This window comes from Pseudomonas sp. CFBP 8758, assembly GCF_014841725.1.
GTDB lineage: Bacteria > Pseudomonadota > Gammaproteobacteria > Pseudomonadales > Pseudomonadaceae > Aquipseudomonas > Aquipseudomonas baltica.
Window position 1 is genome coordinate 57,672 of sequence record NZ_JACYUK010000008.1, and the last position, 56,902, is coordinate 114,573.

General features: G+C 61.3%; 52 protein-coding genes (2 of these 52 only partly in view). 26 read left to right on the forward strand and 26 right to left on the reverse strand.

The window, feature by feature from the left end:
• The 3 genes from IFT75_RS17890 to IFT75_RS17900 all read left to right on the forward strand — a co-directional run.
• Window positions 1-386 carry the 3' portion of an antitoxin Xre-like helix-turn-helix domain-containing protein gene (locus IFT75_RS17890; protein WP_122715433.1) on the forward strand. The gene continues 19 nt to the left of window position 1, outside the view, so 386 of the gene's 405 nt are visible here — the last part of the coding sequence; the start codon falls outside the window, past its left edge; it ends in the stop codon at window positions 384-386.
• Window positions 380-1,072 (forward strand): RES family NAD+ phosphorylase, encoded by a 693-nt coding sequence (locus tag IFT75_RS17895; RefSeq protein WP_122477964.1) that lies wholly within the window; start codon window positions 380-382, stop codon window positions 1,070-1,072. The genes IFT75_RS17890 and IFT75_RS17895 overlap by 7 nt, the downstream gene beginning before the upstream one ends.
• Window positions 1,073-1,170: 98 nt before the next feature.
• Window positions 1,171-2,040, forward strand: coding sequence for an EthD domain-containing protein (locus tag IFT75_RS17900; RefSeq protein ID WP_192055969.1), 870 nt, complete (start codon window positions 1,171-1,173; stop codon window positions 2,038-2,040).
• Window positions 2,041-2,132: 92 nt separating this feature from the next.
• On the opposite strand, the gene IFT75_RS17905 is transcribed toward IFT75_RS17900, so the two are convergent.
• Window positions 2,133-4,541, reverse strand: a complete 2,409-nt coding sequence (locus tag IFT75_RS17905) for a DUF3772 domain-containing protein (RefSeq protein ID WP_185793301.1) — start codon at window positions 4,539-4,541, stop codon at window positions 2,133-2,135.
• 237 nt (window positions 4,542-4,778) lie between these two features.
• On the opposite strand from IFT75_RS17905, the gene pstS reads away from it, so the two are divergent.
• The 6 genes from pstS to IFT75_RS17935 all read left to right on the forward strand — a co-directional run bounded on the left by pstS (window position 4,779) and on the right by IFT75_RS17935 (window position 9,976).
• Complete coding sequence (pstS, locus tag IFT75_RS17910; RefSeq protein ID WP_122477972.1) at window positions 4,779-5,810, forward strand: phosphate ABC transporter substrate-binding protein PstS; 1,032 nt, start codon at window positions 4,779-4,781, stop codon at window positions 5,808-5,810.
• Between the two features lie 76 nt (window positions 5,811-5,886).
• Window positions 5,887-6,852: a phosphate ABC transporter permease subunit PstC gene (gene pstC, locus IFT75_RS17915; RefSeq protein WP_122477973.1), complete on the forward strand. Its 966-nt coding sequence runs from the start codon at window positions 5,887-5,889 to the stop codon at window positions 6,850-6,852.
• Window positions 6,852-7,745: a phosphate ABC transporter permease PstA gene (gene pstA, locus IFT75_RS17920; RefSeq protein ID WP_122797515.1), complete on the forward strand. Its 894-nt coding sequence runs from the start codon at window positions 6,852-6,854 to the stop codon at window positions 7,743-7,745. Before pstC ends, pstA begins: the two co-directional genes overlap by 1 nt.
• Window positions 7,746-7,821: 76 nt before the next feature.
• A complete protein-coding gene (gene pstB / locus IFT75_RS17925; RefSeq protein WP_010210300.1) occupies window positions 7,822-8,583 on the forward strand; it encodes a phosphate ABC transporter ATP-binding protein PstB in 762 nt (253 codons plus the stop codon).
• Window positions 8,584-8,627: 44 nt separating this feature from the next.
• Window positions 8,628-9,329, forward strand: a complete 702-nt coding sequence (locus IFT75_RS17930; RefSeq protein ID WP_185793303.1) for a hypothetical protein — start codon at window positions 8,628-8,630, stop codon at window positions 9,327-9,329.
• Between the two features lie 92 nt (window positions 9,330-9,421).
• Complete coding sequence (locus IFT75_RS17935; RefSeq protein WP_240998767.1) at window positions 9,422-9,976, forward strand: hypothetical protein; 555 nt, start codon at window positions 9,422-9,424, stop codon at window positions 9,974-9,976.
• Window position 9,977: 1 nt separating this feature from the next.
• Here IFT75_RS17935 and IFT75_RS17940 read toward each other — a convergent pair whose 3' ends face one another.
• On the reverse strand, window positions 9,978-11,945 hold the full coding sequence (locus IFT75_RS17940; protein ID WP_192055971.1) for a sigma 54-interacting transcriptional regulator: 1,968 nt from the start codon (window positions 11,943-11,945) through the stop codon (window positions 9,978-9,980).
• A gap of 229 nt (window positions 11,946-12,174) precedes the next feature.
• On the opposite strand from IFT75_RS17940, the gene IFT75_RS17945 reads away from it, so the two are divergent.
• The 4 genes from IFT75_RS17945 to IFT75_RS17960 all read left to right on the forward strand — a co-directional run bounded on the left by IFT75_RS17945 (window position 12,175) and on the right by IFT75_RS17960 (window position 15,824).
• Window positions 12,175-13,056 (forward strand): DUF1932 domain-containing protein, encoded by an 882-nt coding sequence (locus tag IFT75_RS17945; protein ID WP_192055973.1) that lies wholly within the window; start codon window positions 12,175-12,177, stop codon window positions 13,054-13,056.
• A 10-nt stretch (window positions 13,057-13,066) separates the two neighbouring features.
• Entirely contained in the window at window positions 13,067-13,771 is a 705-nt protein-coding gene (locus IFT75_RS17950; protein ID WP_192055975.1) for an RraA family protein, read from the forward strand.
• An 84-nt stretch (window positions 13,772-13,855) separates the two neighbouring features.
• Window positions 13,856-15,217 carry a CitMHS family transporter gene (locus tag IFT75_RS17955; protein WP_192055976.1) on the forward strand — a complete coding sequence of 454 codons (1,362 nt, stop codon included), beginning with the start codon at window positions 13,856-13,858 and terminating at the stop codon, window positions 15,215-15,217.
• A gap of 214 nt (window positions 15,218-15,431) precedes the next feature.
• Window positions 15,432-15,824 (forward strand): VOC family protein, encoded by a 393-nt coding sequence (locus tag IFT75_RS17960; protein ID WP_192055978.1) that lies wholly within the window; start codon window positions 15,432-15,434, stop codon window positions 15,822-15,824.
• Between the two features lie 199 nt (window positions 15,825-16,023).
• Here the strand turns inward: IFT75_RS17960 and IFT75_RS17965 are convergent, their stop codons facing one another.
• Together IFT75_RS17965 and IFT75_RS17970 are read right to left on the reverse strand one after the other, a co-directional pair.
• Window positions 16,024-16,920, reverse strand: a complete 897-nt coding sequence (locus tag IFT75_RS17965) for a carbohydrate kinase family protein (RefSeq protein WP_192055980.1) — start codon at window positions 16,918-16,920, stop codon at window positions 16,024-16,026.
• A 23-nt stretch (window positions 16,921-16,943) separates the two neighbouring features.
• Entirely contained in the window at window positions 16,944-17,840 is an 897-nt protein-coding gene (locus IFT75_RS17970) for an AraC family transcriptional regulator (RefSeq protein ID WP_192055982.1), read from the reverse strand.
• Between the two features lie 287 nt (window positions 17,841-18,127).
• Here IFT75_RS17970 and IFT75_RS17975 point away from each other — a divergent pair, with 287 nt between their 5' ends.
• Both IFT75_RS17975 and IFT75_RS17980 read left to right on the forward strand, forming a co-directional pair.
• On the forward strand, window positions 18,128-19,438 hold the full coding sequence (locus tag IFT75_RS17975; protein ID WP_192055984.1) for an ABC transporter substrate-binding protein: 1,311 nt from the start codon (window positions 18,128-18,130) through the stop codon (window positions 19,436-19,438).
• A 34-nt stretch (window positions 19,439-19,472) separates the two neighbouring features.
• Entirely contained in the window at window positions 19,473-20,246 is a 774-nt protein-coding gene (locus IFT75_RS17980) for an L-iditol 2-dehydrogenase (protein ID WP_122477994.1), read from the forward strand.
• Between the two features lie 31 nt (window positions 20,247-20,277).
• On the opposite strand, the gene IFT75_RS17985 is transcribed toward IFT75_RS17980, so the two are convergent.
• From IFT75_RS17985 to IFT75_RS17995, 3 genes are all read right to left on the reverse strand, one after another.
• Window positions 20,278-22,404, reverse strand: coding sequence for a TonB-dependent siderophore receptor (locus tag IFT75_RS17985; protein WP_192055986.1), 2,127 nt, complete (start codon window positions 22,402-22,404; stop codon window positions 20,278-20,280).
• A 96-nt stretch (window positions 22,405-22,500) separates the two neighbouring features.
• Window positions 22,501-22,815, reverse strand: coding sequence for a DUF7693 family protein (locus IFT75_RS17990; RefSeq protein WP_192055987.1), 315 nt, complete (start codon window positions 22,813-22,815; stop codon window positions 22,501-22,503).
• 421 nt (window positions 22,816-23,236) lie between these two features.
• Window positions 23,237-24,199 carry a DNA replication terminus site-binding protein gene (locus IFT75_RS17995; RefSeq protein WP_192055989.1) on the reverse strand — a complete coding sequence of 321 codons (963 nt, stop codon included), beginning with the start codon at window positions 24,197-24,199 and terminating at the stop codon, window positions 23,237-23,239.
• Between the two features lie 112 nt (window positions 24,200-24,311).
• Here IFT75_RS17995 and IFT75_RS18000 point away from each other — a divergent pair, with 112 nt between their 5' ends.
• Window positions 24,312-24,458 carry a DUF2256 domain-containing protein gene (locus IFT75_RS18000; RefSeq protein WP_192055991.1) on the forward strand — a complete coding sequence of 49 codons (147 nt, stop codon included), beginning with the start codon at window positions 24,312-24,314 and terminating at the stop codon, window positions 24,456-24,458.
• 20 nt (window positions 24,459-24,478) lie between these two features.
• Here IFT75_RS18000 and IFT75_RS18005 read toward each other — a convergent pair whose 3' ends face one another.
• The gene (locus tag IFT75_RS18005) at window positions 24,479-25,498 is read right to left on the reverse strand and encodes a substrate-binding domain-containing protein (RefSeq protein WP_192055993.1); all 1,020 of its coding nucleotides are present in this window, start codon (window positions 25,496-25,498) and stop codon (window positions 24,479-24,481) included.
• A gap of 205 nt (window positions 25,499-25,703) precedes the next feature.
• Between IFT75_RS18005 and IFT75_RS18010 the strand changes: the two genes are divergently transcribed.
• The 4 genes from IFT75_RS18010 (at window position 25,704) to IFT75_RS18025 (ending at window position 30,081) form a co-directional block, all read left to right on the forward strand.
• Window positions 25,704-26,879, forward strand: coding sequence for a Gfo/Idh/MocA family protein (locus tag IFT75_RS18010; RefSeq protein WP_244652782.1), 1,176 nt, complete (start codon window positions 25,704-25,706; stop codon window positions 26,877-26,879).
• Window positions 26,876-27,952, forward strand: coding sequence for a sugar phosphate isomerase/epimerase family protein (locus IFT75_RS18015; protein WP_192055995.1), 1,077 nt, complete (start codon window positions 26,876-26,878; stop codon window positions 27,950-27,952). Before IFT75_RS18010 ends, IFT75_RS18015 begins: the two co-directional genes overlap by 4 nt.
• 52 nt (window positions 27,953-28,004) lie before the next feature.
• Window positions 28,005-29,231 carry a nucleoside permease gene (locus tag IFT75_RS18020; protein ID WP_192049403.1) on the forward strand — a complete coding sequence of 409 codons (1,227 nt, stop codon included), beginning with the start codon at window positions 28,005-28,007 and terminating at the stop codon, window positions 29,229-29,231.
• Window positions 29,232-29,448: 217 nt separating this feature from the next.
• The gene (locus tag IFT75_RS18025; RefSeq protein ID WP_192055997.1) at window positions 29,449-30,081 is read left to right on the forward strand and encodes a dTMP kinase; all 633 of its coding nucleotides are present in this window, start codon (window positions 29,449-29,451) and stop codon (window positions 30,079-30,081) included.
• A gap of 5 nt (window positions 30,082-30,086) precedes the next feature.
• Here the strand turns inward: IFT75_RS18025 and IFT75_RS18030 are convergent, their stop codons facing one another.
• The 6 genes from IFT75_RS18030 to IFT75_RS18055 form a co-directional block, all read right to left on the reverse strand.
• On the reverse strand, window positions 30,087-31,070 hold the full coding sequence (locus IFT75_RS18030) for a M14 family metallopeptidase (RefSeq protein ID WP_185793316.1): 984 nt from the start codon (window positions 31,068-31,070) through the stop codon (window positions 30,087-30,089).
• Window positions 31,071-31,153: 83 nt separating this feature from the next.
• Complete coding sequence (locus tag IFT75_RS18035) at window positions 31,154-32,464, reverse strand: MFS transporter (RefSeq protein WP_185793317.1); 1,311 nt, start codon at window positions 32,462-32,464, stop codon at window positions 31,154-31,156.
• A 296-nt stretch (window positions 32,465-32,760) separates the two neighbouring features.
• The gene (locus IFT75_RS18040) at window positions 32,761-33,660 is read right to left on the reverse strand and encodes a LysR family transcriptional regulator (protein WP_185793318.1); all 900 of its coding nucleotides are present in this window, start codon (window positions 33,658-33,660) and stop codon (window positions 32,761-32,763) included.
• A gap of 81 nt (window positions 33,661-33,741) precedes the next feature.
• Window positions 33,742-34,902: an acyltransferase family protein gene (locus IFT75_RS18045; protein ID WP_192055998.1), complete on the reverse strand. Its 1,161-nt coding sequence runs from the start codon at window positions 34,900-34,902 to the stop codon at window positions 33,742-33,744.
• Between the two features lie 285 nt (window positions 34,903-35,187).
• Window positions 35,188-37,311: a beta-glucosidase family protein gene (locus IFT75_RS18050; RefSeq protein ID WP_342214386.1), complete on the reverse strand. Its 2,124-nt coding sequence runs from the start codon at window positions 37,309-37,311 to the stop codon at window positions 35,188-35,190.
• A gap of 312 nt (window positions 37,312-37,623) precedes the next feature.
• A complete protein-coding gene (locus tag IFT75_RS18055; protein WP_192056000.1) occupies window positions 37,624-38,415 on the reverse strand; it encodes an NYN domain-containing protein in 792 nt (263 codons plus the stop codon).
• Window positions 38,416-39,464: 1,049 nt separating this feature from the next.
• Between IFT75_RS18055 and IFT75_RS18060 the strand changes: the two genes are divergently transcribed.
• Entirely contained in the window at window positions 39,465-39,857 is a 393-nt protein-coding gene (locus IFT75_RS18060) for a hypothetical protein (RefSeq protein ID WP_192056002.1), read from the forward strand.
• Window positions 39,858-39,959: 102 nt separating this feature from the next.
• Here the strand turns inward: IFT75_RS18060 and IFT75_RS18065 are convergent, their stop codons facing one another.
• The 10 genes from IFT75_RS18065 to IFT75_RS18110 all read right to left on the reverse strand — a co-directional run bounded on the left by IFT75_RS18065 (window position 39,960) and on the right by IFT75_RS18110 (window position 50,624).
• Window positions 39,960-40,430 (reverse strand): Lrp/AsnC family transcriptional regulator, encoded by a 471-nt coding sequence (locus tag IFT75_RS18065; protein WP_122478066.1) that lies wholly within the window; start codon window positions 40,428-40,430, stop codon window positions 39,960-39,962.
• Between the two features lie 27 nt (window positions 40,431-40,457).
• On the reverse strand, window positions 40,458-41,756 hold the full coding sequence (locus tag IFT75_RS18070) for an NAD(P)/FAD-dependent oxidoreductase (protein ID WP_185793325.1): 1,299 nt from the start codon (window positions 41,754-41,756) through the stop codon (window positions 40,458-40,460).
• A 66-nt stretch (window positions 41,757-41,822) separates the two neighbouring features.
• Window positions 41,823-42,662, reverse strand: a complete 840-nt coding sequence (locus tag IFT75_RS18075) for a transporter substrate-binding domain-containing protein (protein ID WP_122715385.1) — start codon at window positions 42,660-42,662, stop codon at window positions 41,823-41,825.
• A gap of 97 nt (window positions 42,663-42,759) precedes the next feature.
• Window positions 42,760-43,530: an amino acid ABC transporter ATP-binding protein gene (locus IFT75_RS18080; RefSeq protein ID WP_192056004.1), complete on the reverse strand. Its 771-nt coding sequence runs from the start codon at window positions 43,528-43,530 to the stop codon at window positions 42,760-42,762.
• An 18-nt stretch (window positions 43,531-43,548) separates the two neighbouring features.
• Window positions 43,549-44,514 carry an amino acid ABC transporter permease gene (locus IFT75_RS18085; protein WP_122478073.1) on the reverse strand — a complete coding sequence of 322 codons (966 nt, stop codon included), beginning with the start codon at window positions 44,512-44,514 and terminating at the stop codon, window positions 43,549-43,551.
• 183 nt (window positions 44,515-44,697) lie between these two features.
• Window positions 44,698-45,747, reverse strand: coding sequence for an AraC family transcriptional regulator (locus IFT75_RS18090; protein ID WP_342214387.1), 1,050 nt, complete (start codon window positions 45,745-45,747; stop codon window positions 44,698-44,700).
• A 129-nt stretch (window positions 45,748-45,876) separates the two neighbouring features.
• Entirely contained in the window at window positions 45,877-47,064 is a 1,188-nt protein-coding gene (locus IFT75_RS18095) for an acetyl-CoA C-acyltransferase (RefSeq protein ID WP_192056006.1), read from the reverse strand.
• A 32-nt stretch (window positions 47,065-47,096) separates the two neighbouring features.
• The gene (locus IFT75_RS18100) at window positions 47,097-47,858 is read right to left on the reverse strand and encodes an SDR family NAD(P)-dependent oxidoreductase (protein ID WP_122478076.1); all 762 of its coding nucleotides are present in this window, start codon (window positions 47,856-47,858) and stop codon (window positions 47,097-47,099) included.
• A gap of 15 nt (window positions 47,859-47,873) precedes the next feature.
• The gene (locus tag IFT75_RS18105; RefSeq protein ID WP_192056007.1) at window positions 47,874-49,514 is read right to left on the reverse strand and encodes an AMP-binding protein; all 1,641 of its coding nucleotides are present in this window, start codon (window positions 49,512-49,514) and stop codon (window positions 47,874-47,876) included.
• A gap of 129 nt (window positions 49,515-49,643) precedes the next feature.
• Window positions 49,644-50,624: a DNA-binding protein gene (locus IFT75_RS18110; RefSeq protein ID WP_192056009.1), complete on the reverse strand. Its 981-nt coding sequence runs from the start codon at window positions 50,622-50,624 to the stop codon at window positions 49,644-49,646.
• A gap of 87 nt (window positions 50,625-50,711) precedes the next feature.
• On the opposite strand from IFT75_RS18110, the gene IFT75_RS18115 reads away from it, so the two are divergent.
• Window positions 50,712-51,791, forward strand: coding sequence for a site-specific integrase (locus IFT75_RS18115; protein ID WP_192056011.1), 1,080 nt, complete (start codon window positions 50,712-50,714; stop codon window positions 51,789-51,791).
• 138 nt (window positions 51,792-51,929) lie between these two features.
• Window positions 51,930-52,253, forward strand: coding sequence for an RcnB family protein (locus IFT75_RS18120; RefSeq protein WP_192056013.1), 324 nt, complete (start codon window positions 51,930-51,932; stop codon window positions 52,251-52,253).
• A gap of 140 nt (window positions 52,254-52,393) precedes the next feature.
• Here IFT75_RS18120 and IFT75_RS18125 read toward each other — a convergent pair whose 3' ends face one another.
• Entirely contained in the window at window positions 52,394-52,861 is a 468-nt protein-coding gene (locus tag IFT75_RS18125; protein ID WP_185793333.1) for an Lrp/AsnC ligand binding domain-containing protein, read from the reverse strand.
• A gap of 182 nt (window positions 52,862-53,043) precedes the next feature.
• Here IFT75_RS18125 and IFT75_RS18130 point away from each other — a divergent pair, with 182 nt between their 5' ends.
• The 3 genes from IFT75_RS18130 (at window position 53,044) to aroQ (ending at window position 55,457) form a co-directional block, all read left to right on the forward strand.
• On the forward strand, window positions 53,044-54,186 hold the full coding sequence (locus tag IFT75_RS18130; protein WP_192056015.1) for a cysteine desulfurase family protein: 1,143 nt from the start codon (window positions 53,044-53,046) through the stop codon (window positions 54,184-54,186).
• 258 nt (window positions 54,187-54,444) lie between these two features.
• The gene (locus IFT75_RS18135; protein ID WP_192056017.1) at window positions 54,445-54,792 is read left to right on the forward strand and encodes a hypothetical protein; all 348 of its coding nucleotides are present in this window, start codon (window positions 54,445-54,447) and stop codon (window positions 54,790-54,792) included.
• 212 nt (window positions 54,793-55,004) lie between these two features.
• Window positions 55,005-55,457 (forward strand): type II 3-dehydroquinate dehydratase, encoded by a 453-nt coding sequence (aroQ, locus tag IFT75_RS18140; protein WP_192056019.1) that lies wholly within the window; start codon window positions 55,005-55,007, stop codon window positions 55,455-55,457.
• Between the two features lie 237 nt (window positions 55,458-55,694).
• Here the strand turns inward: aroQ and IFT75_RS18145 are convergent, their stop codons facing one another.
• On the reverse strand, window positions 55,695-56,902 hold the 3' portion of the coding sequence (locus IFT75_RS18145; RefSeq protein ID WP_122478091.1) for a thiamine pyrophosphate-dependent enzyme. Its footprint extends 511 nt past the window's final position; 1,208 of the gene's 1,719 nt are visible here — the last part of the coding sequence; its start codon lies off the right edge, out of view; its stop codon occupies window positions 55,695-55,697.

Sequence of the window (56,902 nt, forward strand, 5' to 3'; positions counted from 1 at the left end):
CCGCCGAGTTCACCCGCGACCAATGCGTGGCGGGTCTGCGCACCGCCTTGCGCATTCTGGACAAATGGAATGCGTCGGGCGAGCAGGCCTGCAAGATCCTGCGCATCTCGCGCAGCACCTATAGCCGTGGCCGGCAGGGCGATGCCCAATGGTCGGTGAGCCTGGACATGGACCAGATGCATCGCATCAGCTTCGTTCTGAACATTCACGCGGCCTTGCGCACGATCTTCGATAACCCGGAAAACGTTTATGGCTTTGCCAACATGGAGAACGCCAACGCTTTCTTTAACGGCCGCAAACCGCTCGAGGTGATGGCCCAGGGCGATTTCATCTCACTCTACGAAACCTTTCGTCGAGTGGACGCCTTGCGTGGCGCGCAATGGTGACGGCCGCTCGATTGCCTGCCGTGGCCGGTGCTGCCGTGCAGGCTTATCGCCTGGTGAATTCGCGGTTTCCGCCCATCGCGCTGTTCGACGATGTCGCCGATGCCGATGAGTTCGACATGCTCTATCGACTCCAGGCGCTGACCAATCCCAGGCTGCAGAACGAGGTCGGCGCGCTGCAGCTGATCCCCCTGGATCAGATTCCATTCGGCATCGTGGGTTGTTCCTACGCGACGGCGCCGTTCACCCATGTGAATGCCGATGGCTCGCGCTTCAGTGATGGCAGCTATGGGGTGCTGTACCTGGCCGATACGGTGGAGACGGCGATTGCCGAAGTGCACCACCATCAAAACCGCTACTGGGCAAAGGTGGCCGGCTTGAACTACGAGCGTTTCGTCTTCCGCAGCCTGGTCTGCGCTTTCAATGATGCCGCTTGCCGCGATGCCACCGGGCTGTCGTTGCAAGACCCGGTCTACGCCCCGGACGACTACAGCGCCGCCAATGCGCTGGGTGCGCACGTTCGGCAACTGGGCGCCACGGGCTTGCTCTACCACTCGGTACGCTCGCCGGGCAACCATTGCTGGGCATTGATGACGCCCAGGCCTGTTGCCTCGATCATTCAGGCGGGGCACTACGAAATGATCTGGAACGGCGGGATCACCAGCGTCAACCGGATTTCCAATCCCTAGCGGCGTACCGTTCGCCCGTCATTGCACCCAGTCAGGTTGAACCCGTGCAGCGTCACCGGGCTCTGAACAGACACTGTTTTCAATCCCACGGGTGCCCCATGATCCAAATCAACAGCTACACCACCGTCAAACGTCGACCACGGGTACCGCACGACATATTCGCCCACTACTGGCGCGACGTGCATGGTCCGCTGTGCGCACGGCTGCCGGGATTGGGCCTGTACATCCAGCACCATCTTTCCCGCGAGCAGGATGCCCATCTGTGGCCGCTGGCCGAAGGTATCCAGGAAATCAGCGACTACGAGCTCGACGGCGGGGTAGAGATCGGTTTCCTCTCTGCGGCTGACCAGAAGCAGTTCCAGGACGCCAGCTCGTTGTTGTTCAGCGACGAACAGAACATGTTCGAGGAAACCCTGGCCTATGATCTGCCCGAAGGCTCGATCAATCTGGTCAACCGCACCGGCGACGAAGTCATGAATGGCCTGGATCAGGCCGATCGCATTCACCTGCACCTGAGCCCGCGCGGCACCCTGGAAAGCCTGCATCAGTACCTGCGCGACGAACTGGGCCCGCTGCTGGCAGCCAGCGATGCGGTACTCAAGGTGCGCCTGCACCCGTGTGCGCCCTTCGCGAACGATGGCATGCACCCACCGGCCCCGGATGTGGCGCACAAGGCGACACCGGTGCGGGAACAGCTGGCCGTGCTGGAGATCGCGTTCCTCAGCCCGCTGGCGCGCCGACAGTTTTTCCAGAGTGACGAGTTCCAGCAATCGCAGGCCGAGCAGGCTCGGCATATTGCCCAGCTCAAGGCGTTCGCGGTGTCCGGGGTGTACACGTACGTGCATGACGGCAAGATCACCACCGCAGGCCTGCGTGGCAGCCGTGCGGCGGAATTGATCGATTACCTGGGTGCTACCAACCAGCTGACTGCGGATGTGAGCGCGTTGTTCGTGCAGCATTCGAGCTGATACGCCGAACCCCGGATGTACAAACGCTCCCCCTCGGCCACATGCCGAGGAGGAGCGTTTTTTTTGCCTTGCTGTCCACTACCCGGTGACGATCAGCTGATCGAGCCATTCTCCGGCGCCGGGCTGGCTTCGCCTTTTTCGTTGATCAGCAGCATGCTCTGTGGCGCCGAAAGCGCTACGCCCATGGTGCGCAGGCGGTCGAGGATGGTGAACAGCAGGTCACTGCGCGCGGTTCCCACCGAACGCGGGCTGTTGACGAAGCCGCTGACGCTGATCAGCAGGCCGGCGCTGGTCAGGTCCTTGAAGGTTACCGACGGTGCCGGCTCGGCCAGGACCGCTTCATGCTCGGCGTAGGCGGTCATCAGCAGCTCGCGGATCTTCAGCACGTCGGTGTCCAGTGGCAGGGTGAGGGTGATGCCCACCACGCCCAACGCGTTGCCCATGGTCACGTTGCGCACGTTCTGGGTAATGAATTGCGAGTTGGGAACGATCACCGTCGAACGGTCGCCCATCTGGATTTCCGTGGCGCGCACGTTGATGCGGCGGATATCCCCCTCCACGCCAGCCAGGCTGACCCAGTCGCCGACCTTGACCGGCCGCTCGGTGAGCAGGATCAATCCGGAGATGAAGTTCTGCACGATTGCCTGCAGGCCAAAGCCGATACCGACCGACAGCGCGCTGACCACCCAGGTCAGGTTGGTCAGGCTGATGCGCAGCGTCGACAGCACTGCGATGCCCAACAGCACGAAGCCGATGTAGCCGACCAGGGTCACCAGCGAGGCGCGCATGCCGGCGTCCATGTTGGTTTCCGGCAGCAGCCGATCCCCCAGCCAGTTCTTCAGGACGCGGATACTGAACAGGCCGCCAACCAGCAGCAGCACCGCAATCAGGATATCGCCCGGCACGATGTTGAAGGCGCCGAGGGATTTGCTGCCCACGTCCAGCCGGGCGAAGCTGGCCAGCAGTTCGCTGGGGTTCGATCCCGACGGCATGAAGGCCAGAATCAGCGCAACGCACAGCAGCAAGGTTCGGCCCACGCCGGCCAGCAGGGTACTGGCCTGGGCCTGATGCCGTGGCGACAGCCCGAGCATGGCGCCCAGGGCCTGGCCGCCGGACTGCTTGGGCGAGAGCAGGGTTTCGCAGATGTCGACGAAGAACACCGTCAGCAGGTACGCGGTCGAGGTGACCAGGCTGATCCACAGCAGCTTGACGGTCAGCACGTAGGCCAGCGTCAGGTAGCCGCTCAGCAGCCCGAGCACGATGATGCCGATCCACACCGAGAGGATGAACGGAATCAGGCCGACGAAGCCTGCGGTGCGCTCGAGGGTGAAGCGGCGACGCGTTTGGCGCACACGCACCAGGCCGTAGACGAAGATCGACGCTACCAGCAGCGCGGTCAGGCCGTTGACCGCAACCGACAGTGCCAGGCTGCTGGCGATCACGCTGTTGATCCGTTCGAAGGTGCCGGTGAACATCAATGCCAGGGCGAGCACGGCTGGCAGGTTGCCAATGGCGCTGGCGATCGGGTCGGGAATGTTGGGCAGGCGCCAGGACGGGTTGGGCAGCATCAGCAGGGCGCGGCCCATGCCGACGATGAAGGCGCAGAACAGGATCAGTGTCTGCACCTGTTCGATCAGGTTCAACACATTGGCGCTGGGTTGCGAATGGCTGACGATGCCCCACTGCAGCAGCGAGGTCGCCGCGCTGATGGTCAGCACCGTGGTCAGCCCGGTGGCCATGGCCAGCGTACTGCGGCGCAACCGACCTTCGGGGAACCAGCGAATCATGGCCCGCACCAGCAGTCGCTCGATCAGCCGTCGGGCCACCACCCATATCAGCAGGGCGCCCAGCACAATCGTGATGAACGTGCCGCGCGAGCCGGGTGCCAGGGCGCTGTCGAAGACTTGAGAGACGTCCTGCCAGAGGCTGCCCAGCTTTCTGACGTCGTCATCGGTGGGCTGGATCAGGCTGGACCAGAACGCGGAGCTCAAGGGGCTGGCGGACCGGGTGCTGATCTGGGTGTCCAGCAGGTTGCGCCGCAGGTTGAGGATCTGGATCGCCAGGTCACCGGCCGAGGTACTCAACGCCGTGGTATCGGCCTGGTCGGTGGTCAACGCCTTCTTCTGGTTGGTCAGCGTGCGGCGCTGGGCCGTCAGGGTCTGCGGCTCCTCCGGTTGCGCTGCGCCCAGCACGTTGAGCTGGTCATCCAGATGCCCCATGTCCACGCCCTGGCGAGCCAGCAACGCATCGGCCTGACGCTGCACCTGCAGCGCTGCCTGGCGCAGGCTGGCAAGCAGGTCATCGTTGGCGGCAGTCGAGACCTTCTGGCGAATCTGGTCGAGCTGGTCGCTGAGCTGTGCGGGTGTGGCCAGCACTTCGACCGGGGCGCTGGCGGTATTGGCCGGCGGTGCCGGGGCAGGCTCGGCATGGGCGGGCAGGGTGGCCCACAGGCACAGGGCCAGCAAGCCCATGCACCAACGGTTGATCATGGAATGCCGCATGTTCGGATTCTCTTTGAGCGGTTGCCAGCTCCGGCGAGCAACCAGGCGTAAAAATGATGGAGGCCTGAGCCATGGCAACAGGCATCGCCTGCGCTGGCGCCGGGCGAGGTTACAACAACTCGATGAGATTTACGCACGCGTCGTCCGCGAAAGAGTCACTGCCGGTCGTCGGATTCATCAAACCGTAACAAAAGCTGTGCACAGTTCCGTTGCCCTTTATCTCAGTGAGTTCCTTAGATGAAAAGTTTGATGAAGTCTGCCGCGCTCGCCGTTGCCGTTTCGCTCAGCGCCAGCTCCATGGCCTTCGCTGCCGAAAGCGTTCGGTTGACCGGCTCCGGCGCCAGCTTTCCGGCCCCGATCTACCTCACCTGGTTCAAGGACTTCAGCAAGAAAACCGCTGGCGTTACCGTTGACTACCAGTCCAAGGGTAGCGGTGCGGGCGTACAGGACTTTTTGAACAAGACCGTCGATTTCGCTGCCAGCGACTCGGCCATGAAAGATGAAGACATCGCCAAGGTTGCCGAAGGCGCGCAACTGCTGCCGATGACCGCGGGCGAAATCGTCCTGGCCTACAACCTGCCGGGCAGCCCCAAGGGCCTGAAACTGCCGCGTGAAGTCTACTCCAACATCTTCCTGGGCAAGATCACCAAGTGGAACGATCCGCAGATCGTCGCTGCCAACCCGGATCTGAAACTCACCGACATGCCGATCACCGTGGTCGTGCGCGCCGACTCCAGTGGCACCACCGCAGTGTTCACCAAGCACCTGGCAACCATCAACCCGGCGTTCAAGCAGACCCTGGGCGAGGGCAACACCGTCAACTGGCCTGCCAGTGACAAGTTCATCAAGTCGCCCAAGAACGACGGCGTTACCGCCACCGTTCGCCAGACCCCTGGCGCGATCGGCTACATCGAGTATGGCTTCGCCAAACTGGCCAAGGTCGACTTCGCCGAGCTGCAGAACAAGGCCGGCAAGTACGTGGTACCGAATGCCGAAAGCGGTGCCGAAGCCCTGGCTGCGGTGAAGATGCCGGAAAACCTGGTGGCCTGGCTGCCGGATCCAGAAGGTGAGAAGTCCTACCCGATCACCACCTACACCTGGATGATCTTCCGCAAGCAGAACGAAGATCCCGCCAAGGCCAAGGCCATGCGCGACATGATCGAGTACAGCCTGACCGAAGGCCAGAAGATCGCCGATTCGATGGGCTACATCCCGTTGCCGCCGTCGGTCGTCGAGCAGGTTCGCAAGGCCAGCGCCAACATCCAGTGACATGCGCAAGACCTCTCCCTTCCAGGCGTCGCCGCCGGGTCGGGCGGGGTCTACTTCCACACCCCGGAATTAATCAATGAACAGCCCTTTCGTTGTACCGGATAACCCGGACTCAGCCTGCCAGCCGCCTTCGACGAAGGACTTTCTGGTCGATCGCACGTTCCGTGCGCTTGCGCGCGTCGGTGTGGTGCTGATTCTGGCCGTGGTATTTGCCCTGGTATTCGAAGTAGGGCGCAAGGCACTGCCCGGCATGGAAAAACACGGCTTCGACGTGCTGTTCGGCACCGTGTGGGATGTCAACCAAGGCAAGTACGGCATTCTCCCGGCCATCTGGGGGACGCTGTACAGCGCCTTGATCGCCCTGGTCATCGCCGGTTTCTTCGGCATCAGCATGGCGATCTTCCTGACCCAGGATTTCCTGCCTGCCAAGCTGGCGGCGGTATTCCGCACAATCGTCGAACTGCTCGCGGCCATTCCAAGCGTCGTCTACGGCCTGTGGGGCATCTATGTAGTCATCCCGGCGATTCGCCCGCTGACCACCTGGCTGCACACCGAACTGAGCTGGATTCCCTTTTTCGGCACATCACTGAGCGGGCCCGGGCTGCTGCCAGCTGCGCTGGTGCTGGCCATCATGATTCTGCCGACCATCGCTGCGGTGTCCCAGGACGCCCTGACCGCCGTGCCGATGAAAACCAAGCAAGCCGCCTACGGCATGGGTACTACCCACTGGGAAGCGATCCTGAAGGTCATGGTGCCCTCGGCGGCAACCGGTATCTTCGGTTCGCTGGTACTGGGCCTGGGTCGAGCCCTGGGTGAGACCATGGCCCTGGCCATGCTGGTGGGCAACGCCAACAACATCTCGCTGTCGCTGTTCGCTCCGGCCAACACCCTGGCAGCGCTGTTGGCACTGAACTTCCCGGAGGCCGGGCCCAGCGAGATCGAAGTGCTGATGTACGCGGCACTGGTGTTGATGCTGATCACCCTGATCGTCAACCTCATCGGCTCCATGCTCATGGTCTACGCGCAACGGGGTAGCAAATAATGACAAGCCTGAGTACGCCTACCGCCGCGCTGCCCAGCCTGCAGCGCAAGTTCGAAGGTCGCGCCCTGCGCAGCCTGGTATTGACCACGCTGGTCTGGAGCGGCGCGCTGATTGCCAGCGTGCCGCTGCTGTCGGTGCTGTACATGTTGATCACCCGTGGCGGTGCGCGGCTGAGCCTGGAAGTGTTCACCGAGCTGCCACCGACCGGTTTCGAAACCGGCGGCGGCTTCGGTAATGCCATGGCCGGCACCTTCGTGATGGTCGGTATCGCGGCGGCGATCGCGGTACCTGTCGGCATCATGGCAGCGGTGTTCCTCGCCGAGCTTGGGCCCGACAGCAAACTGGCCAACGCCGCGCGGTTCGCGGCGAAGATGCTCACCGGCCTGCCGTCGATTCTGGCCGGGGTGTTCGCCTACGCGCTGGTGGTGATGACTACCGGTACCTATTCCGCGCCTGCGGGCGGGGTGGCCCTGGCCGTGCTGATGCTGCCGATCGTGGTGCTGACCGCCGAGGAGTCCATGAAGATGGTGCCCAAGGTGATGAAGGACGCCGCTTATGGCATGGGTTGCACGCGCTCGCAGGTGATCTGGAAGATCATCCTGCCCACCGGCATGCCGGCGATCCTCACCGGGGTCATGCTCGCCGTGGCACGGGCTGCGGGCGAAACCGCTCCGCTGTTGTTCACCGCGCTGTTCAGCAACTACTGGATCTACCACGAAGGCAGCCTGGCGGTCATGAACCCCACCGCGTCGCTGGCCGTGCTGATCTACAACTTTTCCGGCATGCCCTTCGACAACCAGTTGGAGCTCGCCTGGGCGGCCTCCCTCGTGTTGGTGATGATCGTGCTGTTTGTGAACATTGTCAGTCGTGTTTTCGGCAAGCCCAAGTTCTGAGAATGGGAGCACCTATATTGTGAGTGTACTATCCGTGCAAAAAGCCGTCCCGTTCGCGACCCAGGCACCTGTGGTCATGGACTGCAAGCTCGACAAGATCTTCTACGGCAACTTCATGGCCGTGCGCGACAGCCACGTACCGATCGAGAAGAACAAGATCACCGGCTTCATCGGTCCCTCGGGTTGCGGCAAGAGCACCGTGCTGCGCAGCCTGAACCGCATGAACGACCTGGTGAAGGGCTTCCGCTTCGAAGGCCACGTGCATTTTCTCGGCCAGGACGTGTATGGCAAGGGCGTGGATCCGGTGGTGGTGCGCCGTTATATCGGCATGGTCTTCCAGCAGCCCAACCCGTTTTCCATGAGCATTTTCGACAACGTCGCCTTCGGCCTGCGTCTGAACCGCTACAAGGGTGACCTGGGTGATCGGGTCAAGCATGCGCTGCAGGGAGCGGCGCTGTGGGACGAGGTCAAGGACAAGCTCAAGGTCAGCGGCCTGTCGCTGTCCGGCGGCCAGCAGCAACGCCTGTGCATCGCCCGCGCAATTGCCACGGAGCCTGAAGTGCTGCTGCTCGACGAACCCTGCTCGGCCCTCGATCCGATCGCCACGCGCCGCGTCGAAGAGCTGATGGTGGAGCTCAAGAAGGACTACACCATCGCGCTGGTAACCCATAACATGCAGCAGGCAATACGCGTCGCCGACACCACCGCGTTCTTTTCGGTGGACATTTCCCAGGGGACCCGCACCGGTTACCTGGTGGAGATGGGCCCGACCGCGCAGATCTTCGAGAACCCGCGCGAACAGATGACTGGCGACTACATCAGCGGCAAGTTCAGCTAGACAGCGGCAGGATGCCGTTTCACCCATCGAGTCCAGGAACATTCATGTCTGCAACGCGTCGTCTTGATCTGCCCGCCATCGAAGTAGCCCTGCGCGAAGTGCAGGGCCGCTTTGCCGAGCTCAGCGAGCACTTCACCGAGCAGCGTGATCCGTTGACGGACGAGGTGGTGGAGAACGTCCTGGCCGGCTATGCCCTGGTCGACGAATACGTGGCAGCAGGGGTTGATCTGTTCGACCTGCAACAGGTGAACCTGATGCTGGAAATCAATGCCACCGTGCTGTGCGGGCGTGATCCGGCGCGGCGTGTGGAGTTTGCCCAGCATCTGGCCGCCACCGAAGAGCATTTCTTCAACAACACCGAAGGTGGCATCAAGGATCTGTACAACTGGTACTGCACGTACCGCAGCGAGTCGGTGTGGAAGCGCGCCGCCGGCGTCTACGTGCGCATCCTCAGCAAGCCGCAGCTGTTCATCGAAGGCAACAATCGCACCGGTTCGCTGATCGTCAGCTATCTGCTGATCCGCGCCGGGCTTCCGCCTTTCGTGCTGTCGTTGGATAATGCGCAGGGTTATTTCAACCCTTCGTCGGTGATCCGCAACTCCGCCAAGCATGGCGTCAAGGCGCTCTACGAATTGCCCAAGATCAAGAAGAAATACGCCGCCTTCCTCGAAGAGCAGGCACCGGACCCGAAGAAGTTCTTCCTCAGCCACAAGCAGCTGGCCATGCACGAGGGCAGGGGCCGATGAACCAGACACACCGCGCTGACGGATGCGACCGCAGCGCTTCAACCCAAACGTCGCCCAATCCGATGTGGCAAGCGATCACAGGTCTCAATCCGATGAATCCGTTCAACCGTCCGCGCGTGCGTATCTCGTTCGACATCGACGACACCCTGGCCTGCCTGCCCCATCACAGCGAAGCCGAACAGAGCTGGCTGCCCGGCTTCGTGCACCGCTGGCTGGGCGAGCCGCTGCGCATCGGTACCCGCTCGCTGACGCGTGAACTGCGTCGTCAGGGCTGCAGCATCTGGGTGTATACCTCTTCCGGGCGCACACCGGCCTATATCAAGCGCTGGCTGTTGCTGCACGGTATCCGCGTGGACGGCGTGGTCAACAGCGAAGTCCATAGCCGCGCCCTGGCCAGCCATGGCATGAGCCTCTCGCCTTCGAAGTTTCCGCCGGCCTTCGACATCGATCTGCACGTCGACGACTCCGAGGGTGTGCAGAGCGAAGGCCACGAGCATGGTTTTCGCGTGGTCGTGGTGCGCCCGGATGACCAGAGCTGGACGCACCGCGTGCTCGAGGCGGTCGCCACGGTCCAGGCGCAGCTGGCGCGACAGCAGACGCTGCGCCACAAACAGCCGGTGGGGCAGGTTTCCCAAGCCTACTCCTGAGCTATTCCAGCGCCGCAACCTGGCGCTCGGCAGATGCATCCTGGGACCCGCACAGACGGGTCACCGCGAATGCATCCGGGTCCAGGTCCTGGTACTTCTTCATGCGCCGCCACAGCGTGGTGGTACTGATCTGCAACAAGCGGGCGGCCTGTTCGCGATTGCCCCGCACGCTGTGCAACGCCTCGAGCAGGACCTGCCGTTCGCTGCGGTTCAGCATTGGCGGCGCTTGAGGTAGAGGCTGGGCGGGCGAGGGCAGGTCTTCCAGCGCTTCTTCCACCCACGCTCCGGTCATTTCGCGGCCCTGGCCCATGACCGCCAGGCGCTCGACGATGTTGCCCAGCTGGCGAATGTTGCCTGGCCACTCATGCTCGCTAAGGCGCGCCAGCAGGGCTGCTCCAGGAACGGCGGCTGGCATGCCGAAGCTGGCCAGCAAGTGGGCCACCAGTTCGGGAATGTCCTGGCGACGTTCGCGCAGGGCAGGCAGCTGCAGCTTGAGTACGCAGATGCGGTAGAAGAAATCCTCGCGGAACAGCCCCTGCGCCACCAACTGCGGCAAGCGTTTGTTACTGGCCGTGATGATGCGAATGTCCACTGGCGTGACCTTGTCGTCGCCGATACGCACCACCTTGCGCTCCTGCAGCGTGCGCAACAGCTTGAGCTGGATTTCCGCCGAGGTTTCGCTGATCTCGTCGAGAAAGATCGTCCCGGTGTGGGCCAGCTCGAACACGCCGGCCTTGCCCTCGGTCAAGGCACCGGTGAACGCCCCCTTCACGTAGCCGAACAGTTCGCTCTCCAGCACGCCGGGGGCGAACGCCGCGCAGTTGATCGCCACGAACGGGCCATGGCGTCGCTTCGAGGCGTTGTGGATACCCTGGGCGAACAACTCCTTGCCGGTGCCGGTTTCGCCTTCGATCATCACCGTGCTGTCCACTGCGGCGAAGGTCTGCGCCAGGCGCTTGGCCTTGGCCAGTGCCGGGCTGCTGCCGATGATCGACGCGAAGGTATTCTCGGCCACGTGCTGGCGCGCCAGCTGACGGCGCATTTTCTGCTCGATGGCCTTGATTTCGGTCTGCTTCTGCAGGGTCGCGACGGCGCCGATCACCTGGTCGCCCAAGGTGATCGGCGCGATGCTCAAGGTCAGTGACAGGCGCCCCAGGTTGATCAAGGCACCGCGCACCGCCTCGCCCTTGTCCAGCACGCGGCCGAAGTAGTCCTGCGCGAGCAGGCCGGCCACATTGTCGCCACAGCGCACGCTGCCCAGGTAGTGGGTGGCGACGCTGTTCATGTTGGTGATCACGCCGTGGCTGTCGATGCTGAAGATGCCCTCGGAGACACAGTCGAGGATCGACCGGATCATCTCGTAGCGCCCCTGCAGCTCCAGACGCTTGTGCAGTCGTTCCTGCTCGATGCGCAGCAGATGCAGGGCTTCGTCGATGGCATCGAAGGCGGCGTCGACATCGGCATCGGACATGATGTAGTGCAGGCCGCGAGCTTTGACGGCCTGCTCCAGGGACAAGCCGCCGATAGCCACCTCGATACCCTGTTCCTGCAAGCGGTCCAGTTGCGCGTCGGTGCTTTGCGCGCTGCCGAAAGGGTCGATCGGGCAGATGGTCACCGCCGGCATGAACGGCCTTGCCTTCGCAAGGATCGCGGCATAGCCGTCGGAGGTGGCCAGGAAGGCGATGCGGTCCGACACCGCCAAGGCTTTGTGGTAGGCATTGATGCAGTCGAAGAACGTGTGGCGCACCTCCACGATCGGTACCTGAAAGTGCTCGCGCAGCACGCTGGCGGTCTTGCCACGGCTGATCAGGACGCTGGCACCTTCGTCGATCGCCCGTCGCGCCATCAGTACCGCCTGATGTTGCGCGGCTTCCACCACGGCCACGTGCAGTCCACGTTTCTCCAGCACCTGATTCATCACCGCGGTGAGGGTTGTGGAAGGAGAAATGACAGCCAGTTTGCCGAGCATGGAATCGCTCCTGGTGGATGGGCAGTTGTTGGAGCGTAGTCATTGCACGCTAAAGGCTGATGAAAGGTTTTGCAATGAAATGCAATCTTGCTGCAATGCAATCGTTAAACCGTTCTGGTGCTTTGTTGCTGCAAGTCATTGATTGCGAGGTGTAAAAGAGTTTTCTTCAGAAATTGGCACAGGCCTTGCTCCAGTCCCATCAATAACAATACAAACAAGGAACACGCTGATGGAACTGCTTTTCATCGGGTTTGGCGAAGCGGCCTACCACCTTGCCACCGGCTTGCGCACTCAGGGCGATCTGCAGATTGGCGCCTTCGATGCCCAGGCAGATGACCCCCAGCGCGGCGCGCCGATCCGCCAGCGCGCCGAGCGCACTCGCGTCACACTCTTCGATTCGCTGGAAAGCGCCTGCCAGGGCGCCCGTTTCGTGGCCTGCCTGACCAGTGCCAGCAGCGCACTGGCCGTGGCCGAGCGCGTGTTGCCGCTGCTGGTGGCCGGGCAGACCTATGTCGACATGAACTCGGCCGCGCCCACCGTCAAGCAAGTCATCGCCGCGCTGCCCAGGGCCCCCGGCGTGGCCTTCTGCGACGCTGCAGTGATGGGCACGGTGCCTGGCAACAACCACCGTGTACCCATGCTGCTGGCCGGCGACGGTGCACGTGCGTTCGCCGACGCGTTCAATCCTTATGGCATGCGCCTGACCGTGCTCGACGCCGAGGCCGGCGCCGCGTCGGCGATCAAGATGCTTAAAAGCGTGGTGATGAAAGGCCTGCCGCAACTGCTGCTCGAAGCCTTCCAGGCAGGGGAGAAGTTCGGAGTGCTCGACACGCTGGTCGATTCCCTCGGCGAATCGCTCAACGGCAAGACCGTCGAGCAACTGGCCAACACCTTCACTGCGCGCACGCTGATCCACGCCAAACGGCGCAGCGCCGAGATGGACGACGTGGTCACCACCCTCGAAGACGCCGGGGTCGACGCCACCATGTCCAGGGCCAGCCACCAGCAGCTGGAAAAGCTCGCCGCCACCGACTGGCAAACCCTGCTGGGCGCCGATGGCAGCGATCTCGGTTACCGCGACGCCATTCGCCAGCTGGTCAAACACTCCTGAGGAAGACGCCATGAATACCGAACACTACCTGCCCCTGCCCGAGCTGATTCCCCAGGACCTGCTCGACCGATTCCGCAAGCTCAGCCCCGCACAGCTGTGCGATGGCATGACCAAGCTCGGCATTGCCCGCAACGGCGCCATGGACGCCGATCTGATGCCGCTGGACGACCGCAAGGTCATGCTCGGCACCGCCTACACCGTGGACACCGAAGATGGCGACAACTTTCCGATCCACGTGGCGGTGTACCAAGGGCAGCCTGGCTATGTTCTGGTGGTCGCTGGCAAGGGTTATCCCGGGCGTGCGTACATCGGTGACCTGATGGCGGGGGCGGCGCAGGCCGTTGGCCTTGCCGGGCTGGTCATTGATGGTTGCGTGCGTGACAAGCTGCCGCTGGCCGAGCTCGACATTCCTGTGTATGCCAAGGGTTTCATGCAGCGCAGCCCCGGCAAGCAGGGGCCAGGCAAGATCAACACCACCGTCACCTGTGCCGGTGTGGAGGTGGCCGCCGGTGACCTGGTGTTCGGTGACTACGACGGTGTCACCGTGGTACCCCGTGCGCGGCTGCTGGAAGTGCTGGAAGCGTCGGAAAAGAAAGGCATCTATGAAGAACAGCGTCGCGAGGTGATCGACCAGTACGTCCGCTGCCGCGACAACGGCGAGCCACTGCCTGAGCTGGCCCCTGATTGGGTGACCCAGTTGTTGCAGGGCCGGTAGGGCCCCGCAGGCTCGGTGGCCAAGACCGAGCCTGCGCAACAGACGCTGCCTCTCTCGATAAAAATAATATGTGGAGACGTTCGGATGCTGACGATTCTGGGCTATACGTTGATCACCTCGTTCCTGCTGCTGGTGATCAAGCAAAAACTTTCGCCCTTTACCGGCCTGATCGTGGTTTCGCTGGCGGTCGGCGTGCTGGTCTGCCTGCTCAGCGGCGTGCCGCTGGACATGATCATCAAGTGGATCAAGGAAGGCCTGTTCTATTCCCAGGGAGCGGACGGCAAGATCTCCCTGGGAACGGTGAACCCCACGGTGATGATTCTTTTCGCGGTGCTGTACTTCAGCCTGATGATGAACGTGGGGCTGTTCGATCCGTTGTGTACCTACCTGATCCGCAAGGCCAACGGCGACCCGCTGAAGATCATTCTGGTGACCGCGTTCACCTCGTCGGTAGTGACCCTGGATGGCGACGGCACCACCACCATCCTGATCATCACCACCGCCTTTCTGCCCTTGTACAAACAGATGGGTATGAAGCTGTCCAACCTGGCCATGCTGATCATCCTGCCTTGCGGGCTGGGCAATTGCCTGCCGTGGGGCGGGCCACTGGCGCGCGCAGCCGCGGTGCTCAACCTTGAGGTGAACACGCTGTTCGTGGCGATCCTGCCGATTCTCGGGGTGTCGTTCATTTATGTGTTCGGCATGGCGTACCTGATGGGCGTCAAGGAGCGCAAGCGCCTGGGCTTCGTCGCCGGCGAGAAAGTCATCGTTACCCCGCAACAGATTGCCGACATGGTCACGGTCATCGAAGACCACGACAAAGAGCTCAAACGGCCCAAGCTGTTTCTCTTCAACCTGGCGTTGACGGTGGGCATGCTGGTGATCCTGATCGCCGGCTGGGCCAGTGGCGCGGTGGTGTTCATGTTGGGCACGGCGCTGGCGCTGACCGTCAATTACACCGCGGTGGAACAGCGTGAGCGGATCACTGCCAATGGCGGCGATGCGGTGGCGGTGGCGTCGATCATTCTGGCGGCAGGGTGCTTTCTTGGGATCTTCAACGGCAGCGGGATGGCCGCTGCGGTGGCCGAGCACATGGCCAGCCTGATTCCCGAATCGATGGGCAGCCATACGGCGTTGATCTTTGCGTTCCTCGGCGCGCTGGCCTGCTATGCGTTGCCGGTGGACGCCTATTACTTCGGCATCCTGCCGGTGGTTGCGCCCATTGCCTACAGCTTCGGCATCACGCCCACTGAAATCGGCGTCGCCTCGTTCATGGGCCAGGCGCTGCGCTACGCCAGCCCTACGGTGGCCTGGCTGTTCCTGCTGATGAACCGCACCGAAATGACCTTCGGCGAATACCAGAAGGAGTTCTTCAAGTGGTCGTTGCCGATGTTCGGGATCTTCCTGGTCACGGCCATCGTCACCGGTCAATTGCCAATCGGTTGAGGCTGCCCATGGACGTTCACCGCGCCGCCGGTGAACGTCGATTAAACGGCTGTGGCGGGCGATGGTCTATTGGTAGACATCAAGTGCAGGGATGTAACCTGCGCACTGACTTTGCACGGGTTCAACGCGTTCGGCATGATTGATCAATCGCGGGCCAGCGTAGCGCGATGCGCTGGATCGTTGAGTCAGGTACCGTAAATGAAAAGGGCCCTAGATGATCGATCACCTTGACCACATCGTCCTCACTACCATCGATCTGGAGGCCTGCAAGGGTTTCTACATCGACGTGCTGGGCATGCGACTGGAAAGCTTTGGGGAAGGGCGCGTGGCGTTTGTCTTCGGCCATCAGAAAATCAACGTGCATGTGCGGGGGCATGAGTTCGAGCCCAAGGCGCACTTGCCTGTGCCCGGTGCACTGGACCTGTGTTTCATCGCCAGTTGCAGCCTGGAGCAGGTGATCGAACGGCTTGAGGGTCATCCGTGGCCCATCCTCGAAGGGCCGGTCAAGCGCACCGGTGCCACCGGCCCCATTCGCTCGGTGTACGTCCGCGATCCAGACCTGAACCTCGTCGAGATATCCGAATACCTTCCAGCGCCTTCAGCCTGATATACCGCGCCGGCCTTTTCGCGGCCACAGACCGCTCCTACATGCACACCGCGCATGTCCCCTGTGGGCATGCCTCCTTGTAGGAGCGGTCATGGACCGCGAAGGGCGCACCTCAATTACCCTGACACACCACGCTGCCCTCCTGTAGGAGCGGCCCGTGGCCGCGAAGCGCGCACCCCGGTCTACCTGACACACCGCTTCAACGCGACAGCAGCTGCTCAACTTCTGCGCGGCTGGGCGCATAGGCCCCGGCATTGGTGCAGGACACCGAGGCACAAGCCGCAGCAAACGCCAGCCGGGCTTGGGGGGCTTCGATACCCAGCAAGCTCGACGCCAGCCAGCCGGCCATGCTCGCGTCGCCGGCGCCAACGGTGTCGGCTACTTCGACGGCGATTGCCGCCTGTTCGACCTTGCCGTCGAGCGTAAACAACACCATGCCCTCGGCGCCGCGGGTAAACAGAACCTGTGCCCCTTCATTCATCTCGCGCAACTGCTGCAGGGCCTGCTCTTCGCTCAAGCCAGGATAGATCTGCCGCAGATCCTCATCCGACAGCTTGATGATGTCCGCCAGTGCGACCATCGCGGGGAACGTCACCTCGCGGTATCGAGCATCCATCAGGTTGCGCCAGTTGGGGTCATAGCTGATCAGCTTGCCGTGCTGCTTCACCTGCCGAGCGACCTCGACCAGCCTGTCACCCAGCGGTTGTCGGGCCAGGCTGATGCAGCTGAAATGACACAATTGCGCAGCCGCCAGCCACCCCGAGGGCAACAGCAGCACATCGAAATGCAGATCGGCCTCACCGGCGAAAAAATAGCGGGGAGGGTGGCTGGACGGCACGACCGCCACCAGCGGATCGGCCTCGACGCGCTGCAGGTAACGCAGGTCCAGCCCGGCAGCTTCGGACTGTCGGTACAGCTCATCGCCCAGCGAATCGGTACTGATCGACCCCGCGAACGCCGTCGGTACCCCCAATCGGCTCATCGCCCGCGCCACGTTCCACGGCGCGCCGCCCGGATAGCCTTGCCAGCGACCGGGCGTGGTCTGGACCAGATCGGTGAGTGCTTCACCGAACACCACCACTGAAGGTAACTGCATGTCGATTCTTGCTCCTGTATGGGTCAGACGGCTGTAAGACGTCGATACTCGCTGGGCGTCTGCTGCATCTCGTGGCGAAAGTGCCGGTTGAAGTTGGACAAGTTCTCGTAGCCGACTTCGAAGCAGATATCGGCCACCGATCGCTGGGTCTGGGCGAGCAGCCTGCAGGCTCGCTGGACCCGTAGCTTGCGCATAAGGTCGATGAAACCATGGCCGGTCATGCGTTTGAAAAAACGCGAGAAACCCGCCTCGCTCATGCCCAGCTGCGCGGCGATCACCGACATGCGTACCTCGGCAGTCAGTTGCCGGGTGAGGTAGTCGAACGCCTGATTGATACGCTGTGTGCTGTATTCGTCGAGGGACGGGGAATAACAGGCGCTGGCCAGAACGCGGAATTCACTGGGAGGCGCGTTTGCCAAGGTATCGATGAGCTGCAGGAACAGCGTCAGGCGCCTGAGGCCATTCGCTTGCCCTATACGTTCCAGCAGGACCGCTGCCTCGACCGCTGTCGCCGCGTGAAACTCGATTCCGCGCTGAGCTCGGTCGAACAGGCCTTTGAGCTCCGCCAGTTCGGGCCACACACTACGACACTCCAGCAGCGTGGTGCCGTCGAACTGCAGTACAACGTCGCGAGCGACCAACCGTTCAGCCGTTGCCAGATCGCCCATCCAGTCGTGGGGCAAACCGGGGCCGATCAGTGCGACGTGACCGGGTCCGAAGGGGCCGATGTAATCACCTGCCACTAGCTTGCCGCTGCCTTGCCGGATCAAATGAATTTCGAACTCGGGATGATGGTTCCAGCGTGCCAGGGAATAGGGGTAGTCATGCTCGTACCAGCGAAAGGTCTGGTCTGGTCGTGCCAGGATCACTTCCAGATCTGGCTGACGGTACTCGAACACAGTGGCGCGGTCATCAGGCATCGAGTGCCCCTTTTATCGTTGTTTTTTTCATGATTCTGCAGGTCGACGGGTTCAACCATACTCTGAAATCCCGCTCCATCGGTAGCCCGTCAATGACAGCGTTCCGATACTTTTTTGCCTCGAAACCCAACGGTGCAAAAGATCAAAAAAGTACCGATCGCCCATTCGCCGTTCGTTTGAGTACAGATCGGGCAGCTGCTTTACTCGACCTGTCGCTGATCCAACGGCTCGGCGCACCAGAACAATAACAACAGCTCCGGTCGAACCGGCTGGACGCGGAGAACTTCATGAAGATTACCAATGCGTTGATCCTGTCCGCGAGTGTTTCATTCGCCGTCGCCGGACAGGCCGCTGAGACGTTGACCATTGCCACCGTCAACAACGGTGACATGATCCGCATGCAGCGGCTGTCCAAGTTCTTCGAACAACAGCACCCCGACATCACGCTTAACTGGGTCGTGCTCGAGGAGAACGTGTTGCGGCAACGCTTGACGACCGATATCGCGACGCAGGGTGGCCAGTTCGACGTGCTCACGATCGGTACTTACGAGACGCCACTGTGGGGCGCAAAAAACTGGTTGGAACCGATGAAGGATCTGCCAGCCGACTACGACGTAGACGACATCTTTCCCGCCGTCCGCCAAGGCCTCTCGGTGAACGGCACGCTGTACGCGTTGCCGTTCTACGGCGAAAGTACGGTCACCTACTACCGGACCGACCTGTTCAAGGCCGCCGGGCTGACCATGCCGCCAGCGCCAACCTGGTCACAGCTAGGCGGTTTCGCGGCCAGGTTGACCGATGCATCCAAGGGCCAATACGGTATGTGCCTGCGCGGCAAGGCTGGCTGGGGCGAGAATATGGCCTTGCTCAGTACCATGGCCAATGCCTTCGGTGCGCGTTGGTTCAACGAGCAATGGCAGCCTCAACTCGACAGTCCCGAGTGGAAGGCGGCTGCTACGTTCTATGTCGAAACGCTGAAAAAGTACGGGCCGCCCGGCGCTTCGAGCAATGGGTTCAACGAGACGTTGGCGTTGTTCAACAGCGGCAAGTGCGCGATCTGGGTCGACGCCAGCGTGGCCGGTTCCTTCACCACCGACAAAGCGCAGAGCAGGGTAGTGGACAGTGTTGGTTTCGCTGCGGCGCCCACTGAGGTGACCGACAAGGGCTCATCGTGGTTGTACGCTTGGTCGCTGGCGATTCCCGCCACCTCTCGGCACAAGGACGCGGCGAAGGCGTTCGTCACCTGGGCGACGTCCAAACAGTACATCCAGCTGGTCACCGACAAGGACGGTATCACCAACGTTCCGCCGGGCACTCGCATGTCGACCTACAGCGACGCCTACCTGGCAGCGGCGCCGTTTGCTCAGGTCACCTTGCAGATGATGCAGCATGCCGATCCTTCGCAGCCTTCCGCCCAGCCCGTTCCATACGTGGGCATTCAGTATGTGGTAATTCCCGAGTTCCAGTCGATCGGTACATCGGTCGGCAAGCTGTTCTCCGCCGCGCTCACCGGACAGATGTCCGTGGATCAGGCCTTGGCGTCCGCTCAGTCAACGACCGAGCGCGACATGAAGCGAGCCGGTTATCCCAAGCCCTGAAGCCCTTGTTTCCACGAACTCGAAGGTTGACTCGATGAACCGACTAAACGGTAAAAGTGCACTGATCACTGGCTCTGCGCGAGGCATTGGTCGCTCGTTCGCGCAAGCGTACATACGTGAAGGTGCCATTGTCGCGATCGCCGACATTGATCTGGACCGAGCCCAGGCAACGGCTATCGAACTCGGCCCCCAGGCTTACGCGGTGGAAATGGACGTCACCCAACAAGCTTCCATCGACCGAGCGATCGCCAGTGTGGTGACACACGCGGGCAAGCTGGACATTCTCGTCAACAACGCGGCGCTATTCGACCTGGCGCCCATCACCGAAATCACCCGGGCGAGCTACGACAGGCTGTTTGCGATCAACGTCGGGGGAACGCTGTTTACCCTGCAGGCGGCCGCGAGGCAGATGATCGGCCAGGGGCACGGGGGCAAGATCATCAACATGGCCAGTCAGGCAGGACGGCGAGGTGAGGCTCTTGTGGGTGTGTACTGTGCGACCAAGGCGGCTGTGATCAGCCTGACCCAGTCCGCCGGGCTCAATCTCATCAAGGAGCGGATCAACGTCAATGCCATCGCCCCGGGGGTGGTCGAGGGTGAACACTGGGATGGCGTCGACGCGTTGTTCGCCAAGTACGAAAATCGCCCACTGGGCGAGAAAAAGCGTCTGGTCAGCCAGGAAGTCCCCTTCGGTCGCATGGGCACGGCCGAGGACCTGGTGGGCATGGCGCTCTTTCTGGCAAGCGACGAAAGCGACTACGTCGTGGCCCAGACCTATAATGTCGATGGCGGCAATTGGATGAGCTGAAAATCTCGCCCTGGGCAGTCATCGCTCTTGGTCAGAACGTATACGCCACGCCCGCCTGAACCGTACGCGGTGCGCCAGGATACGCGTACGTGTTGAACGCGCCTTCGTCGTAGCCCTTGTTGAACACATTCTGCAGTTCCAGGTTCAGGCGTACGTGAGGGTTCACCTGATAGAAACTCAGCAGATCGACCACGCTGTAGCGCTCCATGGTGTAGGTCTGGGCTGCGGTCTGTCCGGCGCGGTCGTCGATGTATTTCAAGCCCACGCCCAGGCCCAGGCCTTTGGCTGCGCCGTCCTGGAACTCGTAGGTGTTGAGCAGGCTGAAGCTGTTGCGCGGAATGTTGGCAAGGCGGGTGCCGTTGGGCAGGTTGTTGTCGTCGGTCACCCGCGCATCGACGTAGGCGTAGCCACCGATCATCCGCCATTGTGGCGTGAGGTTGCCGGCGATGGTGATGTCCAGGCCACGGCTGGTGACTTCGCCGGCCGCGACGCTGTAGGTCGGGTCGACCGGATCACGGGTGAGCACGTTTTCCTTGACGATGTGGTAGACGGCGCCGTCGATGCTCAGCTGCTGATCGAGGGCTTCCCACTTCATGCCCAGCTCGTAAGATTTACCTTCTTCCGGGTCAAACCCGCTGCCATCGCGGCTCGCGCCGCTGTTGGGTTTGAACGACCGCGCGGTGTTGGCGTACAGCGCCAGTGTATCGGTGAGGTCGTAGATCAAACCCAGCCGTGGTGTTGCCGAGGTCTGCGCGGCCTTCCAGTCCACAGAGCCTGGCAAGCGGTTGTCGTAGTCCTGTTCGAAGCGTTCCAGACGCACGCCTGCGAGCACTTTGAAGCGCTCGGTCAAGGAGACCTGGTCTTGAATGAACGCGGCTAAGGTTTTCAGGTTTTCCGTGTCGTGGGTGGTGGTGCGGGTGAGGGCTGGGCGTGGCTGGCCCAGCACCGGGTTGTAGAGGTCGATGGGGTAGGTGCCCGCTGCAGCCGACGAGCGCTGGATGATCGAGCGGTAGTCGTAGTCTTCATACTCCACGCCGGCCAGCAAGGTGTGGGAAAACCCTGCGGTATCGAAATGGCCGGTGAGATTCAGCTGATAGTCGCGGTCGGTCCACTCCAGTTTGCGGTAGTTGAAGTTGCGCTGCAGGGTACGTCCATCCAGCGGGGCTGCGTTGGCCTCGACCGCATTGCCCTTGAGGCTGCCGTCAAGCCACTGCATCCCGCCGGCCAGGGTCCAGTCGTCATCGAGGCGGTGCTCGAACCTGAGTTGGGCCATGTCGTTGTCGTTGTGCAGCAGGTTGTCACGGCCTTCCTCCCAAACATTGGTGTCGCGCGAAGCGCTGCCCCGCTGGGTGGCGTAGCGAGTCAGGCCGCGATCGAGCGGATGGTTGTTGCGCATGAAATCGCCTTCGAAGACGATTTTGGTAGCGTCGCTGGCTTGCCAGCTGAGCACGGGCGCGATGTCGTAGCGTTCGGTTTCCACATGGTCACGAAAGCTCTCGCCGCCTTCGCCCAACACGTTCAGCCGATAGGCCAGGCGCCCATCCTCGCTGAGCGGCCCGCCGGCATCCAGCGTGGCGCGGTGCATGCCCTGATCGTTCAGCTGGCTGCCAATCGTCACCTTGCGCTCGGCCAGCGGTTGCTTGCTGACGACGTTGAAAGTGCCGCCCGGATCACCGCGGCCATACAGGCTCGTCGCCGGGCCGCGGATCACTTCCAGGCGTTCCACGGTATTGGCGTCCGGCGCATTGGGGTAGCCGCGATTGATTGGAAAACCGTTGCGGTAGAACTCGCCCGTGGTGAAGCCGCGTACGGTGAAAGTGGTCAGGCCCTGACCACCGAAGTTGTTGGCGCGGCCGACACCCCCTGCGTAATCCAGCGCGTCCTGCAAGCGAGTGGAGGCGGTGTCTTCCAATACGTCACGGGGCACTACGCTGATCGACTGAGGCGTCTCGTGCAGGGCCGTGTCTGTGCGCGTCGCACTCATCGAGCGGGTGGCTTTGTAACCCGTGACCGGACCATCCGCGCGTTCATAGTCACTGTCGGCCTCGATGTTCACCGCTTCGAGCTGGAGGTTTCCGCTGGCTTCGACGGGTTCGGAAGCCCAGGCAGACACCGGGGCAGCTTGCAGCAGGCACAGCGAAAGTAACGTGCGACGCATGGGTTCATCGTTCCAGGCAGGGGAGGCTAGCGAAATGGCAGCGGATTCTATCCGCAAACGATTCGCATTGACAGTTGCCGCCATCGAAAGCTTGCTTTAAACAGTCGCCAGTATTTCCGCCAGCCTGGTGTGCTCCCAGGTACTCAGCAGCTCGATAGGGTCGGTACCGAAGTGCTGGGATGAGTCGAAGAGGTAGGTGCGGCCGTCCGGGCTTTCACAACGTTCGCAAAGAAAGCGCCCGCTTTCATGGTTGTGAAAGGTGATGATCCAGCCGTCGGTGCCGACAGTCATCGCTGAGTCGTAGGCGTCGGCCCAATCTGTTTCGTCGAGACGGTGCAAGGTGCGAATACCTAGAGCAACGTCACGAAGAAGCTGGCAAGTTTCTCGTGCGGAGAGGGCGGCGGCGGACACTTGAAAAGCCTGATCAAAGTGAAGAATAGCTTTATAGGCGATGAAGAAGGGGCCGGCAACCGCGTTGAATTTACCGTATAACCGTAAATAACATCATGACGCGTCGTCGCACATGCTTTCCTCCGTGAACCTTCCGCAAAGGTGATCAGTAAGGAGCACCAAGCTGCTTTGCTGCGTTCACCAGGATGCCTTTAGCCATAAAGAATAACATCATGACTATGCTCCGCTACGAGTTGCTTTCATTTCCGTATTATCAACTTAGTAATCACCAAGCGGGGCAGGGTGCCACGCGCAGGTTTTAATTCAACGTGGCCACGTCGAGAGGGAAGGGGCTAAGTAAAAATCTCTACCCTATCATGATGTTATTAATAGACAGCACCGCGTCAGCCTTCCTTGCTAGCTGGCTTTAAGCATCAACTCCCTAGCCCTCTTCAGCTGACTTTTTTTGCAGAGGCCCATAAACCCGATGCTTATTCTTATAACGATAGAGATTCATTGCCTCCACATAAGGCTCTTCCTCCAGCAACGCCAAGCGGGTGTTCTTGCGGATCACTACTTTGGGTTCGTAACTCGAGAGCCGCTTTATCTTGGGCGGTGCAATACCCGTTTCATACACGAAGGGCACTGGCGCCATGATGGGTTTGACCTTCGAGTCGCCGTTCCTGACCCGTGCCCGGATATGAGGCTGAACCAAGCGGCGAATGGCGACCTGTTCCTGCGGGTCCAGCTTGCCCAGCATGTCGATGCCGTAGACGAGAGCATTCTCGGCAGCCGCTTCCGAGGAGTGGTGCACCGTTGCCTGTTTGTCATGATATTGATCGAGTAGCTCGTGCCACTCTTGCAGCAGATCACCGGCCATCTTGCGGGCGCCGGACGAACCGGTGTCATCCCAATAAAAGTTGATGTTCGACGGCGCAGTGAGCACGTTGGTCAGACGCAGGGCTTGCTTGGGCACGATGCCATTTCCGCTGCCTTTGAAGCGGTTCCACACGTTGCGGCGGTCGTTGGTTTTGTCGATGGCACCGATCAACTTGCCCAGTTCGACACGCGTCGCATTGGTCTGGAGGATCTTGTCAATGGCAGTGCGGGGCAGGGCGATGGCACCAGGCACGCGCAATGTTTCCCGCGGGTGCTGACCCACTTTGACCCAGATACTGGTCAACGCCTCGAACGCCGCCTGTACCGCCTCGTCACCTTCCAGTACACGCACTTCTATGGGTTCGTTGCGCACCGCATCCTCGGGCCTGAAATCCAGACCAAACATGGCATCGACACGTACGTGGTCTGCTGCAGTTCGCAATACTTCGCCCAAGTCGGTCAGTTCGGCCTGAAGCCTGTTGACCAGAGCGATAGCTGCGCTGGTCTGGCTGAGATGAAGATCCATGCGAATGTCCGGATAATGGGCAGGTGCGCTATTCTAGCTGAGCACTGTATCTTTATACAGCTCTGTCGGTTGGCTACCCAGTTAGTCCGTGAACGTTGCCATGGAGAGGGTCTTGAAGAAAAGTGAGTTACCGGTAAAGCACTGCGTCACCTGTGGTCTTCCGTTCACCTGGCGCAAGAAATGGGCGCGCTGTTGGGACGAGGTCCGCTATTGTTCGGAACGTTGCAGGCGGCAGAAGAAGCCGGTTTCCGGTGGTTGATATTTCAAAGCCCGTGTCTGTCACCCGCTAGCGATATCACCGTTGGGCACGCCAGCGGTGCTCTGCCGAACGACCAGGCTGTGGGGCAGCGTCACGTGCCGCACTTCAAGGGGGCGTTTCTCGATCAAACTGATCAGCATGTCCACCGCGTGCTGGCCGAAGCACTCGGCTGGCTGGGCGATGGTCGTCAGCGGTGGGTCGCAATAGGCAGCCAGTTCGATGTCGTCGAAGCCGGCCAGGGAAACGTCCTGGGGAACTCGCAGGCCCATTTCCTTGATGCGCTTCAATGCGCCAATGGCCATCTCATCGCTTTCACAGAACAATGCAGTAGGGCGCTCGGGCATGCCGAGCAACTGCAGTGCTCCGTTATAGCCTGCTTTCAGGCTGAAATCCCCTGGGCAAATCAACTTGGCATCGGGTGTGATGCCCGCTGCACGCAAGGCTGCCTCGTAGCCCGAACGCCGATCACGGGTCAACGGGCTGGTGGCAGGCCCGTTGATCAAACCCACACGTCGATGGCCCAGGGCAAGCAGGTGTTCTGTGACCGCTCGCGCAGCGCCATGGTTATCCAGACTGACGGTGGGATGACGGCCCCCCTCGAGTATTTCGCAGGCGTTTACGATAGGGGGCAGGTCGGCTGCGTCGGTAGTCGAGGCGAATGGATCGTAGGCGCGCAGTTGCAGCACACCGTCGGCTTGATGGGCGTGCACCAGGTCGGCATATTCGCGCTCGGTCGCTTCGCAGCCCAACGTGTCGCACAGCAATACGCGATAGCCCGCCGACTGGGCAGCTTTCTGCGCCCCGCTAATGACACGAGCAAAAAAACTGTTGGCAATATGCGGCACGAGGATGACCAGGTTGAACGTGCGTCGCGAACGGAACTGCACGGCCATCAGGTTTGGCCGGTAACCGGCCTGTTCCACCGCAGCATTGACCCGCTCGCGCGTTGCGAGCAGTACCCGTTCGGGCGACTTCAGCGCCCGGGATACCGTAGCCACCGAAACGCCGGCCAGCCGCGCCACTTCACGAATATTCGACACGCCTACCTCGTTCCCGGTAATCCCGACGCAGAGCTTACCTCAGTTTGCCACTGCCTCCGGTACCGCGATGATCCGCCCGATGGTGTTTGACAGGGGACGCGTTGACGCCTAGATTCCATGAACGAATGTAACCGGTTACATCGCCAGGTCTTTGATTGCTGATCTGACCAGTGCTGAGCCGATAAGAATCTAGAGGCTGGATGTCATGCAAAAAACCAGAATGGGTTTCGTCGGTGGCGGGGAAGGGTCGTTCATTGCCTTGGCACATCGGCAGGCGGCGGCGCTGGATGGGCGATTCGATCTGGTGTGCGGCGCTTTCAGCCGCGATTCGCTGAACAATCAGCGTACTGGAAACGCGTTGGGGCTCGCGCCACAGCGTGTCTATGGCGACTGGCGGGAGATGATCGAGGCCGAAGCGCGGCTCCCCGAAGACCAGCGCATGCAGTTGCTGGTCAACGTCACGCCCAATCATCTGCATGCGCCCGTCGCACAGCGCGCGATCCAGGCAGGCTTCCATGTGTTCAGCGAAAAGCCCGCCGCTTTGAACCTGGCCGAGCTGCAGGCGCTGGACCAGACCTTGCTCGGCAGTGACCGGCTCTATGGCCTGGCCCACGTGTACCTGGGCTACCCCATGGTCTGGGAAGCCCGCGAGCTGGTGCGCAATGGCCTCATCGGTGCCGTGCGCAAAGTCATCGTCGAATACCCGCAAGGCTGGCTCAGCCAGGACATCGCCAGCCAGGGCAACAAGCAGGCCGACTGGCGCGACGACCCGGAACAATCCGGCATTGGCGGCTGCATCGGCGACATCGGTACGCATGCGTTTAGCCTGGCTGAATTCGTTGCCGACCAGCAGGTGTACTGCCTCAGCGCCATGCTCGGCTCCCATGTCGAAGGTCGCCAACTGGACGACGACGTCAGTGTGCTGATCAAGATGAGCGGCGGGGCCAGCGGAGTTCTGATCGCCAGCCAGGTCTGCGCCGGCGAAGAGAATCCGTTGAAGATCCGCGTCTATGGCGAGTTGGGCGGGCTGGAATGGCGGCAGGAAGAACCGTCCAGCCTGATCCACCGTTCGCTGGACCAACCCATGCGCATCCTGCGTTCGGGTCTTGGGCAACCCTGGCTCAGTGCCGCCGCCACCCGCCGGATGCGTTTGCCCGCAGGGCATCCCGAAGGTTACCTGGAGGCGATGGCCAATCTGTACGTGGATCTTGCCGACGCCATCCAGGCGGGCGGGGCCGGCAACCAGGTGCCCGGCGTACCCGGCATGCACATCGGCTTGCGTGGGATGGCCTTCATCGAAGCCGCACTCATCAACCACCGCGGCGACGCCAAGTGGACCGAACTGATCTGCCCATCTTCCTCACGGAGTACCGCACAATGAACCTTCCTGCCGAGACGGGGCTTCGTGGCCCAGGTATATTCCTGGCGCAGTTCATGTCGCCCGAAGCGCCCTTCGACAACCTGGCCAACATCGCTAACTGGGCTGCGTCCCAAGGTTACAAGTCGATTCAACTGCCCACGCTCGGCACGCGCTACATCGACCTGGAGCGCGCAGCGCAAAGCCAGGCGTACTGCGACGAGCTGAATGCGGTGTGCGCCAAAGCCGGCGTACAGATCAGCGAGCTGTCCACGCACCTGCAAGGCCAACTGGTGGCTGTGCATCCAGCTTTCGACGCGGTGTTCGACGAATTTGCGCCGGTGCATTTGCGTAATGCTCCACAAGCCCGCACCGAGTGGGCCATCGAGCAGCTCAAGCTTGCCGCACAAGCCAGCCAACGCCTGGGCCTGACCGCCCACGCGACCTTTTCCGGCGCCTTGCTCTGGCCCTATGTCTATCCGTGGCCGCAGCGGCCCAATGGTCTGGTCGAGCAGGGTTTCGCCGAGCTGGCCAGGCGCTGGTTGCCGATTCTCGATTGTTTCGAAGAGGCCGGTGTCGACCTGTGCTACGAGATTCACCCCGGTGAGGATCTGCACGACGGCGCCTCGTTCGAGCGCTTCCTGCAGGCAGTCGACCACCATCCGCGTGCCGCCATCCTGTATGACCCCAGCCACCTACTGCTGCAGCAGATGGACTACCTGGGTTTCATCGACCGTTACCACGCGCGCATCCGCATGTTCCACGTCAAGGACGCCGAGTTCCGTCCCGATGCCCGCTCCGGCGTGTATGGCGGCTTCCAGGACTGGGTCGATCGGCCGGGCCGCTTCCGCTCGCTGGGTGACGGCCAGGTGGACTTCAAATCGATCTTCAGCAAGTTGACCCAGTACGGCTTCAACGGTTGGGCCGTGCTCGAGTGGGAATGCTGCCTGAAGGATTCGGCGCAAGGCGCAGGTGAGGGTGCTGCCTTCATCGAGCGACACATGATCAAGCGCACGCAACGCGCTTTCGATGATTTCGCCGGCGTGTCCGCCGACGTGCAATCCAACCGAAGATTACTGGGTTTGCCCGAAGACTGAACCGCCCAAGCTTTCGACCGACACCTGCCATAACAATAAAACGGTGAGCGCAATGAAAACGATGAACGCCCGACTGAGCGTGATGATGTTCCTGCAGTTCTTCATCTGGGGTGGCTGGTTCGTCACCCTGGGAACATTCCTGGCGACGGGCCTGGGCGCCAGCGGCAGCCAGATCGGGCTGGCATTCTCGACCCAATCCTGGGGAGCGATCATTGCGCCCTTCGTCATCGGTCTGATCGCCGACCGCTGGTTCAACGCCGAACGTATCCTTGCCGTGCTGCACTTGCTGGGCGCGGTGCTGTTGTATCAACTCTATCGAGCAGCGGATTTCGCCGCGTTCTATCCCTATGTCCTGGCCTACATGGTGGCCTACATGCCGACCCTGGCCCTGGTGAACTCGGTTGCCTTCCGCCAGATGAAAGAGCCGGCTCGCGAGTTTTCCCGCATCCGGGTATGGGGCACCATCGGCTGGATCGTCGCCGGCGTGGTGATCAGTATGGTTTTCGCCTGGGATTCTGCTCAAGGTATCGCCGGTGGCGCACTGCGTAATACTTTCCTGATGTCGGCCGTCGCTTCGCTGCTTCTTGGGCTGTACAGCTTCACCCTGCCCAGCACGGCACCTTTGCAGGCCACCAGCGAGCGCAAGGGACTGAGTCAAGTGCTGGGCCTGGATGCTTTGGGGCTTCTGAAGGACCGCAGCTACCTGATCTTCTTCCTGGCCTCGATCCTGATCTGCATACCACTGGCTTTCTACTACCAGAACGCCAACCCGTTCCTGGCCGAGATCGGCATCGCCAATCCCACCGCGAAGATGGCCATCGGGCAAGTGTCCGAAGTGCTGTTCATGCTCCTGCTGCCGCTGTTCATTGCCCGCTTCGGCATCAAGATCGCGCTGCTGGTCGGCATGTTCGCCTGGGTGCTGCGCTACGTGCTGTTCGCCTATGGCAGCGGCGGGGAAGAAGTCGCCATGCTGCTGATCGGCATCGCGCTGCATGGTGTCTGCTACGACTTCTTTTTCGTCTGCGGGCAGATCTACACCGACGCCAAGACGCCTGAACGCTTCCGCAGCTCGGCACAGGGCCTGATCACCCTGGCCACCTATGGGTTGGGCATGTTGATTGGCTTCTGGGTAGCGGGGCAGGTGACCGATCACTATGCAACGGGCATGCAGCATGACTGGAAAAGTATCTGGCTGTTTCCAGCCGGGTTCGCTGCGGTGGTGTTGGTAGGGTTTGCGTTGACCTTTAAAGCCAGACGCACGGAGCAGGCCGCAGGGTAATCGGCATACTGTTAGTCGGTCATCTGCGCCCACAGTCCTGCTTCATCTGCGGTACCACCAGCGGGGCGTTAGGCGACGGCCGTCCACGCCCACTCCACGCAGATGAACTCCAGCCACCTCTGGCCGTCTGCTAGCCATGGTGCGCTGCTGTATCATTACTGGCAGCGCTTTACCCATGCCACCGCATTTAAACCGTATCTCCATCGTTACGTGAACAATGAATCTTCCATTATTCGTTTCTCTCGACGGGCCCAAGGGCACCGGAAAAACCACGCTGTTGGAGGCCGTAACTAAACTATTGAGGGCCGACGACAAGAAAGTGATCCGTTTATGCGAGCGCAAGAGCGATCCGTTCAGGGCTGGAACCATGATTCTGGTCAACCAACTGGCGAGAAGTCCCGGTGAGGATCTGGAGTGGGAGATCTGTGAGCGTTTTGCCCAGAGCCGGGCCTGGATCTCCCAGCACGTGCTGACCCGGCAGCCACGCGACAGCATCATCCTGATCGATCGCTGGTACCCATCGGAGGCCGCTTTTCGCCGGATGATCCCATTCGCGGACATTCTGCAGCTGAACCTCGATCGAAACGTGCGAGTGCCCGACCTGCATGTTGGGGTTGTCACTGACCCGGATATTTCATGGGCGAGGGCAGCTGCTCGACGGCGCGGACTCAGCAGTACGGTGATCCATACCCTGCAAGAACATGTCGCTTGTACCCAGGCGTTCGAACGGGCGATTGCAGATCACGGCTGGGTTTGCTGCCGTAATGACGGCAGCCTCGAACAGGCGACGATGCAGGTGGTTTCCGCGATCAACAGGGTCCTTGGGTCGGCGCGGGAAGGGAGCGTGTGATCCCACTACCGCTCGACCACACGCGCCAACCTCACCACCGTCACGCCATTGCCCAAATGCCGTAGCGACGGTTGCACCAGTACACAATCATCGTATGGCGTGACCACTGCTTGGTCGCCATCCCAAGCCAGTACACTCCCAGCCTCGCCAATCAACTCCAACCCACGAAAGTCCTCGACGAACGCGAACTCCATGCTTCGGGCCACCACCGGCTCGGTAACCTGCAAGAAGCGCTGGGCTTGCGGCGCACTCGTGCTGATGTAGTTAGCCATGTCTGCTGGCTCCACCACCCCCGTCGTCACAAGAAAGCGAGCCGTTACGTCCATGGCTACCTCACAGCTACGTTGGGAGAAGTGCTGCCCGGTCTCGATCAGCAAGGCATTTTTCTGGCTCAACGGGTCTGCGAAATCCTGGTAGTCGCGCAGGCGGCGGCCATTTGGGTGGCCGGCATCGGCGGCCACGGTTCGCGGAACACCCAGTGTGGCGGCGAAATCCATCCCTTTGGTCTGGGCGCCACACATCATGATCGGCGGCGCTTCCTCGTGCATGGAATGGATATCCAGCAGCAGGTCCACCGTATCGACGATGGGGCGTAGTTCCCGTGCCCGGCGCAGTTCAATGGAGTCCTCTGGTCCATCGAGTTTGCTCGGCAACCAAACCCGGTTCATGTCCTCATCGAGATAGCGAGTGGCGTCGATGTCATCCGGGTCGAAGGCGTGATAGGCGGCGACGTTGCCAAACGCCAGTGTCAGGCGACCGCGTACCGGGCGCACTTCATCCTTGAGCAACCTGTCCAAGGCAATCGCGCCGCTGACCTCGTTGCCGTGGGTCAACGCCATCACCATGACGTGAGGGCCGGCCAGGCCGCTGTCGAAAGAATGCACGTAATCGACGCCGCAGTTCCCTTCCTGCCATGGGCGAATGTCGGGAAATTCCACCTCGATGGGGTAGGGGGTCAGGGTAGCGCGTACTTGTTCCAAGGTCTTCATGCAGGTCTCCTGCGGACAAAAGGTGTTTTGGCAGTAAAGGGCAGCGTGGATGTCAGGGTATTGAGTTTTTGCAAGCACACGGCTCAGGTGGGGCGATGATTACGCATGCGTCTACCCAGAACGATCACCGCAATCACGCTGACTAGCGAGGTGGCCACCACATAGAAGCTGGGCGCGAGTTTGCTGCCGGTAGCGTCGATCATCCACGTCACGATCAGCGGAGCGAAACCACCGAACAGGGTCACGGAAAAGTTGTAGCTCAGCGCGAGTCCGGTGCCGCGGATGCTGGTGGGGAAAATGTCGGCGAGCATCGCCGGGATCGGCCCCAGGCAGGCGGCGATCAAGATCCCCACCACTGCTTGCACCATCAGCAGGGTCGTGACGCTGGGGTACAGATTCAGCCAGACGAACATCGGATAGGACGACAGTCCGGTGATCAACAGCGCCAGAGTGAGCACGCGGAAGCGACCAAAGCGGTCCGACAGGCTGCCGAACACCGGCGCCATGAACATCAACATCACACCAGTGACCAGCGCGCCCAGATAGGAGGAGGTGGCAGTAATCTGCAGTTGTTTCAGGGCGTAGGTGGGCATGTACAGCTTGTGTACGTAGTTGAACGCCGTCGCGCCAGCCACCACGCCAATGGACAGCAGGAGGCTGGTACGGCCCTTGACCAGTACGTCGCGCAGCGGGGTCTTGGCTTCGCCCTTGGCGGCGACTTTCTGAAAATCAGGGGTTTCGTCGATCTGGCTCCGAATGTAGAAGCCGACCGGGCCGATCAACAAGCCGACCCCGAATGCCACGCGCCAGCCCCAGTCGTTCAACTGCACATCGCTGAGCAGGTAGCTGAGCAGAGCACTGACGCCCGCCGCCAGCACGGTGGCAAGGCCTTGGGTCGCCAACTGCCAACTGGCGAAGAAGCCTCGGCGGCTGGGGTCGGCATGCTCGACCATGAAAGCGGTGGCGGCGCCGAACTCTCCGCCGGTGGAAAAGCCCTGGAGCATGCGCGCGACGATGATCAACAACGGCGCGGCGATACCGATCTGTTGGTAGGAGGGGGTAAAGGTGATCATGGCGGTGCCGATCAGCATGATCAGGATCGACATCGTCAGCGATGCTTTGCGCCCCGCGCGGTCGGCGTAGGACCCCAGCACGATGGCGCCCAGTGGACGCATCAGGAACGAGATGCCGAACGAGCCCACCGCGAGCAGCAGCGAGGTGGTCTCGTTGTCGGACGGGAAGAACAGTTTGCCGATCACCACGGCGAAGTAGCCGTAGATCAGCAGGTCATAGAATTCCAGGGCGTTGCCGAAGCTGGCGGCAATGATCTCTTTCCATGGCCCGCGCCGGGTAGTGGCCGGGGTCGCGTGCAGAGTGGTCGAGGCTGTACTCATGGGTGGTTTCCGGGTTCGTTTCACGATTATCGATCCGTCCACCGGGCACAGGCAGTTGGTGGACACGATGGCAGTCATTGTTATGGGTGAAAACGACCGGGCAGCGGTGGAAGGTCTGCGCCTTCGTGGCTACCTGGCCCGAGACCAAGGTGAATCAACGTTGCGTCGCGGACAATTGCTGATTGGGCACAAGCCCGAGCCTATCCGGCACGGGCTCGTAATCGCGGGTGTGACAGACTTGCCGCAGGGCCGGTGTTTTTTGTTAATGCGCCGTAACAGTGCGCGCAATGGGCGACTCAAACCGGATCCAGGCCTTCCCAGATGCGCATCACCTGTTCGCTTCGATTGGCGCGCAGTCGATGCAACGAAACATCGAACGGGATGTGCAGTTCGCTGCCCCCCGCGAGCACCAGCTCGCCAGCAGCCAATGCATCCTTGACCACCATGCCAGGCAGCCAGGCGAGTCCGGAACCGCGCTTGGCCATTTCTAGAATCGCCTCGTAGGAGTCGGCTTGGTAGATCATGCGCAATGCCAGGCGCTGCGGCAGCTTGGCCAGGTGCTGAGCCAGCACGCCACGCAGTGACAACGAGGGCGACAAGCCCAACCATGCGATGCTGGAGTCGTCGCTGTCCGGACCGATGGCGAATCGCGGCTGGCCGCTTTCATCGGGAGCGCTTACCGGTACAAGTTGTTCCTGCGCGAGCACCTTGGAATCAAAGCGTTCGGCGTCCACCAGAATTCGCGTCAGGGGGCTGGAGTAGATGAGTTGCAAGTCGACCTCGCCGGCGGTCAGCTTGAGGATGGCTTCTTGCGCGCCGCCGGTAACCAGTGATACGGGGAACGCGCCGAAGCGCTGGTGCAGCGACTGGTACCAGTCGGGAAAAAACACACGTGCCAGGGTGCGTCCGGTGGCGATGCGCAGTGGCTGGTCACGGTTGAGACCGATGGTCTGGAACTGCGCACGGGCTGCCAGCAGCAGCTCCATCGATTGGCTCGCCGCGTCCAGAAACAATAGGCCGGCGGGGGTGAGGGACAATGGCTGTTTGCGTTCGATCAGGGGGACGCCAACCCAATCTTCCAAAGCACGGATGCGTCGACCGAAAGCGGGATGGGTCACACAGCGTATCTCGGCGGCCCGCGACAGGCTGCGAGTGCGCGCCAGTTCGATGAAGTCTTCCAGCCATTCCAGTTGCATCGATGCTCCTCATGGCGTCAAGAGCGACCGCGGGCTGCAACACGCCACCCCAAAAGGGATGGCGTTAGGCTGCTTTAAAAGTTACTGCGCGGTGCCTTGCAGGGTAGGGCCCGGCGTTGCGCCTTTGCGGCGAGTCAGTCGCTTGCCCAATTGCACGCCCGGCATCTCGACATACTTGTACGTCAATGTCGAGACCAGCAGTACCGCCGCCAACTGCAAGACCACGATGCCGTTGTCGAGCCATATGCTGTGGGTCGAGATGTACTTGACCATGTTGGGCATGTCATGGCCCTGCAAGGTCTCTGTCAGGTCGGTGTGCAGCACTTTCGACAGCACGATCACGGCGCTCTTGAAAACAAACAGAATGGCGGCGTGGGTCAAATAGATGGAGAACGACAGGGCGCCCAGCCAGACGAAAAAGCGCTGGTGCAACAGTCGCGAAACCACGCCGCGCTCGAACGCAAATACCAGAATCAAGACACAGAACAGCAGGCTGGCATACACGCCCTTGTGATCGATGTTCGACACCAGCAGACGATAGCTGCCCAGCACCAGGGCAATCTCCAGCAGATTGAAGTCCACGGCGTCCAGGCCCAGGTCCTTGATGCGATCGTAGAGCACGTACAGGCAGGCACCGGCGAAGAAACACGAAGCGCCGCGGAAGATTTCCAGCTTCAGCCAGGATTCACCGTTCCACAAGGTGATGAACGCTGCCAGGGACACCATTGCGAAGACCTTGACCTTGCTGGTGCGCGCCAGCAATGCCATGACGCCAAATATCAAGTACAGGTAGTACTCGATGCTGATACTCCAGGAGGGGTAATTGAACGAGCCAGTCATGGCGCTGTTCAGCCAGGATTGCAGCAGGAGCAGGTTGGGAAGAAATTCGTCCATCGAAGTGGCGCCACTGAACGCCGGTTCGTTGAAACTGAAGCCTTTCCTCTCAGCCAGCGAGCGACCCATTTCCAGTACCAGGTAAACGCCCAACATGGTCAAGTGCAGGGGATACAGGCGAGCCGTACGACTGATGAAGAAATTTTTATAATCGGTCGCGTTGTTCAAACGCTGGCCATAGGTGTGAAACAACACAAAACCACTGAGGATAAAAAAGAACTCCACGAGCAGGAAGGCGTTCTTGAAAAACTCGAGTTCGGCAATGCTTTGCACCACGTAAGTGTGGAACAGCACGACGGCAACCGCGCAGAGGCCGCGGAAACTGTCGAGTACGACAAATCTTTTCATGGGTAGTCCCAGGGTGTTGTAAGTATTGCCAGTCGGTGTCATGCCGAAGAGGCATGGCCCGTAGCCATCACACGAGCTAAGCTAAAGCAAGTCTTCGGTAGGCACAAGGGCAATTGGTCGCGGGGTATTAATGTTGCTCCTCGCACGCTTTAGCTGCACGATTCCTCCGGAGCGGTGGTGGGGTCTGGAACGTGAAGAACGCAATAAGACACTGTTGCCGAAGCCCGCTTTGTAGCCTCCCTCGATCAGAAGGCACTAATCGATGGAGGCTGCAAATCGAGCCGACTACGGTAAGGATAGCCGCAAGGCGTTCGCCTCGTCAGCAGCGTGTTTCGCCACCCAAATCACGTAATCGCCACGACCGATTTCAAATCCTCCATTCTCATATCGAGCCAGGATCCTTGGCTCAAGCTTGAAATCGACCGAAACGCGCTCGCCTGTCTTCAGAACAACTTTCTGGAAGCTTGCCAGTCTCTTTGCAAATCCCGAATGTCCTAGCTTCTGGACGTACACTTGCAGGGCAATGGCGCCATCCAATGCACCTGCATTTTCCACCTCGGCTCTCACAGTCAGCGGTTCATGGTTAAGGATCTCAAACCCCGACAGCTCGAAACATGTGTAGGAAAGCCCATAGCCAAACGGGAAGAGGGGAGCCAAGCCCTCTCTTGCAAACCATCGATAGCCAACATCCGAACCCTCAATATCGTAGTCGATAGGGATGATGTCGCCTATGCGCCGCGTTCCAGGGTTCGAGGTGGTGGTTGCAGGATCGATCTGATCGGGTCGCGGCAACTGTTGCTCGTTGGCGGGAAAGGTAACGGGAAGGTGACCTGATGGATTTACCCGACCAAAAAGCACGCCGGCAATCGCAGGCCCGCCCCCTGAACCTGGATACCACGCGGCCAGCACCGCCGAGACCTTATCCAGCCATGGCATCGTGACTGGGCCACCGCTCTGGAGCACTACGATAGTTTTGGGATTCACTGAGGCGAGTGCTTCGATCAAAGCGTTTTGTTCATCTGGCAGCCCCAGCCCCTTGGCATCCAGCGCTTCAGAGCGCCATTCCTGAGCGAAAAAAACGACTGCGTCGGCAATTTGCGCTTGCGCAAGGGCCACTGCCTGATCCGTACCGTCCAGGAAATCTACCTGTTGCGCGGCGCTCTCTTCGCGGATGGCTTGAAGCGGCGAGGAGGGCTGGTAGACCTTGGCAACCTGCATCCCCATGATGTCGGTACCGGGCAGCGACAGGCTGCCGATAGGTGTCACGCAGGAAGAACCACCGCCACAAAGCACTCCATGATCGACATGCGCACCAATGACTAGCAACCGCTTGCAGCGTTGCGGCAACGGTAGCGTGTGGTCAGCATTCTTGAGCAACACAATGCCTTCTTCTGCCTGACGCTGCGCTACGAGCTTATGATGGCTGTAGTCAATTGGACGGGGCTGGCCATTGACTTGATCCAAAGCACCCACTGCGATCAGGCTTCGCAGGATTCGTGTGACCATGTCATCGATACGGCTCTGAGGAACGTGACCGTCGGCCACCGCTTGACGTAATGCTTCGCCAAAATAGTGAGCGTCGTCGAGGTTAGCGCCAGACTGGACATCCAGTCCTGCAAGCGCGGCCTTAATGGTCGAGTGGGTAGCTCCCCAGTCGGACATCACCCAGCCAGAGTAACCCCAATCACCTTTCAGCACTTCGGTCAGCAAAAACGCGTTTTCCGATGCGTATTCGCCGTTGACGAGGTTGTAGCCAGGCATGATCGAGCCAGGCTGACCAATTTCGATGGCCAACTGAAACGCCAACAGATCCGATTCTCGCAGCGCGGCTTCGCTCAGATCAGAGCTGACCATAACCCGACCGGTTTCCTGGGCGTTAACTGCAAAATGCTTGAGTGTTGAAACCACACGCTCTGATTGAATCCCGGCGACAGAGTTGCCTGCGATGAGGCCAGTAAGCAGAGGGTCTTCCGAGATGTATTCGAAATTACGTCCGCCGCGGGGTTCTCGAATCAAATTGGCGCCCCCGGCCAGCTGTACGTTGAACCCTTTACTGCTTGCTTCACGCCCGACCAGCACGCCTGACTCGAACGCGATGGAAGGATTGAACGTCGCACCGAGCATCAGTGAGCTGGGAAGACCCGTCGCGTGATCCCCAGGGCGCACATCGCCCAGATTCCCGACGCCAAGACTTGCGTCCGATTGCTGCAGGGCAGGTATGCCAAGGCGAGCCATGCCAGGATAAAATCCTGCCGAACCTAAAGCGCCGTCAGGCTTCGGCATGCCCCCCAGCGGGATAGCCATCGGGCCGGATAGCCATGAGAATTTTTCGTCCTCCGTCATCTGCGCTTCCAGCTTGACCGCTCGCTCATGAGCACTTTGGATATGCAACTGGTCTGTGCTGCTCACATCATTCCCCAGCAGTGGATTTAATGTTCTGAGCAGCGTCTAACTCGCGGGTTCCCGGAGATGTGCTTCACCTTGATGAGCGCTGCGAGAAATGGAATTCAAAAACGGATCGGTATCCAACGCGCGTCGCCAGGCAAGGTCAACCGTGAACTCGGGTGAGAGGGGGGTGAGAATCAAAAAGGGGAGGAGGCCTAGAGCTATTGACGGGACAGCGCCCCGGTCAAATGAGCGGTAGTTTCCAGGGCTTCTTGCCCACACACATGCATGCGCTTGCCTGGGCAGTAAAGTCTCGAGCAGACAACTTGAAAACGGCTATTTGCCCTGCTGCTTGTGTCTTGCATACATCGCTGCAGTGCCACCAGGGTTGCCTCGTGCCTGAAGCTCGAAGGTGTGGGGATATGCCTTGATCAAGTCGCTCAGCTTTTTATAGCCATGAGTGCGGGTGTCAAATTCAGGCCGTAGCTTCGTGATGTTCGCGCCTAGCGACCCGAGATGTGCCCACCCATCCTCATCCGCGATGTCATCCAGGATTTTGCTGATAAATTTTACTGGGGCTTTTGGCTTCTTCAGGGGTTCCAGAACTGCAGGTTTTGCTATGTCCGTACTGGGAGCTGGATCTGGCGAAGCCGTTTCGCTTGTTATTATCAAGGCATCTTCACGCAGCAGTTCTATGTAGACGAACTTGTCGCAGGCAGCCACGAAGGGTCTCGGAGTTTTCTCTTCGCCAAAGCCGTAAACGGTTAGACCTTCTTCACGTAATCGAGAAGCCAGCCGAGTAAAGTCACTGTCGCTTGAAACCAGGCAAAATCCATCAAAACGCCTGGTGTACAGCAAGTCCATGGCGTCAATGATCAACGAGCTGTCAGTGGCGTTCTTGCCTTTGGTGTAGGCGAACTGTTGGATCGGCTGAATGGAGTGATCCAATAGGACTTTCTTCCAGCCACCAAGCTGTGGGCCAGTCCAGTCACCGTAGATGCGCTTGACGCTGGCGACACCGTACTTGGCTATCTCTTCGAACAGGCCTTCAACGATTGCCGCTGGTGCGTTGTCAGCGTCGATCAGGACAGCGAGGTGTTTTTGATTGTTGGAGCTGTGGCTGGCCATGATTCGTCCCTGAGTCAAAGGAGCCACCATACCTTGGATCGGCCAGCATGCGAATGGGGGGTTAGTGGCCAATGGGTAGGAGTGAATCGAGACAGAGAGATATGATTTAACATAATATACATTATGCGTAATACAGCATCCTGCAATCTCGACAGCAGGGTTGGCTCTGCAAGCCAGGGATCGGCTTTTGCCATGAACCTGCCATTCGTGCGGTCCAGCTACGTCCATCCCTTGGCTTGCGGAAACTACGCTCACTAGACGCTGTTGGGCTGAACCCTCCTGGTTGCCTGAAGGCTTTTCACCTGTGCAAGCGTTCTATGCCCACATTCACAATACGTAGCTGCAGATCAATCCATGCCTTGCGTGGTAATCAACAAGCTTGGCATGCGCGATCTGGGATCATCGCTTGTCCGCCAGGACATGCAGTCCTCCATACTACGTACCGTCTGTTCAGCTTGGTCCAGCGATGGCCGCCAGGCTACAGGATGCGTTATCAGACACCTGAACCGGATGAGCCAAAGCCATGCGCAATCGCTCACAACACGAGCCCTATGCGTTGATCAGCCAGCTGCACGAACGCTGTGGAGTGTTCGTTCCATACGACGCAAACAACCCTTGACCAACCGTGCTGGTCAGGCCAGGGGAAATTTGACGCCGAGATACTGGGCGGTTTTCTGATTCTGCCGCTTGGATGGCTAACCGCCTGAATGCTAGCGGCTTGGCGTGGATCAGCCAGTCGGCGTCAGCGACATCAATAGAGTGGAAAGCACCCTATCATGATGCTAAAATCGGGTAAAACACGCTAACTCTACTAAATAGTCATTTAGTAGAGTTATGCTGTTATGCTGTTAGGCTGAGTTTGCGCTGTGGCCTCTTGGATGTACTCCTACCCCCAAAATTGCAGGTGCGACATGGGGTGCTAGACTCAGCCCGAGTCAGTTGTATGGATATCTGCTCAGCCGATTTTCTGGGCATGTCAGTGGTGCGTTGTTGATAATGTTCTCTCCAGTGCAAATGGCTCATACCTTTTTTGAAGAGAGGAATGACTCATGAAAGCGATCTGTACCGCTGCACTCACTGCATTATTGCTGGGCTGCGCCACTAGCGGAGGCAACCCGGCAATGGACGCGCACTCGCTGGCGCCCCCTGGTGCCGCAAAACTCAGCGGTAACGACATTGCCAGCCAATTCGTAGGACGCTCACATCAAAGTGTAACGTCAAATGGTCAATCTTTTTCCGAGATTCTCACAGCCGATGGAGCAGCCAAAATCAATATGACTGGAATGCCTGAAGCTAAAGGGAGTTGGAAGATCACGGGCGATGTGATTTGCGTGACCTATTCGGCGTATGGCGAAGAATGCAACATTGTCAAAGCCGATGAACGATGGTTTTGGTTCGTCGACAGTGTCAAAGGGACAACGAATAATCGTTTTGCTCGCTGATAATGCCGAGAACTAGCTACCTGTGTGAAAAATGGCCAGGCACCAATGCGCGCTTACGTTATCCATCCTGCCTGGTGAATCATTCACCGGGCATCCGCCCTCCTACACGCTCAGCTTCCGACTGAACTTGGTCTCCATCACGATGTGCGACGCCGTGTGCGCCACGCCCTTGATCATGTTGATCCGGGTCAGCTCGGCGTTGAGTTCGCCCAGTGTCCCGGTGGCCAGGTGAATGATGAAGTCGGACTCCCCGGACACCGCGTACACAGCCTGCACTGCCTCGATCTTGCGCAAGGTGGTCATGACGTCGGTGTAGCTCTTGTTGGTGCAGGAGGTCATGGTGAAGCAGTTGATGGTGGGCTGTATCCGGTCGTGGTCGATGCGCACGCTGTAGCCGGTGATGACGCCGGCCTTCTCCAGCCGCTGGATACGCTCCTGCACCGAGGAGCGCGACACTCCGAGCTTGCGCGCCAGTGAAGCGGTCGGCTCGCGGGCGTTGGCTTGCAGCAACGCCAGCAGTTGCCGGTCGTTCTCGGTGAGGTTGAACAATGTGCCGGGTGGGTGTGCGTCCATGCCGTGTCGACCTTGCCTGTAAAAGTGTTAGCGCGGCCCTGCGCCGGCGTTTCGTTCCTGGAACTTGTCCATGATCTTCAACCCGGTATACACCAATTGCGCCGCCGGGGGGCCGAATGGGCCCCCGTTCCACTGCAGCCCGTAGCGGTCGAACAAGCGGTAGCGGTCCGATTCGCCGCAGATGGCCTCGGCAATCACCCTTCCCCCGGCCGGCGCGGTGTTCATGCCGTGCCCGCCGAACGATGCGCAGGACCACAGTCCGGGGCCCAAAGGGCCGATGTGGGGCATTTTGTGCCTCGCGTAGCCCATCAGTCCAGACCAGGCCTTGTCGATTTTCAAGCCTTGCAGCTGTGGATAGACATCGAGGATATCGGCGCTGAGCAGTTGCGCCAGACGCTGCTCGTCTTGCAGGTTGTGGGTGGTGATGTGGCCACCCCACAGCAGCCGATCGCCATCCACGATACGGTAGTAATCCGAGGCTCGCCGAGAATCGCCGACGGCTTCAGTGGTACGTACTGCCTGCTGCAGGCGTGCGCCCAGCCGTTCGGTGAGCACTACGTAGGTGGCGATGGGCAGGAAGGCACGGTGCAACTTGCCGAATTCCGGGCCGCCGTAGCCGCCGCAGCAGTACACCACATCCACGCAATCGACGCTGCCGTGGGCCGTTGACACCTGGGAGCGCCCAGCTCGGCTGTCGACCTGGAGCATGGCGCACTGCTCATGGATCACGCCCCCTTTTTGCTCGATCAGATCGGCCAGGCCCAGGCAATAGTTCAGTGGGTGGAAATGGAAACCATGGGTGTCGCGCAGCCCCTGGTGGTAGCGATCGGTATCAAGCAGGGTGCGCAGGGTGTCGCGGTCGAGGTAATCCAGGGTGAAGCCGAAATCGCGGTCCATGCGCTCGCTGAATCGCTGGAGGCTATCCGCGTTGTCGAAGCGGCTGACGCTCAGCTTGCCCCGGCTGGGTGCGCAACCCGGCAGTGAATGCCGCTCAATGGTCTCGCGCACGCTGTCCACGCCTTCCAGGGACAGCTTGAACAGGTCGGCAGCCGTGTCCTTGCCGCAGCGCTGCTCGATGGCCGAGAGGCCTTCGGACCAGCCTTGCAAGACGAACCCGCCGTTGCGCCCGGAAGCGCCCCAGGCCACCCTCGCCGCCTCCAGCACCACCACGGACTTGCCGCGCGACACCAACTCCCAGGCGGTGCTCAGCCCTGCCAGGCCGCCGCCGACGATGCACACATCGACGCAGACCTTGCCGGCGAGCGGCGGCCGCACGGGTGCCTCGCGCATGGTCGCGGTGTAATAGTTGTCGATATAGCTGAACATGAGGTCCGTCATCCTTCATCGGGCGGGTGCGTGCCGAGTGCTCCCGGCACACGGCACGCCGGCAGGTCACTGCACCTTGGTGAGGTCGGCGCCGTACCATTTTTCGGAAAGCTGCTTGAGAGTGCCGTCGGCTTTCATCTCATCGACGATCTTGGTCAGCGCACCGTTGAAGGCGTCGTCGCCCTTGTCGACGGCGATGGCCAGCGGTTCGTAATAGGCCGGCTTGCCCTCGACCTGGACGATCGGGTAGCCATTCTTGATGGCGGCACTGATGGTCGGCAGTGCGGACAAGGTAGCGTTGAGGCGCACCCCGTTGCCCATGCGCAGGTCGTCCAGCGGTCCCATGCTGTCGCCGTAGGTTTTTACCTCGCCAGGCTCGACGTCGTAGGTGAAGGACGGCACGTCGGCCGCATCGATGGTCAGCCGGCGGTTGATGTAGTCCTCGGACGTGGTGCCGGCCTCGACGCCGATGATCTTGCCATTGAGGTCGGCGGTCTTGGTACCCGCGGCGGCCTTGTGCACGGCGAACACGTACGGCGTGTAGTAGTAGACCGCGGGGAAGTCGAGCACCCTGCCCCGCTCACGGGTCGGCGTCATCGAACCGACCGAAATGTCCCAGCGGTTCGACCAGCGCCCGGCGGTGATGATGCCGTACTCGGGCGTGACGAACGCCACCTTGCTGCCCAGGCGCTTGCCGATCTCGGTGGCCACGTCGATATCGAAGCCCTGCAGGGCATTGTCCGGCCCCAGGAACGATTGCGGTGGCCAGTTGGCCGCCGTGGCCACTTTCATGACCTTGGTCGAGTTGATGCGGTCCAGGGTGGTGCCTGCCCAGGCAACCCCGGCTCCGGCCGTGAAGACGCCGGCCAGTGCGGCGGCGGTGAACAAGCGGGTCAGCGACGTCATGGTGAACCTCCAGAGAGCAGCGGTACGCGGTTATCGTTCTTGTGGCGTGTGCAGCATGGGTGAATCCGTGACCGGTTCCGGCGCGCAGCTCGCGCGCTCAGTGGCTGAGAATCTGCGAAAGGAACTCGCGCGCACGTTCGTGTCTTGGGTTATCGAAGAAATCCTGCGGTTTGGCCTCTTCGATGATGCACCCCTGGTCCATGAAGATGATCCGGTCGGCCACGCGGCGGGCGAAGCCCATTTCATGAGTCACGCAGAGCATGGTGATGCCGTCCTCGGCCAGCTCGCCCATTACGTCGAGCACCTCCTTGACCATCTCGGGGTCGAGCGCCGAGGTGGGTTCGTCGAAGAGCATGATGCGCGGGCGCATGCACAGCGCCCGGGCAATGGCCACGCGCTGTTGCTGGCCACCGGACAACTGGCCCGGGTATTTGTCGGCCTGGTTGCCGATGCGCACGCGTTCCAGGTATTCATGGGCCAGGGCACGGGCGTCGGCATCGCTCAGCCGGCTGACCAGCCGCGGTCCCAGCATCAGGTTGTCGAGCACGGTCAGGTGCGGAAACAGGTTGAATTGCTGAAAGACCATGCCGACCTGGCGGCGTATGCCGGCCACGCAGGCGGCACTGCGGGTGAGCGGGGTGTCGCCGATGATCACCTCGCCCTGCTGAAAGTCTTCCAGCAGGTTCAGGCAGCGGATCAGCGTCGACTTGCCCGAGCCCGAGGGCCCGCAGATGACCACGATCTCGCCGCTGGCAATGTGCAGGTCGATATCCTTGAGCACGTGGAACTCGCCATACCATTTGTTCAGCTTGCGCACACGAACACCGGCTTGCTGGGGAACATCGTGGGCAACGTTCGATCGATTCATCTCAAGCTCCTGGACGGCTCAGCGGTGGGCGCGGTTGAAGTGTTTTTCCAGGCGGGCCTGGACCGTTTCCAGAACGATCGACAGCAACCAGTACAGCACCGCGGCGGTGATCAGCATCTCCAGATGGCGAAACTCCGCGCGGCCCTGGGTGCGTGCCAGAAACATCAACTCCCAGACGCCGATCACCGACACCAGCGAGCTGTCCTTGAGCATGGAGATGAACTGGTTGCCGGTGGGCGGGATGATCAGGCGCATGGACTGCGGCAGAATCACCCGCAACATGGTTTGCAATGGCGACAGGCCGATGGCCCGCGACGCTTCCCATTGCCCACGCGGAATGCTGCTGATGCCGGCGCGGAAGATTTCGGTCATGTACGCGCCGTAGCACAGCGACAGCGCCAGGATGCCGGCCGGCACGGCACCGACCACATAGCCCAGTTGCGGGATGCCCAGATAGATAAGGTAGATCTGGATCAGCAGCGGCACGCCACGGAAGAACGAGGTGTAGAAGCTGGCGATCGCGATGGCGAAACCGTTGGACGACAGGCGCGCGGTGGCGCCCAGCAAGGCGAGTACGAACGCGATGGCAATGGAGATGGCCGAAACGTACACCGTCGTGAACACCCCTTGGGTGATCATGAAACCGACTTTGGTGGCGATGAACGCGTAGGAAAGGTCGAAGGTGTCGAAGAACAGCAGGAACATCAGCAACAGTTCGCACCACACCGTGATGATCTGCGCCCGCAAGGGGAACCGCCCCAACACGAACAGGTTCAGCACCAGCGTCAGGGTGAAGGTGACAGCCACGGCCACGTCACGGGCCAGCGGTGCGTGCAGGTCCAGCAGGATCGGCGCCATCAGACGGCCGAGGCCGCTCTCGCCGAGGCCGGCGAACAGCGTGACGGCGAAGGTGACGGCAGCCACGGTACCCATGAACGTCAGGTTGTCGGTGGCGCGGGGCTTGACGATGTGGTCCTTGAACATGGCATGGACACCTTTGTTGTTGTGTTTTCATTATGGGCGCGCAAAACGCTGGCGAGCACCCTGCGCTTTGCATTGATTCGATGGTGGATCCGGCAGATTTGGCGGGCAGGCCCTGACAAACGCAGTAAAGCGCGAACGATTCGCCGCTCCGGTGGCATTTTCCACGTCACTGGTACGGCCTGGCTAGGCGCGGTCTGGGCCAACCCCATCGAGGATGAGGCTGCGATAGTGGCCGGGGCTTGCGCCGGTCCACTTGCGAAACGCTTTGTAGAAGGAACTGGCGTCGGCGAAGCCCAGGCGCTCGGCGATGTCTTCGAAGGTCGCTTGCGGCTCGGCCAGCCAGAGCACTGCGCGTTCCCGGCGCACGCTGTCCTTGAGCGCCTGGTAGCCAGCGCCCTCCTCGGCCAGGCGCCGACGCAGCGTGGCCACCGAAGCACCGCATTGGCTGGCCATGGTCTCGATGGCGGGAAACTCTGCGGCCGGCAGATTGCGCAGCCTCTGGCGTATGCGCCAGCCGAGGCTGTCCGGATCGCGGTAGCGCACCAGGATGTTGGCCGGGGCACGGGCAAGAAAACGCCTCAACTCGGTCGCACTGCGCCGCACGGGAATGTCCAGGTGCTCGGCGGCGAAGATGAGCCGGGTGCGGGGTCGTTCGAAGCGCAGGTTGGGCGAGAACATCACCTGATAATCGCCTACGTAGCGAGGCGCCGGCCCGCGCAGTTCCATGGCCAGAATCGGAATGCGCCGTCCCGCCAGCCAGCAGGCGATGCCATGCACGATCATCCAATAGGTGAAGCAGGAAAACGCCCGTTTGGGTTCAGCGCTGTGCTCGTGGATGACGATCTCGGCCAGCGACTGCTGGGTCGCCAGACGCCCGTCGTAGGCGGCCAGCATCAGTGCGAGGAACTCCAGGGCGCGCTGCAGCGCGGCGCCTACCGTGGGCTGATGCATGCAGGCTCGGCACAGAAACGCGAAGCTGCCGCGCCGCAAGGGCCGCGCGTCCATGCCGAAGAATTCGTCGTCGAGCGCCCTGGCCAGTTGTCGCCAGAGTCGGGCGTAGCTGTGCACCGGGATCCGAGCCTGGTCATTGCCCAGCAGCATGGGGTCGATACCCGCCGATTGCAGCAAAGGCTGCAGAGGCAGATGACAGTCACGCGCGGCTTCACGCACCAGGTGAATCGAGATCGTATCGCGCAGCGATGGAGCGTCGAGCGGGTTTCGGGTCAGGTTCACTCATCCTCGCTAACCGCTTCTGGGCGAAACGGACCGAACGGCCTGTAGGGCACTCATTGCCCTACCCTTGCGGCCGTCAGTTCTAATCCATCCGTTGGCGCCGAGCAAGCACCCTGACCAAAGACCTGCCTAGTAGACGCATTCGACGGCAATGGCCGTTGCTTCACCGCCGCCAATACAGATCGCGGCGATGCCGCGCCGCAGGTTGCGCTGGCGCAGTGCCGCCAGCAGCGTGACGACGATACGGGCACCCGATGCACCGATGGGGTGACCGAGTGCGCAGGCGCCGCCATTGACGTTGACCTTGTGCGCCGGCAGTTCCAAGGCCTGCATGGCGGCCAGGGTGACCACGGCGAAGGCCTCGTTGATCTCGAACAGGTCGACCTCGTGCAACGCCCACCCGGTGCTGTCCACCAGCTTGCGGATGGCGCCGATGGGCGCGACCGGAAACAGGTGCGGGGCGTCGGCGAAGGCGGCGTGCCCGTGGATGATCGCCAGCGGTTCGAGGCCACGTGCCTGCGCCTGGCTGCGACGCATCAGCACCAGCGCGGCGGCGCCATCGGAAATGGAGCTGGAATTGGCCGCGGTTACCGTGCCGCCCTCGCGAAACGCAGGCCTGAGCGAGGCAATCTTCTCCGGATTAGCCTTGGGCGGTTGTTCGTCGTCGCTGATCAGCAGCGGCTGTTTGTTGCGCATCACCTGCACCGGCACGATCTGCGATGCGAAGCTGCCATCGGCGATGGCCTGGCGCGCGCGGGTCAACGACGCCAGGGCGAATTCATCCTGCACCTGACGACTGAAACCGTGGGCCTGGGCGCAGTCTTCGGCGAAGGTGCCCATCAGTCGTCCGGGTTCGTAGGCGTCTTCCAGGCCATCGAGGAACATGTGGTCGAGTACCCGGCCATGCCCCATGCGATAGCCGTCGCGCGCGCGGTCCAGCAGATATGGCGCGTTGGACATGCTTTCCATGCCACCGGCCACGACCACGCGGGCACTGCCTGCCAACAATGCGTCATGCCCCATGATCATGGCCTGCATGCCCGACCCACACATCTTGTTCAAGGTGGTGCAGGTGGTAGCGTGGGACAGCCCGGCACCGAGTGCCGCCTGCCGCGCCGGTGCCTGGCCGAGCCCTGCCGGCAGCACACAGCCGAACAGCACCTGGTCGACGGCACTGGCATCGACACCGGCACGCTCGACGGCGGCGGCGCTGGCGGCGGCGCCCAGTTGCGGTGCGGTCAGGCTGCGCAAATCGCCCTGGAACCCGCCCATGGGCGTGCGTACGGCACTGACGATGACGATCGGATCTTCATGCATGGGTGTTCTCCCTTGATCTGCCCTGCCCCGGTTCACTTGGCGGCCATGCGCAGCGCGCCGTCGAGACGGATCACCTCGCCGTTGAGCATGCTGTTTTCTATGATGTGGCACACCAGTGCCGCGTATTCGTCCGGCTTGCCCAGACGCGGCGGAAACGGCACGTCGGCGCTCAGCGCGGCGCGTACGTCGTCGCTCATGCCGGCCATCATCGGCGTCTCGAAAATGCCTGGCGCGATGGTCATCACGCGAATGCCATAGCGGGCCAGCTCGCGCGCCGCCGGCAAGGTCATGCTCGCCACCGCGCCCTTGGAAGCAGCATAGGCTGCCTGGCCGACCTGCCCATCGAAGGCAGCCACCGAGGCGGTGTTGATGATCACCCCGCGTTCGCCCTCGGCGTTTGCGGTGCTCTTGGCAATGGCCTCGGCGGCCAGGCGCAGCAGGTTGAAGGTACCGATCAGGTTGATGTTGATGATGCGACTGAAGCTCTCCAGCGAATGGGCGCCCTGCTTGCCGAGGATCTTCTCGCCGGCGACCACGCCGGCGCAATTGACCAGCCCGTGCAGTTCGCCAAAGCTGTGCAGGGCCATGTCCACGGCCGCCTGGGCGGCGTCGGCCTGGGTGATGTCGGCTACCGCGAACGCTGCCTCCAGTTCGCTCGCCTGGGCCTGCAGTGCCTCGGCGTTGAGGTCGACTAGCAGCAAACGGGCGCCAGCCCGGGCAAGCATCCTCGCGGTGGCGGCGCCCAGGCCGGAGGCGGCGCCGCTGACCATGAATACCTTGTCTTGAATGTGCATGAAGCTGTCTCCCTGTCAGGCGCTGGGCGCCTGCTGCTTGGCGATTTCCTGGTTGCGCAGGATGAAGCGCTGCAATTTGCCACTCGGCGTTTTCGGCAGCTGCTCGACGAATTCGATTTCCCGCGGATAGGCATGGGCCGCCAGCCGCTGGCGGACGTGCAGGCGCAAGGTCTCGGCCAACTCGGGGCCGGCTTCGAAACCTGCCTGCAACACCACGAACGCCTTGATCACTTCGGTACGCTCGGCATCCGGTTTGCCGACGACGGCGGCCTCGACCACGGCAGGGTGTTCGATCAACGCGCTTTCCACGTCGAACGGCCCTACCCTATAGCCTGAAGTGGTGATGACATCGTCATTGCGGCCAACGAAACTGATACTGCCGTCCGCATTGAGCTCTACCGTGTCACCGCTCAGGTAATACTTGCCTTTGAACGCCTTGGTCGGCATGCCCAGGTAGCCGCCGAACCAGCACAGCGGCGAGCGTTCGCGATCCACGGCGAGCACGCCCGGTTGTCCGGCTTCCAGCTCCTGCAACCGAGCGTCGAGCACCACGATGCGATGGCCGGGCACGGCAAAGCCGGCAGAGCCCTCGCGAACGGGATGGTCGAGACCGTGATGGTTGCACAGGACCATGCCCAGCTCGGTCTGGCCATAGTGGTCATGGACCACCACACCCAGCTGCTCGGCGAACCAGCGGATCACCTGCGGATTGAGCGGCTCACCGGCACTGCTGGCGATGCGCAGACGGCCGCGCACACCGGCGGCGAAACGTTCGCCGGCCGCAATCAGCATGCGGTACGCGGTGGGCGACCCGGCGAGGTTGGTGATCGCGTACTTGTCGATCACCCGGCAGGTGCTGTCCACGGTGAAGCCGCCGTCGTAGAACAGCGTGGCATGCCCCAAAGCCAGCGGACCGGCGACCGCATAGTAAAGCCCGTAGGCCCAGCCCGGATCGGCCAGGTTCCAGAAGCGATCTTCGGCGCGCAATTGCACGGCGTCGCGCAGGTAACCCTTGAAGGCCAGCAGCGCCCGCAGCGGCACTTCCAGGGGTTTGGCCGGGCCGGTGGTACCCGAGGTGCACATCAGCATGAACGGCGCGTTGCCATCGAGCAGCGTTGGGGGGCACTCGTCGCTCTGCTGCTGGAGGGCGGTCCAGAAATCCTGTTCATCCGCAATCGGCGAAGCGCAGCCCACGGTCAACACACTGGGACGGCATTCGACCTCATCGAGCTTGGGCCGATTGTGCAGGTCGGTGACCACCCAGCGCGCCTGCGAGCACTGCAGGCGCTGTTCGATGGCCTTGGGGCCGAAGGCGGTGAACAAGGGCTGGTAGACGGCGCCGATGCGCCAGGTACCCAGGATGGCGATCAGCAATTCGACGGTGCGAGGCATCAGCCCGGCAATGCGATCCCCGGGCTTGACGCCCTGGCCGCGCAGAAAGTTGCCGAACTGCGCTGCATGGGCCTGCAGTTGTTCGAAGGTGTACTGCGTGGCAACGCCGTGCTGCGACTCGCAATACAGGGCAACCGCCTGCTGGCCGAGGTGGCGATCGCAGCATTCGACGCAGGCGTTGAGCTGATCGAGGGTGCCGTGCAGATCCTGCGCGGCGGTGTCCAGGTAATCGAAGGCCTGGGCGGTACTGGAATAATCGCGCATCACATGTCCCTGCTTGTTGTTATGGGATCTTGTTGATCTGGGCTCGTTGCGACCTCAAGGGCGCCGCTCGATAGTGATCCGCGGACAGCTTGGCGACAATGTTGTCAGCGCTCAGGCTGACTGAGCGGTTTAGCCACCAGGGGCCGGATCAGGTTTCCTGACTCTGCTGCGCCTTGGCTTGAGCGCGTGTTGCTGGATCAGCTGTTGTTCCAGGGTGTCGGCGCGCGCTTGCTGCGCGGTGGCAGCCTGCAACGCCGCCTCCTGCGCCTCGCGGGCACTTCGCAGTTGGGTTTCGAGCTGCTGCAGCGCGTGTTGCCCCTGCTCGGCGGCCAGCGCCGACCGTGCTTCCCGGGCGGCGGCTTGAAGTTGCGCGTCACCGAGCGCGCTGCGGGTTTCCTCCAGACGCTTTTGCAAGGCTTCGAGCTGTTTCTGTTGCTCGCGAGCTTCGAGGTGGCGCGTTTTCAGGTCTTCACGGGCGCGGTCCACCTCACGGTGCGAGCGCTCCTCGACGCCGCGCACGTAGGCCTCCTGGGCCAGGCGATTGTGCTCGGCCTGCTGCCGCTGATCGCGCAAGGCCTGTTGCAAGGCTGCAACATCGGCTTGCAGCTCGCTTCGCGCGCCTTGCAGTTCGACACGCTGCTGCTGCAAGTCTTCGATCTGCACCTGACGCTGCGCCAACAGCTTGTCCAGGTCGGCCAGCCGGGTTGCGGCGTTTTCCCGGGCCGTTTCAGCCTCGCTCACCTGCCGCCGGGCCAGTGCGATATCGCGGCGGGCCTGTTCTTCTACTCCTGCAACCCGCTCGTATTCGGCCGCCAATACTTCGCGCTGGGCCGCGACCGAGTGTTCGACCACCCCTTGGGCGAGCACGCTTGCCTGTTGCCAGACGGCCACGAATGCCTGCGCCACCTCGGCAGGCAGCCCCGGCAGGCGGGTCTCGCCCCGCAGCCGTTGCGCCAGTTGCTCCCACCACTGATCGAGCAAGGCGCCTACTCGCGCCGGGCTACCCCGGCCCAGCTCGAGGCGCACGCGCTCGACTGTCGGCCGCTCGCCGCGGGCCAGCACGGCGTCCGCTGCGGCAAATACGTCGGTTTCAGGTACGCCCACTGCCATGCCACACACTCCACTGGATTAGGTATGATAATAAAAGATTATCCGACTCTAAGTAACGATATATTCAAATATAATACGTTGAACGTAATGAAAAATACATTTGATGTTGCGCTGATCGAAACCCAGCCGCTGGATCTGCACGTTCTGGCAGAAAACACTGCACACGCGGCTCAAGCGTTCATCGCAGCAGGAACCGCTGCCAACACGGTCCGCAGCTATCGCAGCGCACTGAGCTATTGGTCGGCGTGGTTGAAGTTGCGCTATGGACAGGTGCTGGGAGATGCGCCGCTGCCTGCGGCCGTGGCAATCCAGTTCGTCCTCGATCATCTGGCGCGACCTGTCGAGGACGGCAGCTGGAGTCACTTGCTGCCGGTTGCCATCGACCAGGCACTGGTCGATGGCAGGGCCAAGTCCCGCCTGGGCCCACTGGCCTACAGCACCGTTCAGCATCGGCTGGCGGTGCTGGGCAAGTGGCACCGGGTCAAGGGCTGGGACAGCCCGACCGATACGCCTGCGCTGAAAACGCTGCTGCGCAGCGCGCAGAAGGCCCAGGTACGTCAGGGCGTGACCGTGCGCAAGAAAACCGCCATGGCCCTGGAGCCCCTGCAGGCCATGCTGGCCACCTGCACGGACGGCGTGCGCGGCATACGTGACCGCGCCCTGCTCCTGCTGGCCTGGAGTGGCGGCGGCAGACGCCGCTCCGAAGTGGTCGCGCTGCAGGTGGGCGATGTGCGTCGGCTGGATGTAGACACCTGGGTCTATAGCCTGGGCGCTACCAAGACCGATACCGCCGGCGCACGACGCCAGAAACCGTTGCGCGGCCCTGCCGCCCATGCGCTGGCCGCGTGGCTGGCCGCCGCGCCGGCGACTACCGGCCCGCTGTTCCGACGTCTGTACCGTGGCGACAAGGTGGCCAGCCAAGGGCTTGGCGGCGACCAGGTGGCCCGCATCGTCAAGCGACGGGCCCAACTCGCAGGCCTGGAGGGGGATTGGGCCGCACACAGCTTGCGCTCGGGCTTCGTCACCGAGGCCGGTCGCCAGGGCGTGCCGTTGGGAGACGTGATGGCGATGACCGAGCACCGCAGCGTGGCGACGGTGATGGGTTACTTCCAGGCCGGGTCGCTGCTGGGGAGCAAGGCAGCGGACCTGATCAAGGGCGACGACTAGCTCCAGGCCAAGACAAGGATGTCGCAACCGGATGTTGAAACTTCTGCGGAAACATCGGCTCCGGCGCCGGTCAATAGCATGTCAACGCTGACATTTTGGCTGAACCAGAGCCTTATTCGACCATCAAGGATAATTATCATGACCACTTCCAAGCTGCTGCCCCGCCTCGCTCTTGCTGCCCTGTGCGCACTGAGTGTGCCTGCCTTCGCAGCCCAGACCGACACCAAGGAAGAAAGCGTGACCCTGGATCGTCCGGGCAATGGCATGCACGAAATCAAGGAAGGCGACAAAGTCCCCGATTCCTACAAGCGCAAGGAACTGGCGATCGACCCGGCCAAGCACGGCCTGGTGCAGCCTGAAGAGAATGAACAGTGGGTCGAGATCAAGGACAAGTACGTACGCGTGAACATCCCGAACGGCACCATCGTGGAAATGATCGACAAGTCTTCGGTCAAGAAGTGAGATTTGCGCTCTAGTCCGGGTATTCCAGGATGTCTGGGCCGGTAATAACGCGTTGTTTCATCGCAGCCGGTGACCGCTCCTACAGGTAGGAGCGGTCACCGGCCGCGAACCAGGCGCCGCGGTCTGCCAGGCGCTACGCGCTAGATACGTCTGGCGTAGTGCAAGGGCAACACCGTGGTCGACTTGATGCGCTCCATGGCAAAGGTCGAACTGATATCGGTGATGCCCTCTACTTGGATCAGTCGCTTGTACACAGCGTCGTACCCGGCAATATCAGGCACGACGATGCGCAGCATGTAGTCCGTATCCCCTGCCATTCGATAGCATTCCACGACCTCGGGCAGTTCGCCGATAACGGTGTGGAAGTCAGCCAGCCACTGGGCATTGTGTCGCTGCGTGCGCAACTCGGCGAACACCGTCACGGCCACATTCAACTCGCTGGCATCGAGCAGTGCGACCCGCTGGGTGATCACGCCCTGCTGTTCCATCTTCTGTATGCGGCGCCAGCAGGCGGTACCACCCAGACCAATCTGCTCGGCAATGTCTGCCAGCGGGCGGGTGCAATCGGCCTGAAGTATCTCGAGGATTGCCATGTCGAACTTGTCCACGGTAGGTCAGGCCTGCTTGAGTGGTTGATAGGGGTAAGCACGGGATGCAATGTTATTCTCTTTTACGGCCACTCTAGGCAAATTATTTGCTCTAAATCAGGTTGGGCTAGCGTAGAAGTCAATTTTTTTCCCTCCATGCATGGCTAACATAGGCAGCACTGAATCAGACCTGGTCGACACGCATGCCCACCCTCCCCGTATACCTGGATTACGCCGCCACCACGCCCATTGACGATCACGTGGTCAAAGCCATGCTCGCCTGCATGGGGCGCGATGCGCTGTTCGGCAACCCTGCATCGAGTGCCCACGCCTACGGCCAGCAGGCACGCCAAGCCGTCGAATTGGCCAGGCGGCAAGTGGCGGAACTGCTCAATGCTCCCGCCGAAGACATCGTCTGGACTTCAGGCGCGACCGAGTCGAACAACCTGGCCATCAAGGGCTGCACCCGTCCGGGTGACCATATCGTCACCAGCGTGCTGGAGCACAAGGCCGTCATCGACACCGTGCGTGAGCAACACGCCGCGGGCTGCGAAGTCACCTGGCTTACTCCGGACGCCAACGGCCTCATCCAACCGGAGGCCGTTGCTCGAGCGTTGCGAGCCAATACCCGGGTGGTGTCGCTGATGTGGGTCAACAACGAACTGGGCACCCTGACCGATATCGCCCGAGTCGCGCAGCTGGTGAAGGACCACGGCGCACTGTTCCATGTGGACGCCGCCCAGGCGGCCGGCAAGGTCGACATCGATTTGTCCGGCATGGCCATCGACCTGCTGTCCCTGTCGGCGCACAAGCTTTACGGCCCCAAGGGCATCGGCGCGCTGTACGTCGGACCGCGAGCGCGACCTTCGTTGCGCGCCCAGATGCATGGCGGTGGCCATGAGCAGGGACTGCGCTCGGGCACCTTGCCCACCCACCAGATCGTTGGCATGGGTGCGGCATTTGCCCAGGCCTCGGCGCAGATGCACGCCGATAACGCGCACATCGCGCAACTGGCCCAGGGCTTACGCGAAGGGTTGCTGGCGTTGACCGGTGTGACGCTCAATGGCTGCGCGGAGCAGCGGATTCCCCATACCTTGAACGTCTGCATCGCCAGCCCGTCTTTTTCAATGCAGGCCATTGCTGGCCGTATCGCGGTGTCGTCGACCTCAGCCTGCAATTCGGCAAGTGCCACGGCATCCCACGTGTTGCTGGCACTGGGCATGAGCCAGGCTCAGGCTGTGAACAGCTTGCGAGTGAGTCTGGGCCGCTACAGCACCCAGGAGGATGTCGACCAGGCCATTGCCGTGATCGCCGCCGCCCTGCAGGCCCCCGCGCCATTATGGTGAAATCGAAGGCATGGTAACCGCGTCGTTCTTTTCGCGGCCACAGACCGCTCCTACGGCATGAGTGTCCCGTAGGAGCGGTCCGTGGCCGCGAAAGGGGCGCCGCGCAGTGACTAACGTCCCACGATGAAGGGTTCGTAGCCATAACCCGCCCTGGGAGCATCAGAAAATCTCCTAACTACCGTTCGTCGGCTTCAGGGCACCGACGATGGCAATCCGATGCCCAAATCTTCGTACCGATTCCTATAACGGAGAAATACCATGGTCACTCGCACGATCACTCGCTTTGCCCTTGTTGGCCTGCTGTCTGCCACCAGTATGTATGCGTTGGCCGGTTCGGTGCCTCCAGGCAAGGAACCCACCCCTTCGACTCCAAGCACCAGCACCGACACCCGCACTGGCAACCAGATGGGCAACGGTCGCGCAAACGATGCGAACAGCAGCAGCGGCAGCACTACGTCGGGTACCCCGCACGGCCAGGGCACATTCAGCAACGGCACCGGCAACAGCAGCGGCGCCAACAGTGGCTCGATGGGTTCGGGTTCCGGTAACGGCGCAAGCTCGGGCAAAGGTGCAGGCAGCGGCGCAGGCGGCACCAGCGGTAACTGATCCTGAGGCAGACGGGCATTAGCCGCCCCTGCCGTCAGCGTTACCGAAATCGAAGGCGGGTGGGTGTCAGAAGGTGCGTAGAACCGCATCAGGACATGCCACCCGTTTTCACATCCCTCACATACAGCGTCTTTTTCGGTATTCTTCCGGTCCCATCGCCCCAGCGCGGCGCCCTGCCCGCACGGCTCGATCCCATCTGACCAGGAAGCCTCATGTCCCAGATCATCCTCATACTCAACGGCCCCAATCTCAACATGCTGGGTCTGCGCGAACCTGCGGTCTACGGCCATGAAACCCTGGCCGATGTCGAAACCATGGCCGTGCAGAGCGGACAGGAACTGGGCTTTGCGGTCGAATGCCGCCAGACCAATCATGAAGGACAGATGATCGACTGGATCCATCAGGCCCGCCAGCGCGTTGCCGGCATCGTCATCAACCCGGGTGCCTGGACCCATACCTCGATCGCCATTCATGACGCCCTGATTGCCTGCGAAGTGCCAGTGCTAGAAGTGCATATTTCCAACGTTCATCGGCGCGAGGAATTTCGCCATCAATCATTCGTATCGAAGGTAGCGGTGGGCGTCATTGCCGGCTTCGGTACCCACGGCTACAAGCTGGCCATTGCCCACTTCGGCAAACTGCTCGGCGGCAAGACGGCCATCTGATCCGGTTTTTTTACCGCTTTCTGAATCTGTTTTTACTTGCCTCCAACGCTCATAGTCACCTGAACGAAATTTCATTTTCTGGAGGTGTGTCATGGACGGTGTGATCATGTTGACCATCATAACCGCGACCCTGGGTTCGTTCGGTTACGTCATGTACCTGATCCATAAAGAGAGCAAGGAAAACAAATAGGCCGCCGAGTCTGACTCGGCGGCCTGGTCACACTCGCTCGCGAGCGTCTACTTGATGAAGTTGTCGACCAGCATGTGCGCCACATCGTCGGCGCGACCGCTGAGCATGGCCTTGGCCGAATACAGGGCCATATTGGACACCTGCGAGAACTCGATCTTCGGTGGCATCACCAGTTCTTCGGGATTGACCTTTACATCCAGAAGCGCCGGGCCAGGATGGTTCAGGAAGCGCTGCACCGCCGCTTCGAGGCTGGCGCCATCGGACACCTGCTCACCGTAGAAGCCCATGACTTCAGCCAACTTGGCGAAGTCCGGGTTGTGCAGGTCGGTGAAGTTATCCAACAAGCCTTCAACTTTCTGTTCGATCTGGACGAAGTTCAATGAACTGTTGTTGAACACCACCACCTTGATCGGCAGCTTTTCCTGAACGGCTGTGAGCAGATCACCCAGCAGCATGGCCAAGCCACCGTCGCCCGACAGCGAAATGACCTGGCGTTGCGGGTAGGCTTTCTGCAGGCCGAGTGCCTGGGGCATGGCATTGGCCATGGTGCCGTGGCGCAGGCTGGTGAGCGTACGGCGCTGACCGTTGGTGTTGATGTGACGCAGCACCCAGACCATGGGTGAGCCACCGTCGGCGGTGAACAGCGCGTCTTCGCTGGCGTGTTTGTCCAACAGGTGGGTCAGGTACTGCGGGTGAATCAGATGCCCGTCGGTATGGCGCTGGTCATGGGCCAGGGTCTTCAAGGTTTTCTGCCGCACCTTCAGGCAGTCTTCCAGGAAGCTGTGTTCGCTACGCTCGGCCAGCAGTGGCAACAACGCCTGCAAGGTCGGCAGGACGTCGCCCACCACCCCCAGTTCGATCGGGTGGCGACGACCCAAGTGAGCGCCTTTGCGGTCGACCTGAACGATCCGCGCATTCTGCGGGTAGAACTGGCCCCAGGCGAAGTCGGCGCCCAGCAGCAGCAGGGTGTCGCACTCCATCATCGCGTGGTAGCCGGATTCAACCCCGAACACGCCGGTCATGCCCATGTTGTATGGGTTGTCGTATTCGACGAAGTCCTTGGCCCGTGAGGTGTGGGCAATGGGCGCCTTGAGTCGGTGAGCCAGCTCGATCAGCTCGTCGTGGGCACCTTCACAGCCGACCCCGGCGTAGATTGCGATCTTCTTGCCTTCGGCAAGAATGGCGGCGATCCCAGCCAGTTCGTCGGGGCTGGGTTGCAGTACCGGACGAGGCTGGTGAACGCTGAACGGGCGGT

What these genes read in the sequence shown, in the direction of transcription:
- pstS (WP_122477972.1), top strand. Translation starts at nt 4,779, where the DNA reads ATGAAAAGTTTGATGAAGTCTGCCGCGCTCGCCGTTGCCGTTTCGCTC.
- IFT75_RS18040 (WP_185793318.1), bottom strand. Translation starts at nt 33,660, where the DNA reads ATGCAACTGGAATGGCTGGAAGACTTCATCGAACTGGCGCGCACTCGC.
- aroQ (WP_192056019.1), top strand. Translation starts at nt 55,005, where the DNA reads ATGTCCCAGATCATCCTCATACTCAACGGCCCCAATCTCAACATGCTG.
- IFT75_RS17965 (WP_192055980.1), bottom strand. Translation starts at nt 16,920, where the DNA reads ATGCAGTTACCTTCAGTGGTGGTGTTCGGTGAAGCACTCACCGATCTG.
- IFT75_RS17970 (WP_192055982.1), bottom strand. Translation starts at nt 17,840, where the DNA reads ATGCCTGATGACCGCGCCACTGTGTTCGAGTACCGTCAGCCAGATCTG.
- IFT75_RS18070 (WP_185793325.1), bottom strand. Translation starts at nt 41,756, where the DNA reads ATGTTCAGCTATATCGACAACTATTACACCGCGACCATGCGCGAGGCA.
- IFT75_RS17900 (WP_192055969.1), top strand. Translation starts at nt 1,171, where the DNA reads ATGATCCAAATCAACAGCTACACCACCGTCAAACGTCGACCACGGGTA.
- IFT75_RS17945 (WP_192055973.1), top strand. Translation starts at nt 12,175, where the DNA reads ATGGAACTGCTTTTCATCGGGTTTGGCGAAGCGGCCTACCACCTTGCC.
- pstA (WP_122797515.1), top strand. Translation starts at nt 6,852, where the DNA reads ATGACAAGCCTGAGTACGCCTACCGCCGCGCTGCCCAGCCTGCAGCGC.
- IFT75_RS17950 (WP_192055975.1), top strand. Translation starts at nt 13,067, where the DNA reads ATGAATACCGAACACTACCTGCCCCTGCCCGAGCTGATTCCCCAGGAC.
- IFT75_RS17905 (WP_185793301.1), bottom strand. Translation starts at nt 4,541, where the DNA reads ATGCGGCATTCCATGATCAACCGTTGGTGCATGGGCTTGCTGGCCCTG.
- IFT75_RS18100 (WP_122478076.1), bottom strand. Translation starts at nt 47,858, where the DNA reads ATGCACATTCAAGACAAGGTATTCATGGTCAGCGGCGCCGCCTCCGGC.
- IFT75_RS18120 (WP_192056013.1), top strand. Translation starts at nt 51,930, where the DNA reads ATGACCACTTCCAAGCTGCTGCCCCGCCTCGCTCTTGCTGCCCTGTGC.
- IFT75_RS18060 (WP_192056002.1), top strand. Translation starts at nt 39,465, where the DNA reads ATGAAAGCGATCTGTACCGCTGCACTCACTGCATTATTGCTGGGCTGC.
- IFT75_RS18115 (WP_192056011.1), top strand. Translation starts at nt 50,712, where the DNA reads ATGAAAAATACATTTGATGTTGCGCTGATCGAAACCCAGCCGCTGGAT.
- IFT75_RS17955 (WP_192055976.1), top strand. Translation starts at nt 13,856, where the DNA reads ATGCTGACGATTCTGGGCTATACGTTGATCACCTCGTTCCTGCTGCTG.
- IFT75_RS17960 (WP_192055978.1), top strand. Translation starts at nt 15,432, where the DNA reads ATGATCGATCACCTTGACCACATCGTCCTCACTACCATCGATCTGGAG.
- IFT75_RS18075 (WP_122715385.1), bottom strand. Translation starts at nt 42,662, where the DNA reads ATGACGTCGCTGACCCGCTTGTTCACCGCCGCCGCACTGGCCGGCGTC.
- IFT75_RS18045 (WP_192055998.1), bottom strand. Translation starts at nt 34,902, where the DNA reads ATGAAAAGATTTGTCGTACTCGACAGTTTCCGCGGCCTCTGCGCGGTT.
- IFT75_RS17975 (WP_192055984.1), top strand. Translation starts at nt 18,128, where the DNA reads ATGAAGATTACCAATGCGTTGATCCTGTCCGCGAGTGTTTCATTCGCC.
- IFT75_RS17985 (WP_192055986.1), bottom strand. Translation starts at nt 22,404, where the DNA reads ATGCGTCGCACGTTACTTTCGCTGTGCCTGCTGCAAGCTGCCCCGGTG.
- IFT75_RS17980 (WP_122477994.1), top strand. Translation starts at nt 19,473, where the DNA reads ATGAACCGACTAAACGGTAAAAGTGCACTGATCACTGGCTCTGCGCGA.
- IFT75_RS17935 (WP_240998767.1), top strand. Translation starts at nt 9,422, where the DNA reads ATGAATCCGTTCAACCGTCCGCGCGTGCGTATCTCGTTCGACATCGAC.
- IFT75_RS18105 (WP_192056007.1), bottom strand. Translation starts at nt 49,514, where the DNA reads ATGCGCGATTATTCCAGTACCGCCCAGGCCTTCGATTACCTGGACACC.
- IFT75_RS17895 (WP_122477964.1), top strand. Translation starts at nt 380, where the DNA reads ATGGTGACGGCCGCTCGATTGCCTGCCGTGGCCGGTGCTGCCGTGCAG.
- IFT75_RS18110 (WP_192056009.1), bottom strand. Translation starts at nt 50,624, where the DNA reads ATGGCAGTGGGCGTACCTGAAACCGACGTATTTGCCGCAGCGGACGCC.
- IFT75_RS17995 (WP_192055989.1), bottom strand. Translation starts at nt 24,199, where the DNA reads ATGGATCTTCATCTCAGCCAGACCAGCGCAGCTATCGCTCTGGTCAAC.
- IFT75_RS17940 (WP_192055971.1), bottom strand. Translation starts at nt 11,945, where the DNA reads ATGCTCGGCAAACTGGCTGTCATTTCTCCTTCCACAACCCTCACCGCG.
- IFT75_RS18095 (WP_192056006.1), bottom strand. Translation starts at nt 47,064, where the DNA reads ATGCATGAAGATCCGATCGTCATCGTCAGTGCCGTACGCACGCCCATG.
- IFT75_RS18010 (WP_244652782.1), top strand. Translation starts at nt 25,704, where the DNA reads ATGCAAAAAACCAGAATGGGTTTCGTCGGTGGCGGGGAAGGGTCGTTC.
- IFT75_RS17930 (WP_185793303.1), top strand. Translation starts at nt 8,628, where the DNA reads ATGTCTGCAACGCGTCGTCTTGATCTGCCCGCCATCGAAGTAGCCCTG.
- IFT75_RS18025 (WP_192055997.1), top strand. Translation starts at nt 29,449, where the DNA reads ATGAATCTTCCATTATTCGTTTCTCTCGACGGGCCCAAGGGCACCGGA.
- pstC (WP_122477973.1), top strand. Translation starts at nt 5,887, where the DNA reads ATGAACAGCCCTTTCGTTGTACCGGATAACCCGGACTCAGCCTGCCAG.
- IFT75_RS18080 (WP_192056004.1), bottom strand. Translation starts at nt 43,530, where the DNA reads ATGAATCGATCGAACGTTGCCCACGATGTTCCCCAGCAAGCCGGTGTT.
- IFT75_RS18030 (WP_185793316.1), bottom strand. Translation starts at nt 31,070, where the DNA reads ATGAAGACCTTGGAACAAGTACGCGCTACCCTGACCCCCTACCCCATC.
- IFT75_RS18085 (WP_122478073.1), bottom strand. Translation starts at nt 44,514, where the DNA reads ATGTTCAAGGACCACATCGTCAAGCCCCGCGCCACCGACAACCTGACG.
- IFT75_RS18015 (WP_192055995.1), top strand. Translation starts at nt 26,876, where the DNA reads ATGAACCTTCCTGCCGAGACGGGGCTTCGTGGCCCAGGTATATTCCTG.
- IFT75_RS18135 (WP_192056017.1), top strand. Translation starts at nt 54,445, where the DNA reads ATGGTCACTCGCACGATCACTCGCTTTGCCCTTGTTGGCCTGCTGTCT.
- IFT75_RS18035 (WP_185793317.1), bottom strand. Translation starts at nt 32,464, where the DNA reads ATGAGTACAGCCTCGACCACTCTGCACGCGACCCCGGCCACTACCCGG.
- IFT75_RS18130 (WP_192056015.1), top strand. Translation starts at nt 53,044, where the DNA reads ATGCCCACCCTCCCCGTATACCTGGATTACGCCGCCACCACGCCCATT.
- IFT75_RS18020 (WP_192049403.1), top strand. Translation starts at nt 28,005, where the DNA reads ATGAAAACGATGAACGCCCGACTGAGCGTGATGATGTTCCTGCAGTTC.
- IFT75_RS18055 (WP_192056000.1), bottom strand. Translation starts at nt 38,415, where the DNA reads ATGGCCAGCCACAGCTCCAACAATCAAAAACACCTCGCTGTCCTGATC.
- pstB (WP_010210300.1), top strand. Translation starts at nt 7,822, where the DNA reads ATGGACTGCAAGCTCGACAAGATCTTCTACGGCAACTTCATGGCCGTG.
- IFT75_RS18065 (WP_122478066.1), bottom strand. Translation starts at nt 40,430, where the DNA reads ATGGACGCACACCCACCCGGCACATTGTTCAACCTCACCGAGAACGAC.